Genomic DNA, 52,656 nt, shown 5'->3' on the forward strand with positions numbered 1-52,656 from the left:
GGAGCATGTCACCGCGCACATGCGGCCGCATCCCACGTTCGGCCGAATCGTGGCCCAACCTTCCGCTCCACCCGGTGTTTCGGTCACTTCCCGGACCCGTTCGCGTCGTTAGGCTCGTTCGCGGTTCCCCCCGCCGAAGCTGACATCCGAACATTCATTGGGGACACATGCACCACACACCGAAACCGGCCCGCCGGGCCGGTCGGCTCGCCATCCTCGGCGCGGCCTCGGCCGCCGCCGTCGCGCTCGCCGTCGCGGGCACGACCCCGTTCGCGCAGGCCGCGACCGTGACCTTCAACCCGCTCGACCCCGCACTGGGCTTCAACTCCTTCGTGGAGGACGAGACCGTGCTCGCCTCCACCGAGGCCGAGGGCCCGATCGCGACCGGCGGGAACCTGCTCATCGAGGGCTCCTACAACGTCATGATCCACACCGGCACCGGCGCGTTCACCGCGCCGGGAGACGCCCAGCCGAGCGCGCTGGTCGTGGGCGGGCGCGTCGTCTACACCGTCGACCCGGCGACCTCGGTCGTGCAGGTCCTCAACAGCGGCTACGTGAAGGTCGGCGACCTCACCGGGACCGACGTGCTCAACACCGACCAGAACAACGCGAGCGTCAACACCGAGCTGGTCGCCGCCGGCTCCGGCTACAACTCGACGCCGCGCATCCAGCTCACCGTCCAGCAGCCGATCGACTCGGTCGGGCCGTCCAGCCCCATCGACTTCGACGCGGCCTTCGGCGAGCTGCGCGCCAATGCCGACACGCTCGTCGAATGCCAGGCCAACGTCACCATGCGCGACGGGAGCGGCAACGCCGTCGCCAAAGGCGCGGTCACGCAGGGCCAGAACATCCACGTCACGCTCGAAGCGGGCGTGACCAACGTCCTCGACGTCACCGGCGAGGACCTGAACAACATGGGCGACATCGTGTTCGACGGGCCCCTGCCCTCGGCCGACACGCCGCTGCTGATCAACGTCGACACCTCCGGCACCGGCGGCGAACTCGACTGGGTCGTCGCGCCCCAGTCGCCCGTCAGCATCGACCAGGCCCCGTACATGCTGTGGAACTTCGGGACGAGCACGACCCGCCTGCGCATCGCCGGCGGCGACACCGTCGAAGGCAGCATCCTCGCGCCGAATGCCGACTACTCCGACGTGAGCCCCACCAACGTCGAGGGCCAGATCGTCGCGAAGAACGCCAGCCTCGGCGAGATCGGCGAGAACGGCGGCGAGATCCACCACGCGCCGTTCGCCGCCGAGCTCACCTGCGAGACCGACGTGCAGCCCACCGACGGGCCTTCCACGCCCGGCGGCGGCACCACCGCTCCCGGCGACACCACCGCACCGGGCACCACCGGCCCGGGCGGCGGTTCGCTCGCGACCACCGGCGACTCGCTGCGGCCCCTGATCATCGCCGCCGGTGCACTGGTCGCCGTCGGCGCGGCCGTGCTCGTCGCGACGGGCCTGCGCCGCAAGGGGGCCCGCGGCTGATGCGATCCCGTGCCCCCGTCGACCGCGCCGACGCCCACGCCTGGACCGCCCTGGTCCTCACCGGGCTCGCCGGCGCGGTCGACGGGGCCGGGTTCCTCAGCCTCGGCCAGCAGTTCGTCGCCAACCAGACCGGCAACGCCGTCCTGCTCGCCGTCGCCGTCTCCGGCCAGCTCACCGGCCGCGAGGACGGGCTCTCCGCGGTCGGCCCGGTGTGGTCGCTCATCGGCTTCGCGGCAGGAGCGGTCCTCGCGTCCCTGGCTACGCGCCGCCACATCCTCACCAGCTACGGCGTCCCGGTCCTCCTCGTCGCCGAAGTCGTCGTCCTCGCCCTCGCGGGCCTCGTCGGCGGCTTCGAACCCGCCGTGGCACTCGCCGCGTTCGCCATGGGCGTCCAGTCCATCCACGCCACCCGCATCGGCCTCGCCGGCGTGAACACCACCGTCCTCACCGGCACCCTCATCGCCCTGTCCGCCAACCTCACCGGAGGGCGCGACGCACGCCGGTCCGCGCGCCTCCAGGCGAGCGTGTGGGCCGTCTACCTCCTCGCCGCCGGCATCGGCTCGGTCCTCGCGCACGAACTGTCGTTCGGCGCGGTCTGCTGGGCCGCCGCCGCGGTCGCCGCCGCGATGGCCGTCGCGGCGTTCGCCGAGGCCAGGCACCACAAGGCCTGACGGACCTTCGCGTCCATTCCGGAGCGGCGCCGACCCCGAGCCGATACCGTGCTGAGAGCCGGACCATCGGACACGGGGAGAGGTCGCATGAGGCGGTACCCAGGCATCGCAGCGGTCACGGGCGTCACCCTCGCCCTGGCGTCCATAGCGACACCGGCCCTCATGGACGCCGCCGAAGCCGCCACCGTCTCCATCGACCCCCTCGAAGGCGCACTCGACTTCAACGCCTTCATCGAAGGGAACACCTACCTCGACAACACCGAGATGGAAGGCCCCCTCGCCACCGGCGGCGACCTCGGCGTCGTCGGCTACTACAACATCTCCCTCCACAGCGCCGGCACCTTCGTCGACGGCGCCGACGCCCGGCCCAGCGCCCTCGTCGTCGGCGGCGGCATCGACTTCACCGACCCCCTCCCGTGGGGCCAGACCAACATCCTCGCCGACGGCTACGTCAAGGTCGGCGACCTCAGCGGGACCGACATCCTCGACACCGACCAGAACAACGCCGCCGTCAACACCCAGCTCGTGCCCGCCGGGACCGCCTACAACACCATCCCGAGGGTGGAACTGCGGGTCCGGCAGCCGGCCGCCTCGATCGGCCCGAAGGACCTCATCGACTTCGGCGCGGCCTTCACCGTGTTCCGCGAGAACGCCGACGCGCTGGCCTCGTGCCCCGCGACGGTGCCGATGCACGACGCGAACGGGCAGGTCGTGGAGAAGGGCGAGGTGTCCGGCCAGCAGCAGATCCGGGTGACCCTCGAAGCGGGCAGGACGAACGTCCTCGAAGTGACCGGCGAGGACCTCAACAACATGGGCGACCTGGTCTTCCCCACGGTCCTGCCCTCGGCGAGCACGCCGCTGCTGATCAACGTGGACACCTCGGGCACCGGCGGCGACTTCTCGTGGACGACCGCCCCGCAGTCGCCCATCAGCGGCGATCAGGCGCCGTACATGCTGTGGAACTTCGGGACCGGCACGACCGCGCTCACGCTGGCGGCCGGGGACACGGTCGAGGGCAGCATCTACGCGCCGAACGCCTCGTTCCTCGACGTCAGCCCCACGAACGTCGAGGGCCAGATCATCGCCGCCGAGGCCCGGTTCGGGGACCTCAACCTCGCCGGGGGCGGCGGCGTGGGCGGCGAGACGCACTACTTCCCGTTCGCGGCGACGCTGACCTGCGAGACCGAGGTCGACCCGACGCCGTCCACCGAGCCGCCGACGACCGAGGCCCCGACCACGGACGAGCCGACGAGCCCCTGCCCGAGCGAGGAGCAGACCTCCGACGAGCCCTCCACGGAGGCGCCGACGACCGACGAGCCGACCACTGAGGAACCCACGACGGACGGCCCGACCACCGACGAGCCCACGACCGACGAACCGACCACCGACGAACCGACGACCGACCAGCCCACGACTGACGAACCGACCACGGACGAGCCGACGACCGACCAACCCACGACCGACGAACCGACAACCGGCGGGCCTACGACCGACGAGCCCACGACGGCCGGGCCGACGTCCGCCGGTCCGACCACCGGCGAGCCGGTCACTGACGAGCCGACCACGGCCGGAGGGACCTGCGGGTCCACCACCGAGCCGCCGTCGCTGTCGGTCACGGGCCGCCCGTTGACGCCGCTGGTGATGTTCGCAGCGATCGTCACGGCCGCGGGCGCGGTCGCACTGATCGCGGCGGGTATGCGCCGGGCCCGGGGCTGACCGTTCAGACGTCGACGACCTGAAGCCCGAGCGTTCGGGTCGCGGCCCGGACTCGGCGGGCGGACGAACGCCGGGCCAGGTCCGCGGCCGCGGCCTCCCAGGCGGGGAAGTCGAACGCGAACCCGGCCGCCTCCAGTCGCCCGGGGATGACCCGGCGGCTCTTGAGTAGCAGTTCAGTGTCGGTGCGCAGGGCGAGCGCTCCGAGCTCCGCCATCCGCCTGGTCGCCGGGAGGCCGATCCGGACGCCTTGCGCCCGCCGCAGGATGCGCATGAAGTCCCGCTGCCGCAGCGGGTGCGGCGCCGCGAGATTGACCGGCCCGCAGAGGTCCTCGCGTTCGAGCAGGAACGCGACCGCGTGGATGAAGTCCGCTTCGTGGATCCACGACACGAACTGCCGGCCGCCGGCGATCGGGCCGCCGAGCCCGAGGCGGGCCATCCGGGAGAGCAGGTCGAACACCGATCCGCGGTCTCGGCTCATGACCATCGCCGATCGCATCGAGATCTTCCTGGTGCGCGGGGTGTCGGCCTCGTCCAGGGCCCGCTCCCAGGCCAGCGCGATGTCGATGCTCTTGCCCCAGTAGGCGGGCGCGTCGGGTTCGGCGCCGCCGATGACGCCGGTGGCCTCGTCGTTGGCGCGGCCGTGGGTGTGGGCGTAGACGGTGGCGGTGCCGGCCTGGAGCCAGACGGCGGGAGGCCTGTTCGCGGCAGCGATGGCCTCGCCGACGGCCCTGGTGGACGCGATGCGGGAGTCCATCATGGCGGCGAGGTTCTCGGGGGTGTAGCGGCAGTTGACGCTGCGTCCGGCGAGGTTGACGACGGCGTCGGCGCCGTCGATCGCGTCGGTCCAGGGGCCGGGGGTGCGTCCGTCCCAGTGGAGGTGGTGGTGGCTGGTGGGGTTGCGGGTGAGGACGGTGATGTGGTGCCCGGCGGCGAGGAGGCCGCGTTCGAGGACGGCTCCGAGGTGGCCGGTGCCGCCGGGGATGACGATCTTCATGAGGGTTCCCTCCTTATGGACTCACCCTACCCTCGTACTTGAACACGTTCAAATATGTTCGCGGCGTTATCCGCGCCACTGAAGCCCGTCGATGGATGGCGGACCGGTCGGATTCCGGCGGAACGGATCACCCGAGCGGTCGCCTCAGGATCGCGCCGCCTGAGCGGTGCCCCCTGAGCGGGGCGGCCTGTGAGCGGATCGTCGATTCGCCGCGATCTCGGGACCGGCTTGTCGGTGGCGTCCCGTAGCCTGCCGGGGTTCGCGAAGTCCGAGGAGGCCCGGTGAAGTTCAGGAAGATCGACGAGCAACGCTCGATGCGCAGGCCGCTGGTGGAGGCCGACCGGCTGCGGCCGCTCACCGAGGAGCCCGACCCGGACTTCGAGCTGAGCGAGCTGCTCATCGAGGGTCTGGAGTGGACCGGCGCGGTCGCGGACGGAAGCCTCGAACAGTCGCTGCTGCGCAGCGTCGACCTGTCGGGGACGACGCTGTCGCCCTTCGAGGTGGTCGACGTGGTCGTGGAGCGGTCGGTGCTGGCGAACGGCCGGTGGGAGCGGGCGACGGTGCGGCGGCTGGAGATCACCGACAGCCAGCTGGTGGGCTGGCAGGCCCAGTTCGCGCTGGCGCAGGACGTCTACGTGGCCGACTGCCGGGCCGACTTCGCGGGCGTCTCGATCGGCTCGGCGAAGGGCCCGGTGGTCTTCGAGCGGTGCCGGTTCATGAACGCGACGTTCCTCGGCGACCTGTCGAAGGCGGTGTTCATCGACTGCACGTTCCCCGGCGCGGACTTCTCGCGGGTCTCCAACGCGAAGGGCTGCGACATGCGGCGGGCGGACCTCTCGGGCATCACGGGCCTGATGAGCCTCCGCGGCGCCCTGATCACGGCCGACCAGGCGGTGGCGATCGCCGGAGAACTGGCGACCGCGGCCGGCTTCAAGCTCGCATAGATGCGGGCACGGCCTGCCCGGCATCGCGGCGGCACACGAGTTGCGGGCACGGGCCGGAAGTGAACGAGCGGCCCGACGCCGTCGCGCATCTCGCCAACCTCGTTACGCGCGCTCGGCTGCGCGAGGCCGCTCGGCGCGGAGCGGCCCTGTGGGGCGCCGGCTCGGTTCCCCTGCCGCCTCAGCCGAGTTCTTCGAAGGTGCCGGAGTGGATTTCGCCGCTGCGGCCGCCTCCCTCGTCGGCGGACCAGAATCCGGTGACCGTGCCGGTGCCGAAGTCGAGGACCTGGGTGACGGTCGCACCGGTGACCTCGTTCCAGCCGATCAGGTAGACCTTGCGGGCGATCTCGGCGACATGCAGGTCCACGGTTCCCGAGGCGCCCTCGGTCGCGCCGTCGATCTCGGCGTACTGGAGCCGGTTGCCCTCTGAACCGTAGATGTTGTGGAAGACGACCCCGTTGTCGAGGTGGATCACGAAGGTCTTCCCGGCGAACGCGAAATCACTCATCTCAAGCACCCTCCTTCAAAGCGGCCACGAACCGGCGGTACCCGGCCGGGCCGCCTTCCAACCTAGGTTTCGAGCGGTCCTCCGGTCCTTGGTTTCACGACTTCGCCCTTTCCGGGCGACACGCCGCGGGCTTGGCCTTCTCGGCGCCACGCCACGGGCCTCGTCTCCGGTTCGGAATCGCCGGGGGATCCCCCCCCCCCCCCCCCCCCCCCCCCCCCCCCCCCCCCCCNNNCCGCCGCCCCTCACCACCACCCGCTCTCCGCCACCTGCCTATGCGCTGTCCTGCCACCACCCACCGGCTGCTGCTCACCTTCCGCTCTGCGCCACGGGTACCTCGTGAGCGCATTGCTTGCGTGCGTTGTGCCGGTCGCCTTTCCGCCTCGTGTCACCTCCGGTTCTTTGTGCGGTTGGGTTGGTCGAGTGGTGCTAGGTCTGTGGCTGCGCTTCCTCCTGCGGCTCAGGGAGGGTCGGGGGTTCGGTGCAGGCTCTTATCTCCTTGTCGGCGAGGAAGAGGCGGTGCTGGAACTCCTGGTCGTCGGAGGTGCCGAGGGCCTTCAGAGTCGTCTTGCGGCGGTGGAGGGAGCGTTCGAGCCAGTCCTTCCATTCGGGTGCCGCCTCGGCCGCGGCGACCGTGGCGGGGCGCCAGACCGGCATCGGGGCACCCGAGACCGCGAAGCGCGGGTTCGGTTTCAGGGCTTCGGGTTCGGGGAGGTGGTCGCGGATCGCGGCCTCGGTCCAGCCTCGGGAGCGGAGCATCGGCTTGGTGAGCCAGACCGACCGGTCACCGAACCGCACATACTGCGGGCGCGGTCGGGGCGGGGCCTCCTGGTCGCGCCAAGGTTCGGCGCCCGTTGCGGCGGGCGGGCCTGCCGCCGGAGGGCGTTCGCGGTCGGGGAGGTCAGGGCCCCGGGCGGGTCGCGATGCGGGAGGTCGCGCGCGGGTCCGCCCGGTCCGGCCCGGCGGCGGACTCGACCGCTCGCGCGAGGCGAGGGTGCCGATTTCGGCCGCGGGCTGGTCGGTCGCGAGGTGGAGCGGTGCATCCGGTTGATGTTGGGAGACGGGCGGGTCGGCTGATGCAATTTGCGGGGTCTTCGCGGGACTCGTGCCCGCACCCTGTTGGTCTTGTGAGGCATGGGGTTCGGTTGTTGGCGCTGCCGGGTTCGTTGCTTTGCAGGGAGGTGCGCCTGATCTGTGTCGTGTGACGCCGACGGCCTTCGGCGGATAGGGAGCGGGGAGGTCGGGTGTGGCCGTTCGCTGTTGGGAGGCGATGAAGCCGGTGAGCCATTCGGTGAAGTGGTCGCGCAGGCGCCCGGCCGGGATGGTTTCGAAGGGGAGGGCCCGCGCCACCACTTCGGGGCCCGGGCGGGCGTCGCCGGGCGGGGTCGCGGGGGTCGTCTCGTACCTTGAGCTGCTGGTGGATGCCGTGGTCGTCATCGTGCCGTCCCTTGCTCGTCGGGCCCGGTCCGTGGACCGGGCGCCGTATTCAGTTACCGTCACGACCGTATCGACGGGCACCGACAGTTTTCGACCTGATGTCCACGAACGGGTGATAGGTGACCGTCCTCACCGCGATGACCGGTTCGGGTGCCGGGTCGCGAGCCGGGGCCGCGTGCCCGGACCGTCGCGCCCCGTGCCGCCGACCTCCGGCGGGGCCGCCGCGCCCGATGCGGTGCAGACTGGCCCTCATGCGCGTTCTCCTCCTAGGGCCTTTCGCGATCCGCGACGACCAGGACCGGCCCGTCGACCTCTCCGGCGCCCGCCTCCGCGCGCTCGTCGCCCGGCTCGCACTCGAACCCGGCCGCGAGGTCCCCGCCGACACCCTCACCGACGCCGTCTGGGAGGACCGCGCGCCCTCCGCCAACGCGCTCCAGGCCCTCGTCTCCCGGGTCCGCCGCGTCATCGGCGCCGAGCGCCTCCTGCGCGGCGCGGTCGGCTACCGCCTCGTCCTCGACCCCGACGACGTGGACGCGCCCCTCTTCGAACGCCTCGCCGCCACCGGAAGACGCGACGGCGACCTCACGGCGCTCCGCGAGGCCGAACGGCTCTGGCGCGGCCCCGCCATGGCCGACCTCCTCGACCTCCGCTTCGCCCGCAACGAGGCCGTGCGCCTCGAACGCCTCCGCGCCGAGGCCGCCCGCGAACGCCTCGCGCTCGACCTCGTCACCGGCGGCGACGTCCTCGCCGAACTCGAACCGCTCGCCGCCGCCCACCCGCTCGACGAGCGCTGGCAGGCCCTCCTCGTCCGCGCCCTCCACGCGACCGGCCGCACCGCCGAGGCCCTCGACGCCTACGAGCGCACCCGAGAGCGCCTCGCCGACGAGCTCGGCGCCGACCCCTCGGCCGAACTCGCCGACCTCCACCTCCAGATCCTGCGCCAGAGCACCGCCCCCGCCGAGCGCGCAAAGCGCCGCAGCAACCTCAAAGCGCAGCTCACCAGCTTCGTCGGCCGCGAAACCGACCTCGACTCGCTCGCACGGGCCGTCGCGTCCTCTCGCCTGGTCACCGTCACCGGGCCCGGCGGCGCGGGCAAGACCCGGCTCGCCGTGGAGGCCGCCGCGCGCATCGCCGACGACATTGCGCCACACGGAGTCTGGCTGGTCGAACTCGCGCCTGTCGCCGACGACGCCGACGTGGCGCCCGCCGTCCTCAGGGCCATCGGCGCCCGCGAGGCCGGACTGCTCGACCCCTCCGCGCACGACGCCGCCTCCCGCCTCGCCGAGTACTTCGCCGACCAGCGCGCGCTCCTCGTACTCGACAACTGCGAGCACCGAGTGGAGGCCGCCGCCTCCCTCACCGCCGCGCTCCTCGGCGCCTGCCCGGACCTGCGCGTCCTCGCGACCAGCCGTGAAGCCCTCGCGATCGGCGGCGAGCGCCTCTACCCGATCCCGCCGCTGCGCCTGGACGACGACCGGCCCGAGCGCTCCCCCGCCGTCCGCCTCTTCTGCGAGCGCGCCGCCGCGGTACGGCCCGACTTCGCGCTCACCGCGGCGAACACCGAAGCGGTCGTGGAGATCTGCCGCCGCCTCGACGGCCTCCCGCTCGCGGTCGAACTCGCCGCCGCCCGCACCCGTGCGCTCGACCCGGCCCGAATCGCCGCCCGCCTGGACGACCGGTTCGCGCTCCTCGCCGGGACCGACCGCGCCGCCCCGGCGCGCCACCGCACCCTTGAGGCCGTGATCGCCTGGAGCTGGGAGCTCCTCACCGATGCCGAACGGGCCCTTGCCATGCGCGTCTCTCTCTACCCCGGCGGGATCGGGCTGGACCGCATCGGCGACCTCGGCGCCCTGGCCGGGCTCGTCGACAAGTCGCTTGTGGACCGCGACGGCGAGCGCTATCGGATGCTGGAGACGATCCGCTCCTACGCCGAAGCGCGCCTGGATGAGAGCGGCAGTGCCGACGCCGAGCGCGACGCGATGGCCCGGTACTGCCTCGATCTCGCGGAACGCTGCGACGAGGAACTGCGGGCGGCGACCCAGATCGAGGCGATGGCGGGCTTGAGCGTCGAGCACGCGAACCTCCTCGCCGCCCTGCAACGCTCGGTCGCGCACGGCGACACCGAGACCGCGCTTCGCCTGTACATGGCCCTGTTCTGGTACTGGCACCTGCGCGGCTTCCAGAGCGAGTTCCGGCGCTGGACGACCGCGGTCCTGTCCCTGCCAGGCGAAGTACCACCCGCGCTGCGGCCCGCCGCGAAGGTCCTGGAGGGCATGGGGCTCAGCGAGAGCGGCGACGTGGACGGCGGCGAAGCGGCCATCGTGGAGGGGCTGCGGCTCGGGCGCGAATTCGACGGCGAGGTCCGGGGCCGGGCGCTGCTGGCGCTCGGACCGGCGTTCCTCGCCGACACCGGGACCGTGGCGGGCCATGCGCCGCAAGGCAATTGGGAACGCGGCATCGCCTACCTCGTGGCGGCTTCGGCGGGCGGCGGCGAGGCCGGGCCGGAAGGGGTCGAGCGCGTCGAACGGGCCGAGGCCGAGTTCGCGGCGATCGGCGAACGCTGGGGTCTCGCCTCGGCCCTGCGGGTGCGGGCCGAGCACTGGGCGCGCGCGGGCGCGAGGCGAGCCGCCGAGGAGGGGCTCGAACGCGCCGCCCGGCTGTTCGACGAGCTCGGCACCGCCCGCGACGCCGCCGAGACCCACGCCGAACTCGCCGTCGCGTACGCCCGCAGCGGATCGCTCGACAAGGCATGGGCCTCACTCGAAACGGCCACCGACCTGGCGGCGAGCGAGCGCGAGCCGATGACCATCTCGTACGTGCGGTCGGCGCGGGGGCAGATCCTCATCGCCGCCGGCGATCACCGGACCGCGCTCGTCGAACTCGAAGCGGTCGAACTCGCACTCGACGGCACGGTCATCGAAGCGCGGATGCGGGTGTGGAGCAGCGCCTTCAAAGCCATGATCGCCCTCCTCGAAGGCCAGACCGCCGTCGCGGCCAGGCACATCGCCGGGATGCGGGACCGCCACGTCGAAGGCGCGGCAGGCCCAGACCTGACCGTGGCCGCCCGCATCGCGGCCGCGATCGCCCTCGAAGGCGGCGACGCACGACGCGCCGCCGAACTCCTCGGCGCCGCCAGCGCGCTCCTTGGAGGCGGCGAAGACGGCCGCGGCTACGACGCCGCCCTTCGAACGAGCGAGCGGACTCGGGAGGCTTTGGGTGACAAGGCGTTCGAGAAGGCGCACGCTGAGGGGGCCGCGCTGGGGCGAGACGATGCCGTCGACCTGATCAGGTCACGGCAGCGCTGAGCGGTCGGCAGTGGTAACGCGCAGATCAGTCGAGGACCGCCGCACCGGTAAGCGACCCTTCAAGACCGGGACGGCGACGGAGCCGGATCGCGACGCGGTCGGTCTCATGAGCGCCCCTTCGGCGGCGTGCTTGCGGCGCCGCGCGCGGCCTCAATGCGGCGCCCGAGGTCGAACCGACAGTTCATTCGGAAGGAGCCGTCCCGGCAACGGAACCGTGGCCGAGATACTGCATCGTTTTCGGTTCTGGCGAGCTCGGGTTCGGCGGGATCGCGATACGCAGGGACGCAAGCGATGTGGCGCTGAACACCGTGCTTCGCGCGGGACGGCGCTTTCTCAAGGGGACGGTTGCGGCGGTGACCGCTCTTTCCATGCTTGGATGCCTCGTCTGTCGTGCCTGCGGCACCGCAGACTAGACGGCGAATGAGTCTGCGCGCCCTCTGCTGCCGCCTAAACTGCTGCGGCCGTTGGTGTTTGCGGTCGGGTTCAGAGCGTTGCGATGGGGGTGGCGACGAGGCGGTCACCGAGTTCGAACGAGCGTGGGCCGGTGTGGAGGACAGCCCCGCCGATGAACTTGTCGCCCAGTTCGTCGCGCAGCCATGACAGGTGTCGGGCGTCTTTGGTCGACACGGTCCCCGACGATTTGAACTCGAAGCCGAACACGGTGCCGTCGCGGTACTCGGCGAGTAGGTCGATCTCGCGGTGCTGGTCGCTGGTGCGCAGGTGGTAGAGCGAGGGCCGCGACTCGCTGAGGCGCGCTTCGGCCCTGAGCTGGCTCGCTGCGAAGGTATCGAGCATCCTTCCCATCAAGTCGCCGTTGCGGCGCAGCCCCGCGCGGTCGACTTCGAGGATCGCCCCGGCGATGCCGGGGTCGACGAGATACCGCTTGGGTGCCTTGGCGAGGCGCTTGAGTCGATTGGTCCACCAGGCGGGCACTGCGTTCACGAGGAGCAGGTTGCCCAGCAGCCGGTCGTAGGCCTGCGCTGTCCGGCTGTTGACGTCGGCGGCTTCGTACAGGCTCTTGGCGGCGACGACTCCGGCGGTGTTGAGGGCGACGGCCTGCAGGTACCGGCGGAGTTTGAGCGGGTCGCGGGCGCTGTCGATGAGTTCGGCGTCGCGGAACACCACCTGGTCGACATAGGCGTCCAGCCAGCGGCGCCGGGTGGTTTCGGTGGAGGCCAGAACCGCGTCCGGGTAGCCTCCGCGGAGGGCGAGGTCGAGGTAGTCGTTGAGCACCAGGTTCGATCGCACCGGGTGCAGGGACTGGATCGGATCGGCTCGCAGCCGGTCGAAGAGGGGAACCAGATCGACCGCGCCCTCGATCTCCCTTTGGATGAGCCCGTACATCTCCACTCTGATCGCCCGCCCGGTCAAGGGCCAGCCGGCGGCTTCCAGGTCGGAGCGCACCGACCCGGTGATCAGGAAGGCGCCGGGGCCGGGGCGTTCGTCGACGGCCCGTTTGATCGCGCCGAGGATCTGGGGTGCTTCCTGCCATTCGTCCAGGAGCAGCGGTAGCGGCGCGTCGAGTGCACCGTCGGGGTCGGCGCGGACGGCTTCGGCTTCCGCTTCACGGTCCAGGCGGATGACCGTCCGGGCATATCGACGGGCGGTCGTGGTCTTCCCGCGCGCTCGCGGCCCCACCACGAGCAACGCCGGGAAGTCCTGCATGAACTCGCCGATGAGACGGTCGGCAATTCGCGCAGTACCAAGATTCTGCGTCGATCAGTACAAAGATTCTGAGCGTGTCGTTACGAATATTCCGCAGGCAAGGATGCTCGTCGGAACGGGCTCAGGCATCCTCGACGGGTGCCGCGCGGCAGGTCGGCTTCGGCCGACGGATCACAGGTCCCGCCAGGTGTGAAACAGCCGGTATGCGGTCTGCCAAGGCCGAAGGCGGCAGGGGGAATCGCTAGGGCGCACCGGCACTACCCGCGAGGTGATCGCATCGACCAGCGTTCGGCGCGACCAGCCGGTCGGGGCCGGGACGGGCAGCCAGCGGCGGAGGTGTCACCGCTGACCGTCGGTGAGCGCGGCAGGGATGCGCGGTATGCCCGGTCGGGATGGAGTTCGCGGATGCGATTGTGCGCCGGTCCTGTTTGGAGCGAGTCGGTGATCGGGCCGGTCGGCAGTGGGTTGAGGCTCAGTCGGTTGGGCTCGAATCGACCGTCCTCGCAGGCAGCACGAGGCGATTCGGTGCGGGACCGGGTGATGGTCAGGCCGGTCGGGTCCAGGGGCGGACCTCGGCCACGGCGCTGGTGGGGAGCGGCCCGTAGATGTGGGGGTACTCGGGCGCGCCCGGCGCGGGGGCCTCGAATCGGATCGGGGCTCCGACCAGCTCGGGGTCGATCACGAGGACCACGAGCGGTCCGGTGAAGTCGCCGTAGACGAAGGCGGCGACCGCGTCGAGCTGCTCGGGCCGCGAGCAGTGGATGAAGCCCTCCTCGGCGAGGGTCCGCCCGCGCGTGGAGGAATCGAAGGACCCGGTCGCGAGCGCGGCTTCCCACAGGGCGGGCTCGGTCAGATGCAGCAGTTCGGTCACGCGAGCACGATACCGCTCTCGGTGTCGAACGGGCGCGGGTCGGAGCGGTGGGGCTGGGCGGCGTGGCGATACGGCCAGGACGCCCCACTCGGGGAGGTGGCGGCGCCGTCGACAGGGCACCAGGGCACGGCGAGTCGGCCCCGCGAGGACGCGGGGCCGACGGTTCCGGTTCGTTCAGCGCTTCGCGAAGTGGGCGCGGGCCGCAGGGAGGGCCAGGAGGATGACGCCGAGGAGGCATCCGAGGACCACGATCGCGAGGCGCGCGGCCTCCAGAGCCGGCAGCCACTGCGGGTAGGCGGCGTAGGCGGCGTCGAGGAGGGCTGCGGTGTCGAGGGAGCGGACGGCCGGGTCGTCGGAGGCGTCGAAGACGGCTTGGACCTTCGCGGCGGCGGTCGCGTTGCCTGCCATGATGAGTGCGTTCCCGGCGAGCACGAGGGGCAGGGCGATCCAGGCCAGGAGGCGCCCGATGCGCCTGCCCGCGAGGACGAGTCCGCCGATCGCGGCGATGGCCGCCGCGATGACGAAGGGCGCCCAGATCGCGACGCCGTGCTCGTCGAACGCGAGGCCGTTGGCGGCCAGGAGGTTCGGGTCCTGCCCCTGGCGGGCGGTCTCGGCCTCGGCGGCGGCCTGGACGTCGGCGCCGAAGACGAGGCCCACGACGGGGATCGAGGCGAACGCCAGCGCGATCGCGAAGTGGAGGGCGGCGGCGAGGGTGACGGTGGCGGGGCGGGCGGTGCGGTCGGCGTTCACGGTGGGCTCCTTCGGGTCGGCGGCTTTGAGGGCCGGGTCGAGTACCGCGGGGAATCTCGTGGTGCTCATGTCCATGCGTGTACGGTCGCGCCGAGCGCTGACGGGCGGCTGACATGGCACTGACGATTCGCGGGGCCCGCTGACACGGCATCGGGTCGGCTGCCGGTCCCGGCAGCTGGCGGCTCGCGACCGCCGTGGGGCCGACTCGGTTCCCGTCACTGCTTCGATCCGCGACCATCAGGATGACTCGCTGGTCTCGATCCGCAGTCGCGTTACCGCATCTCCGGGAGACACAGTGCCGCCCGCGACCGACAGGTCGCGGGCGGCTCCTGGGTGCTGCGTCAGTCCGCGTAGCGGACGGTGAGGTCGCCGACGCTCGTGTTGACGTTGATGACCACGTCGGCTTCGGCGGCGGGGTCGGTCGCGATGTCGATGTCCTGGTCGCCGACGCCGGAGGCGAAGCGGACGTCGTAGGTGGTGCCGTCGTCGGGGAGGACGAGTTCGACGTCGCCGGTGCTGGTGGTGACGTTGATGTCGCCGTTGACCTTGTCGAAGGCGAGGGAGATCGATCCGACGCTGGATTCGACGCGGGTGGAGGCGGCGTTGAGGCGCTGGCCGGTGACGTCGCCGACGCTGGTCTCGACGTCGATGTCGCCGTCGAGGCCGTCAAGGGAGATGTCGCCGACGTCGATGGTCGCTTCGGCGTCGGCGCCGGTGGGCAGGTGCATGGTGTAGTGCACCTCGCACTCGTCGATGTTGACCCAGAAGAGGATCGAGTCGTCGCATTCGCCGGTGGCGATGAAGGTCTCGCCGCGCCAGGTTTCGGTGCTGGTGGGTTCGGTGCCGCGCCAGCTGGTCTCGCGGACGACTTCGAGGGCGTCGCCGTCGGCGGCGGCGAGGTGGATCGAGCCGATCTCGACGTCGACGTCGACGCCGGCGAGGGCCTCGGTGTACTCCTCGGAGTGGGAGCCGTGTTCCAGTGGTGAGGAGGCGGTCCAGATCCAGACGCCGCCGAGGGTGAGGGCGAAGATGAGCATGGCGCCGGTGAAGGAGCCGCCGATGATCCACCAGAGCCTGCGGGCGTTGCGGGCCTTCTCGGGTTCGGTCGGGGCGTCGGTGGCGTTCTCGGGAGTGTCGATCATGACCGGTCCTTTGCGTTGCCTTGCAGGAACTTGAGGATGGCGAGCACGCGGCGGTTGCCGCTGTCGGTGGGCGGGAGCCCGAGTTTCGAGAAGATCGAGTTGATGTGCTTGCTGACGGCGCCTTCGCTGAGGAAGAGGGCGGCGGCGATGCCGGCGTTGGAGCGTCCTTCGGCCATGTGCGACAGGACTTCTCGTTCTCTGGGGGTGAGGCGGTCGAGTTCGTCGCCGTCGCGGCGGACGAGGAGTTGGGAGATGACCTCGGGGTCGAGTGCGGTGCCGCCTTCGGCGACGCGGCGCAGGGAGTCGAGGAATTCGGCGACGTCGGCGACGCGGTCTTTGAGGAGGTAGCCGATGCCGCGCATCTGCCCGGTGAGGAGTTCGACGGCGTAGCGTTCCTCGACGTACTGGGAGAGCATGAGGACGGCGAGGTCGGGGTAGCGGCGGCGCAGGACGAGTGCGGCGCGGATGCCTTCGTCGCTCTGGTCGGGGGGCATGCGGACGTCGGCGACGACGAGGTCGGGGCAGTCGGCTTCGACGGAGCGGAGAAGGGCTTCGGCGTCGCCGACGGTGTCGAGGACTTCGATGCCGCCGATCTCCATGAGCCGGGCGAGGCCTTCTCGGAGGAGGACGGAGTCCTCGGCGATCACGACGCGCATGGCAGCTCCGCTTCGATGGTGGTGGGCCCGCCGAGCGGGCTGGTGAGGTGGAAGTCGCCGTCGACGGAGCGGACGCGGTCGGCGAGGCCGCGCAGGCCGGTGCCGCCGTGGGGGTCGGCGCCGCCGCGTCCGTCGTCGGTGATGCGCAGGTGGAGGCGGTCGCCTCGGCAGGTGACGTCGACGGCGGCGGTCTGGGCGCCGGAGTGTCTGGCGGCGTTGGTGAGCGCTTCGGAGACGACGAAGTAGGCGACCGCTTCGACGTCGCGGGCGGCCCTGCGGTCCATGTCGACGCGCAGGCGCACCGGGACGGGCGAGCGGGCGGCGACGGCGGAGAGGGCCGCGTCGAGGCCGCGGTCTTCGAGGACGGCGGGGTGGAGGCCGCGCACGAGGTCACGCAGTTCGGTGAGGACCTGTTTGGCCTCTTCGTGGGCTTGTTCGAGGGCGCGGGTGCCGGCTTCGGGGAGGTCGGGGAGGGTGGCGCGGGCGATGCCGAGGTTCATGGCGAGGGAGGTGAGGCGCTGCTGCGCGCCGTCGTGGAGGTCGCGTTCGATGCGGCGTCGCTCGGCATCCGCGGCGTCTACAGTGGAGTTTCGGCTGGCGGCAAGGTCGGTGACGCGCAGTTCGAGTGCTTCGGCGCGGCTGGTGCCGAGGAGCTGGCGGGCCATGAGCGCGTCGAGCGCGGCCAGGCCGCGGGTGACCCACGGCGCGGCGAGGAGCACGCCGATGCCGACGACACCCATGATCCAGTGCCGCAGGCCCACACCGGAACCGATGGCCAGCAGCGGGGCGGTGATCATCGCCGCCCCTGCGGCCCATGCGGTCAGGGCGAGGAACGCGGCGACGAAGCCGTACACCCCGGCCGTGCAGTGGTAGGCGAAGTGGCGCCAGGTCTTGGGGTTGCGGACGGTGGCGAGGAGGGCGCGCGGCGCGAACGTCACCGGTTGGGCGTAGAGCCCTTCTGGCCACGCGGCGTTGAGGAACGCGGCGTGGCGGGAGCGCTGCACGACGGTGAGCCCGGCGCTGAGGACCAGGATGCCGACGCCCGCCGCGAACGGGAGGACGACGGTGACGAGCCCGGCGAGGCCGACGGCGACGAGGGTGAGGATCGCGATGCCGCCGAGCGACCCGACGGCCGCCCCGGTGACGAGGTGCATGAGGGAGCGCCAGGTCGGGCCCGCCCACAGGGCCCGCAGTGCGGCGAGCGGCAGTCCCCGCCAGGGGATCGCTTGAGTCGCTGAGATGTCCATGCCTGAACAGTAGATTCGCGCCGGGCCGACCGCATTGCCGCAGGCTTCCGACCTCGAGGTGAGGTTTTCTCCACCCCCGGAGCGGGCGTGGGCGCCCCCGCGCACGCGAGCGGTCCCCGCCCGGCGGGCGGGGACCGCTCTATCGCCCTGGTGCCGTGATGAGTCCGCCGCCGCGGACCCGATGGCGGCCTACTCGGAGAACCAGCTGGAGGTGACGGTGTTGCCGCCCTCGCCGTTCCAGGTGAGGACCATGATGTATTCGTGGGTCGAGAGGATGTCGTACGAGCCCACGTCGCACCCGCTGTCGCCTCCGTCGTCCACGGTGAGCACCGTCGTGATCGTCAGGCCCCCCTTCCTGCGCTCCTTGAGGTAGCCGGTCACACCGTGGCCGTCAGCCTTGTTGTCGCAGACTTTGAAGTCGTCGCCGTCGTCGATGTGCGTCATCGAGCCCAGGCTCGAACCGATGTAGCGGTCCGCGGCCGCGGCGGGCGCGGCGGCGAAGCCGAGCACGGCCAGCGCGGTCGCGCCGATCACGGCGGAACGGGTGAGCGGGTTCCGGCTCATGGTCGATCCTTTCTCTTCGGAGGTCGGGCTCGCGCGCCGGCCACCCGGCGCCGCTTCGAGGCCCCGGCGCATGGTACTCAAGCGCGCCAAGGGAACACGGCCTGCGAGGTCATTCGCAGGCGGTGCCGTCCCCGTCGCGGTCGAGGTGGGAGCCGTAGCCGGGTTCGCCCGCGTGGATGGGTGCGGCGCCTGCGGCGCGGACGGCGTCGCAGTTCTTGTAGTAGACGTCGCCGGAGTCGCCGTCGTCCCCGCCGTCATCGCCTCCGCCGCCGCCGCCGGAGGACGAGGTGTCCTCGCAGGCCTCGCCGTCGCCGTCCCCGTCGAGGCCCGCCCGGTAGCCGGGGTCGTCCTCGTAGAGGGGCGCGGCGCCCGCGTCCCGGGCGTCGTCGCAGTTGTCGTAGTAGACCTCCGGTTCGGGTTCGGGCTCGGGTTCCGGCTCGGCGGCTTCGGTCGGCGCCGCCGAGGTCGTCGGTTCGGTTTCGGTGGGCGAGGGTTCGGACGTGGAGGGCGCGGCGGTGGTCGCTTCCTCGGTGGTCGCCTCGACGGTGCCGGTGTCGGCGAACGAGTCCGGGTCGGAGTTGTCGCCGCCGATCATGCTCAGGATTCCGGCGCAGCACAGCACCGGTACGACCAGGATCGAGATGACGGCGCTCTTCTCGCCGGTGGAGAGTTGCGACCAGGGCTTGACGCCCTTGCGCGGGGGGCCTTGCGGGGGAACGGACATGTCGGCTCCGATGGGGAAGGGTGCAGGTGCGGGAGGTATCCAGCACGCTATGCCTCATCGGGCCCTTGGAGAATCCTCTGCGCGGTCGACCGGTCACCGGCCGTTGGTACTCCCCCGATCGGGCGATCCCAGATCGTGCGCATCAGACGAAACGGGCATGGCTTGGACGAGCACCGGTCGGCCGCCTCCGCACTCTGTCGATACGGGGCGGCCGCGACGGCCCGCGACGGCCGGCGCGGGCCCGTCACGGGTCGGGCTCCGCGTCGGCCGTCGCGCGGCGCGCTAACCGGACCAGTGGCAGTGGCCGTTGCACAGGTAGGCCCAGAAGGAGCCGCAGTCCTCGATGCGTTCGCAGTCGGCCTTGCGGCAGTGCGATTCATCGCCGCAGAAGTCGTCCTCGGTAGAGCAGCTGCACAGCTCGCTGGCGGCGCCGACGGCGTCGGGCGCGCCCAGAACCGCCAGGAGCAGCCCGGACTCCTGGATCCCGAAGGCCGCGACCGCGTCCGCCTTGAGGTCCTGGAGGGCTGCGTGGCGTTCGGCCTCCGGCAGCGTCAGCACCTCCTGCACGGCGAGCAGGTCCTCGGCTTTCGCGATGACCTCGACCTGCTCGGCGGTGAGCCGGCGGCTCTGGCGGTACCGGTCGAGGTGGTCGAGCCACAACTGCGTGCGCGTCTCAGGCGGGAGCTCGTGGTGGACAGCGCGCCGGTATGGCACCGGGAGGGCGGCGATCGAGTCGAAGTCCTCGGGAAGTGAGCCGCGGTTGGCCTCGAGCCAGTCGCGGATCTCCCGGCCTTGGACGTCCTCGGCGAAGGCCGGGGAGCGGCCGGCGAGGACGATGCCCGCCGCGGCGCCCAGGCCGGTGCCGATCCTCAGGAAGCCCTTGCGGCTCAGCCCGTTGCCGGTGGCCCGCGCGGCCTCCTCCCGGTCGCCGAAGGCCCGCAGCAGCCGGATGGTGTCGCGCGGGCCGAGCCTTCGGGCCAGTTGCAGCGCCATCGGTTTGCCGGTCCAGGCGCGGACGCGGCCGCCGCGCACGCGCAGGAGCGTCGGCTCGAACGGCGCCTCGGCGCCGAACGCCTTCCGGCGCCAGGCCTCTACCTGGTCGCTGCGCAGCGGTTTCACTTCGAGCTTGTCGCCGCATGCCTCTTCGACCGCGGCCGCGATGGTGCGGCAGCTGCCGCAGGACGCGTCGAACGCCATGATCCAGCGCGGTTCGGTGCCGGTCGTGTCGCGTGACAATTCGTACCTCCAAAGGTGGTTCGGACGGTGCCCGGCGAGACTAAGCGACATGACGTGCACGTGTGCCGATATCGGGCGATCGATGCCGATCGGTCCGCAGGCGTCCAGCGCGAACGCGAGGGACGGGCTCCCTTGGCGGCGATTCGGTGTTGGCCGCCGATCCATTCGCTGATCGGCGGGTTCGGAATCGACCATTCGGCGGGTGCGCACGTCAGCGGTGTACCGCTATTCCTGAAAGGGTCGGAGCCGGTTGAGAATTAACGCGGGACCGTGCAACCAATGGCGCCGCATATAGCGTCGGCTCAGGCCCGACTGGCGATCGGAGTCGGGCGGAATGGCCTGGTCCGGGCGCCGTCGCGTCGTGTGGGACTTTCCCCCGAATAGCGAAGTGTCACTTCATGAATCAGTGCGGTGACTGCAAGTAGTTTGAAAACTTCAGAGTTTTCTAGGCAACTTCAGCCGTCCGTGCGAGCGTCTTCCATCCGACACGGGACAAACCCCTGGTACCGACCGAGAGGTATTTCTTCCATGACCGCGAATACTGCGTTCGACACTGCGGCCCTCACCGCTGAGCAGCATGAGGCGTTCAACCGCGACGGCTACCTGATGATCCGGGGAGTGCTCGACGCCGACGAGGTCGCGCGATATGCCGAAGTACTCGACCGCCTCTACATCGAAGAACGTGACGCGGGTCGGCTCAACGATACCGGCGGCATGCACTTGTTGAGCGCCATCAGGTCGGCACCGGAGCTGGCGGAACTGCTCGACCACCCGAAGACGTTCCACTATGTCTGGTCGACCATCGGTTGGAACGTGCACGCCCATCACTCTCATCTGGACGTCAACCCGAAGGTCCACGAGCAGCAGCCCTACCGGTTCCGCTGGCACCAGGACGGCGGCCGCCAGAACAAGGACATGGAGACCGAGGTGAAGCCGCGCCTCTCGGTGAAGCTCGCCTATTTCCTGTCCGACCTCTCCGAGACCGGCCGCGGCGCCACGAAGATCATCCCCGGATCCCACCTCCTCAACCGCATCGACGGCCCGCCGCGCGCCGACATCGAGTGGCCCGAGCCCGAGGGCGCCATCGAGGTCACCGGCGAGCCCGGCGACGTCCTGTTCTTCGACCGGCGCCTGTTCCACGCCGCCTCGCACAACTACTCCGACGTCACCCGCAAGATCGCGTTCTTCGGGTACACCCCCCGCTGGATCCGCATCCGCGACGACATCGAGAACCTGCCGGGCCAGTCCTGGTGGAACGACATCACCCCGATCCAGCAGCAGATGCTCGGCGGGTTCGCCGAGACCGGCGACCACGCCTGGGGCTTCCACTTCGAGGACACCCCGCTGTACCTCTGGCTCGAAGAGCGGGGCCTCCTCGACCGGAACAACCCGCCGCTCAAGCCCGAGCGCTAGAGCGGTCAAGTCCGCAAGGGCCCGTCGCCTTCCCGGAAGCGGGAGCGGCGGGCCCGTTCGTTTCGGGCGCGTCACCGCGGCGGCGGGCGGGCATGTGGGCGCGTGCAGTGGTGATCCGTAATGGCGGTGGGTCGCGTGACATCGCCACGGCGGTCGCGGCGACGGTACGGCCGTGGCGTACGGGGCGGCGGAGTCGGTTCGGGGGCGCGCCGGTTCGAAGCGGCGAAACGCGAATTCAGCTGAATGTAAGCGTCATTCGCGTTGCCGACGGCGTCGCCGCGGCAGAATGCCTTCATGGACGAGCTCCCCTTCGCCTTCGCGCTCATCGCCGGCGCCGTGGCCGCGGTGAACCCCTGCGGGTTCGCCCTGCTGCCGGTCTACGCCGGCTTCCTCATCAGCGGCGAACCGGGCGAACAGGTCACGCGCAGACAGGCGCTCGCCAGGGCGGGCCTGTTCGCACTCGCCTTGACGACCGGCTTCGTCGCGGTCTTCGGCGCCTTCGGTCTCGCCGTCTCCTTCGTCGCGGTGAACCTGGCGGCGGTCCTGCCCTGGATCACCGTGCTCGTGGGTGCGGCGGTCGCCGCCGCGGGCGCGTGGATGCTGCTCGGACGGGAGCTGCCCTCCTTCCTGCCGCGCATCGGCGGACGCGCGGTCCACCGCTCTTTCGGCTCGATGGCCGTGTTCGGCCTGCTGTACGCGCTCGCGTCGTTGTCGTGCACCGTCGCCCCGTTCCTCGCGGTGACGGCGCAGACCTTCCGCTCGGCCTCCGTCCTCGGCGGGACACTGGTGTTCCTGGCCTACGCGCTCGGCATGGCCCTGGTCGTCGGCGCCGTCTCGGTCGCCATCGCCCTCGCGCGCCAGGGCCTGGTCGTCTGGATGAAGCGGCAGTACTCGAAGGTGACGCGGGCCGTGGGGGTCCTGCTGCTCGCCGCCGGCCTGTACGTGGCGTACTACGGCTGGTGGGACATGCGAGTCCTCGCCGGAGGCGACCCTTCCGACCCCGTGGTCGAAGGGGCGCGCACGGTGCAGCGGTTCCTCGAGGAGACGGTGCGGTCGGTGTTCGGCGGTTGAACGTCCTTGCCCCGCAATGGTCGAGGGTCCGGGTTCAGGAAAGGCCCGCGACCTTCTCGTCGAGCTCGTCGGCCGAGAACGAGCCGACGTCTGCGATCTCGCCCGCCGAGTCCAGCAGCACGTACGTGCTCTGCGAGGTCACCCCGAACCGGGTCCACAACTCGCCGTCGGGGCTCTGCAAGTGCGTCGCCTCACCGGTGCCGGTGTCCGCCACGAACTGCTGACGCTGCTCGTCGGTGCTGTCGTGGTACAGACCGGTTCCGGCCACGCCGACGACCGCGACCCGATCCCCGTGCGCGCCGATCAGCGCGGCCACGTCCGGCCCCTGGCTCTGGCAGATCGGGCAGTCCTCCTGCCAGAACCACAGCACCGCAGGAGCACCGGCGAGCGATGCGCCCTCGAAGTCGTCACCGTCGACTGTGGTGGCGGTGAAGTCGAGCAGTTCGGGAACGGCCATCGGGGCCTCGGACGCCGTCTCGTCTTGTGCCTCGGCGGTGGTCTGCGCGGATATGGCCTCCTCCGTCGGATCGGCCTCGGGTTCTCCTGAACCGCAGGCCGAGAGAACGAGAACGACCGCCGCTGCGGCGGCCGCCGCGCTGATGGCTGAGCGAAGCATCGCAGCCTTCCTTTCGTCTGTGTGCCGACCACTCCATCCTGCCGGTTCGGGCCGCCTTGCGAGACTTGGAATCCTTACGATCCGGTGAAGCCTGCCGGGGCGCCGTCGGACCTCAATTGCGGTTTGGGCCCACGATCTCGATCTCGGGTCCTGCGACACCGCTGATGACCGGGGTTCGCAGGATCGGCGAGGACGCCGCACCGTCGGGAGTCGCCGGAATCGCATCGGACGAAGCGTCGTGGACGACCGGGAGCCGCTTCCAGTGGAGCACCGTGCGGAGCTGGCCCGCCGCATGTCGGATCGCGGGATCGGCGGCGGACCGCATGGCGGCTTCGAACGCCCGGGTCTCGTGGGTGAGCCGCATGGCCCTGGCGCGCGTGTCGGCGAGTTCGATGGCGGTTTCGCGTTGACCGGATTCGGAGAGCAACACCAGAACCGGGCGGAAGCTGCCGACCTTCTCACGTGCCTCGGCGCTGCCCGGCCTCGATCCGGGCACCTTTTCCAGGCGCACTTCCGAACGGACCCGGGTGAGGTCGAGGGCCTTGGGGGCTCGGCGTCCCGGCTTCACCACCTTCAGCTCTGAGCCGTTGAGGTACAAGAGATCGCCTGCGCGCGATCGAATCGCGTATCCGAAGCCGAGCGGGCCGATCAGGAACACGAGCCCGAACACGACACCCGTGCCTTCGTAGGACAATCCGGTGCCGCCGGAGCGGCGGGCGGTTGAACTGTGATAGCTCGTCCAGTCGAATCCGCCGTTGGCGTTCGCCAGGGCCACGGATACGACGATCAGTGCGATCCCCAGGCAGGCGCCGATGATCCGCATCCTGCGCACGAAGGTGGCCGTATCCTCGGGGTCGAGAGAAGCCCCGACTCGTGACACCATGCGCTGAGCGCTGAATAGGCTGTCGGACATAAGACCTGATCCCATCGGTCGGGGGAGGCAATCCGCCGATCTTATGCGACTGCCGCCGGTGTCCTTCCAGAGGGCGTTTCGAGGCGATGGGACCAACTCGGTTCCTCCCGCCCGGACAGCGGGCCGGAGCCGACCTCGAGACCGACACGACCGTGTCGATCGACGCCGCCGTCGATCGGCTGCCGGCCCTCGATGCGAAGCACTCCTGAAACCGGATTTGACTTGGAGCGCACTCCAGGTCCTAGCGTCGAGGGCATGATGACACGAACACTCGGAAGAAGCGGCATCGAAGTCAGCGCGATCGGCATGGGCTGCTGGGCGATCGGCGGTCCGTTCTCCTACCCCGAGGGGACCGCTCTCGGCTGGGGCGAGGTGGACGACGACGAGTCGGTCCGCGCCGTCCGCCGGGCCGTGGACCTCGGCGTCACCTTCTTCGACACCGCCGACGTCTACGGCGCCGGGCACAGCGAGCGCGTCCTGGCCCGGGCCCTGGAGGGCCGCCGGGACCAGGTCGTCATCGCGACCAAGTGGGGCAACCGGTTCGATGAGGACACCAAGGTCGTCACCGGGCCCGGGCACGGACCCCGGTACCTCCGTGAGGCGGTGGAGGCGTCCCTGCGCCGACTCGGCACCGACTACATCGACCTCTATCAGTTCCACCTCAACGACCACCCGGTCGACAGCGCCGCCGAGCAGCTCGACGCGCTCGAATCCCTGGTCGACGCGGGCAAGATCCGGTCCTACGGGTGGAGTACGGACTTCCCCGACCGCGCCGAGGCCTGGGGGAACGGCGGCGAGCACTGCACCGCCGTCCAACACGAGTTCTCGGTCTTGAAGGGCGGCAAGACCGACGTCGTCGAGGTCTGCGAGCGTTTGAACCTGGGGTGCGTCAACCGCGGGCCGCTGGCGATGGGTCTGCTCACCGGCAAGTACACCGCCGAGAGCAGGATCGGCTCCGACGACATCCGCGGCAGCGGCGGCGAGAAGACGCTGTTCGATCACGGCCGGCCCGCCCCCGAATACCTGGCCCGGTTCGAGGCGGTCCGCGAGGTCCTCTCCAGCGGCGGCCGCACCCTCGCCCAGGGCGCGCTCGGGTGGCTGTGGGCGGTCAGCGACGTGACCGTGCCGATCCCCGGTTGTCGCACCGTCGCCCAGGTCGAGGAGAACGCGGGGGCTCTGGAGAAGGGGCCGCTCACCGCTGCTCAGGTCGAGGAGGTCGCGAAGCTCCTGGCGCCCGTGCTGTGACGGACTCGGCGAAGCCGGATCGCACCGGGCCGGGGTCGAACGGCAGCGCGAGGTGACCGCACGGGAGTGGTCGGGGGTCGGTGTTCTGTGCGGTTCGCCCGTTTCCGATAGGGTCGCGGTGACCGAACGCGCGCAATCGGATGCGTGCGGTTCGGGACCCGACCCCTATCCTGACGGGAAGTGCCCCTGTGGTTTCGGTTGATGAAGTGCTGTCCTGGCTCAGCGCGAACGCGAACGCGGATGCGGTGGCGGCGGCGGACAGATCGGGTGAGGCGACGAGTTCGGTCCGGGTCGCCAAGGGGCGGTTAGGTCGTGGCGAGTTTGCATGAGGTCGCGGCGATGATCGAGTCGACCAGGGTGAGCGTTGCCGAGGTGGCCGGGCCGATCAATTCGTCGAAGGGCCAGGCTGAGCACACGATGGCGGCCGCTGCGAAGCTTGGAGCGGATGAGGCGTCGGCGCGGATGAAGGCGACCATCGACCGGATCGAAGAGGCCGAGTCGATCAGGGCGACCCTGGAGGGTGCTTTGGTCAAGGCGCACTGGACGGTCCTGTCGGCCATCCACGGCACCATAGGCCCGGGCGCGCGAGGGAAGACTTCCTCGCTCGTTCCCAACTCCGACGGCACCACCTCCTGGCACGGCACGGTTGACGGAATCAAGACCGAGATCGTCTACGGCACACCGAAGGATGACGAGAAGGATCCCAGCGGCCAAGAGCTGACCGAGAGCACGCGACCCCGCCGAAGGTTCAGTGCATTCAGACAGATAGCAGTGCGCGAAGACGCATCCGATGCCGACCAAACGGTCTCGCAGCTCCTCGATCATGCGAACACGATCTATCGGACCGAGAACAAACCCGCGCCGGCCCCGGCAACGGCCACCAGCGGATACGCTGCCGTGATTCAGCATGAATCCGGCACGGTCCAGCCGATACCTGCACCGCAGTCGACCGCAGACCAGTTGGCCTCTGCCGCGATCGTGATCGCGGTCGTCGGAGCCAAGGCGGTCAAGGGCACGGTCGATAAGATGACCTCACTCAGGTCCAAAATGAGGGAGCGCAAGAGAAATGACCACTAGTGAAGAAGAGCGGATCGTGCGATCTGCCGTTGCAGCGGCGGCGGACCTTCCGAGGGAGGTGATCGCCAGCATCGGCGATGCGCGCACACTTGAATTGCTCGGTGCCACCACAACGCTCGCGATCCTGAAGAAGTACCGCGATAAGCCCGGGCCTCAGCAGATTTCCGAGTTCGCGGATGAACTCAAGTTCCGTTTCCCGGATGCGGCTGACCACATCAAGCCGATCGTGATCGAGGCGCTGGTCAGATTCGCTTTCGGGGAACAGGACATTCTCGACGGCATTTCCTCGGATGACCTGCAAACCGTGCTCTTCATGCTCCCGTACGCAATTATCTCCGAGGAGAACATCTACGGTGAGCCGCTTGACGCGTTTGTCGCAGAGGTGGTCGCCGCGGTCAACGCCGAGGAGTAGCGCGGCTTGGCTTGTCTCGGTTGACGAGCTTGTTGTAGCAGGTGATCGCCACGGCGAGGGCAGGGAATGTGGCGAACAGGTGGCCGTAGAGTTCGTAGCGGGTGGTCAGGCGGCGAAGCCGCCGAGCCAGGTGAAGGCGGGATCGGTGACTCAGCGGTAGCGGCCGAGCCTCGCCGAGGCTTGCGGCGGGCGATGCGGTCACTGATGCGCCGCTCGCGCGGTCCCACCGCCCTGCGCTTCGGCGAGGCCGGTATCGGCGGGTCGGTGATCTCTCACAGCCAAGCAGGCACAAGGCCTTTGGCAAAATCATCCACACCAGATCAAATCAGTCCTGCTGAGGTATTGGGGACAACCGGTTTCGGACGAACACTGGGCTCAAACATCTTCGGGATCGGTGAGTCGACTCCGGAGCCGCCTTACTTCGGCGACCAGACGAGGGATCGCCTCGCGGGCCATCGCAATGAAGGCGGCGTTCTCATCCCAGCGTTCGTCTTCCACATCGACATAACGCGGGTGCTGTACGAGCGTCGCGGCGATGATCTCTCCATTGCTGAAATCCGGCCAACGCTCGCCTCCGCTGGAGCTTTCAACGGTGCTCACCGCGACGAGGCTCATTGCGTGGTCATCATCGAGGAAGCGAACAAACCACGGGCCCGGCGTGGCAGCGGCACTGCAACTCTCGATCTCTTGGAGCAAGCTTTCATCCATGTAAGCATCCTGGCTCAAGGCAGGCCGAATGCCAACCCGGTTTCAGCCCGACAACACAAGATCGCCACCAACTCAGGCGCGCACTTAGTTGGTTGAATCGTGCAGTAACTAAGGGACCCAGGCCGAAGGCCTGGGTCCCTTAGTTTTTGGACGCGTTGTGGATCACTGTGGGTCGTTAGTTGACAGCGGCGTGATTGTGGGTCATCATCGGATCACCGGCACTCGCAATTGGAAGCGAGCCAGTCTGTTACGTCTCGAACGGAGATTCTTACGACGTATCCACATCGCATCGGCCTTTATCAATAGGCCAGAATATTAACGCCGCCCGGTGGCTCAGAGCTACCAACTAGGTTCCACCGGGCGGCCTAACAACAGAAGGAGACCTTCCGTGTCGTCACCGACGATACGCTATTCGGGCGTACCTGAAAACAGCCATTCCCGCGATATCCGCAACAGCCACTCCGCTCACCCTGCGGACTTCGACTCGGACACCGCCGCCTACACGACCGCGCAAGCCGCACCTCATAGCGACTCACGCGCCGACGCGACACCCACGACCGGCACCGGTTGGCCCGCAACCGGATCCATTTCCGACGCCGACCTGGCCGCGCTCATGCGCTCGCGCCTGCAACGCAACACGCCACCAGATCGGGTCCTACCTGCGCATACCGGGCACGTCGCCACCGCGCAGACCGCAAATACGCACGCCGCGCCTGTCGCCACCGTCCAGGCCCCGGACACGTACAACGCGCTCGAACCCATCGCCACCACCCAGACCTCGGACACGCGCATCACGCCCGAACCTGTCGCCGCAGTGTCGAGCGAGATCAGCCCTCGGACCGGTTTCGTGCCGGGGTTCCGGCTCGATCCCGGTCCGATGTCGTCTGATCCGCGCCACAACCCGACCTATCCGCACCCGCAGAACCCGGGGCTGGCTGAGGAGGTCGACGGGTTCTATGACTGGGCGGGGCGGCGTCTGTTCCTGTCCGACGGCTCGCCCGACCCGATGACCCCCGGTGCCTACCGGTATCAAACCAGGCCCGACCTGTGTCTCCTCGACGCCGCCGACGACGACCCGTGGTCGCCGCGTTTCGAGCCCGATCACCTGCGGCATAAGCCGGGTGATGACTGGCTGATCGATGACAGCCGCCCGTACGACGTGCTCGATCCCGGGCCGTTCGGATCGCCCAACTGGTTCCCCGACCTCCGGACCGGGCGTCACCGCCGCGACGAGCTCCCCGACCCGATCCCGTGGTGGGAGATCGAGGAGGAACCGGCGAAAGCGGCATGGGCCGAGCACGCTGAAGCCCTCTACGACCGCCGCACCCGCATCACCCGCGAACGCGAAGCCCACGAAGCCGCTCGATCCGAGGGCCGGGCGGAAGAACGGCAAGGCCACGACGACCTCTACGGCGAAAGCGGCCAAGGCGGCCAAGGCGGCCAAGGGGATCGCACATCCGGCCGCGGGCGAGGCGAACCCGGCGCCCGGTCCGGAGGCGGCGGCCCGAACGGGTCGGATCGCCCGACTGGCGGCCCGAACGGGTCGGGTGGCCGGAACGGGTCGGGCGACCCGAGCGGCGTACGCGGCAAACGGACCGGGTCCGGGTTCGTGTCCGAGTCGAGGTTCGAGGCCGGGTCCGGGGCCGAGGTCGGGTCCGGGCCCGAGGCCGGATCCGCGTGCAAGGCCGGATTCGAGGGCGACACCCTCCGCATCGCAGGCGACGGCATCGGCGGTGGGCGGGCGACCGCATCGGGTCGTCGTCTCCCCGGCGACGGGCCGAGTTCGACCGGCGCCGCAACCGGTCCCCGCTCCTCCGGAGACGGACCGGGCTCGACCGATACCGCGCCCGGCCTCTGTTCCCCTGCCGACCGACCGAGCTCGATCGGCTCCGCGCCGGGCACCCACCAACCCGGCGACCGACCAGGACCGACCGACTCCGCGACCGACTCCGCGACGGGTCCCCGTCCCTCTGCCGACCGAACGGGTCCGGCCAGTCCCCTGCCCGACAAGGCGACCGGCCCCTACCGGCCCTCACCTGAACCGCGACCGCGAAACCGACGCGGCGACCATGCCGAATCGTCGGCGGCCGCGCGTCCCAGCGAAGGAGCACTCGTGACCATCGAACCGCAACAGCCCTACCGGTTCTCGAAGCTCCGCGAAGACGCCTGGGTCCGGTTCCTCGACAAGTCCGCCGAACTCGCCGCCGCCCACCGTCCACAACCCGGGGCGAACGGCCGAACCCCGACGCGATCGGAGCGTCGCGCCTCGCTCGAGTCCCGGCGCCGCAACGGACGCGACGCACTCGACCGCGAATGCGGGCCGGTCCTGCGGCCCTGGGTGCGGCTCGTCCGGTGGGTCGCGGGCACCATCCGCGCCTCCAAGACCGCCAGCGACGCCGACGCGCGGCGCACCGAGCACGCGGCACGCACCGCCCGCTTCGCCGGGGCGGTCCGCGGCGCCCAGAGAGCAAGGGCCGAAACGAGACCCGAGGTCGTCACGCCCACCGTTTCGGCAGTGGAGGACCTGCGGCAGCGGCCGCCGCTCCAGCGTCCGAAGCCCGAGGCCGTTGCGGCGCTCTCGATCCCGTTCATGCGCGGATGGGAGCAGCGCTTCGACAGCATCGGCTTCGGCGGTGCCGGTTTCAGCAGGGCCGGCTTCAACCTTGCCAACTTCACCGGTGCAGGTCGCACCACCGCAGGTCTCAACAGCGCCGGCTTCAACAGTGCCGGCCTCAACAGCGTCGGCTTCAACACCGCCCGCCCCGCCGCCGGGGGCGCTGCATGGGCGTAGGCCGCAACTCCTCCTACCGAATCCGTGAGCGTTATGCAAAGGCGCTCAAGGCGATCCCGCTGCCGATCCGGACGCTTTCCGGCGTCGACCCACAGGCCCTGGTGAACGTCGGCGAGACCGAGCTGGCCGGGCGCCGGATCGTGTTCGCGGTCCTGCCCGGCTCGCCGCGCCTGTGGATCACCGTGCCCGACCTGCTCCCGCCGGTCATCGGCTACGCGTCCGGGTTCGACACCCGGCGCCTCGACCTGCACCTGACCGAACTCGACCACATCGACTGGGCCGCCGGGCCCGGCCGCGTCACGGCGCTCAAACGCGCCGCGCACGAGGCCTGGGCCGCCGCCCAACGCGACTGCGAAGGATGAGAGAAGCCATGCCTGACAACGACGTCCAAGCGGTGAGAGAGGGCGACCGCGCCCTGTTCCGCTCCCACGCCGCCGCCCGCCTGCGCGGCGACCTCGCCGAGGCCCAGCGCCTGGCGCTCGACATCGGCGAAGGGAGGCGGATGGCGCACCTGCTGTACGTGCTGTACCTGTTCACGCAGACCGTGTACGAAGAGCTCGGCGACGCCCCCGACCCGTGCGACCTCGCCGAGCTCACCGCCCGCCTGCACGAGCGGCACTACCGGCCCGGCAGCGGCTTCCACGCGATCCGCGCCGAGGCGATGGTGCGCGGCGTGTGCGGGGAGTCGGTGCTGCTGACCGAAGTGCCGTTCGCCGAACAGCAGATGTACATGTGGGCGGTCATCGGCGAGCTCACCGGCCCCGAGACCGCGGACGCCCGGATCGCCGATCGCCTCGACGGGGCCGAGGCGATCGGGGCCGAGATCATCGAATCCGGCTGGAACGCGATCTTCACCGGTCCGCCAGCGCCCCGTCCGAAGGCCGGGACGGCTCCGGGCTCCGTCGACGACACCGCCACCGCCACGGCGCAGGAGCCCGAACCCGGCGAGCCCGGCGAAGCAGCCCCCGCCACGCAGAATCCCGCACCCGCCGGTCCCGGCCGAGCGATCCGCTCCGAGCAGGAGACGGCGCCCGCCAGGCCCGCCGAGCCCGGTGGGGCGGCCCGCTCCACGCACGAAACGGCACCCGCCGATCCCTCCGATCCCGGCGAAGCAGTCCACGCCACGCAGGAACTCGAACCCGGCAGCCCCAGCGGAGCTGCCCGCTCCGCGCACGAGACGGCGCCCGCCGCACCCACCGATCCCGGCGAAGCCGCCCACGCCGCACGCGACACGGCGCCCACCGACCCCGGAAGGGCCGCAGCCGACACCGCCCCAACGAAGGAGACCACCCGATGAAACCCGAAGAGCTGCACCGCAGGCACCTGGCAGCCTTGATCACCGGGGACGCAGCGGAGACCGAGAGGGTCCGCCGCTGGTTCAAACCCCTCGACCACGCCACCGCGGCCATGTACCTCCGCGCGGCCGTCGCCGCGAGCCTCGAATACCGGTTCGGGCCGGGAGCCGGGCTCGGGGCGGGGCCGATCGACTACGACGAACTGGCCGCGTTCACGGCCGAGATCCGCCGGTCCTCCGACACCGCCGAACCGCCGCCGGACCACCTCGCGATCGAGTCGGTCGTCCGCGCCCTCTACGGCGAACCGCACCTCCTCGAACCGCTCGCCGAGCACCAGCGGGCCGCGACCCACCACGTCCTGCTCCGCAAGCAGATCGAAGCCCGCCCGTGGCTCGGGGCCAACCCCGGCCACCTCATCGACCGCGCCAAGACGACCATGACCGCCTGGGTGCTCGGCTGAACCCGAACGGCCGGGGCCGCTCGCGCGGTCCCGGCCGCTCCTCGGCGATCTGCGGTCGCCCACGATCAGGGAACCCCCGGCCCGCCCGACACCCGTCGGGCGGGCGCGCCGGGGATCTACGGTCGCCCACGATCGAAGGGGAGTCTTCAAGCGAGCGTGTGGAACTGCGCCGCTTCGGGGAGTTCGCCCGGCGGGCCCGGTGTCCCGGGCTCCGGGGTGATCGCGAGACCGCGTTCCGATCGCGTCCTGATCACCGAGTAGAGCGCGGCGAGGAGCAGCACGACGCCCGCGCAGCCGAACCCTCGGGACGCCGACACCGTGTCCGCCGCCTGCACCGCGCCGAGTGCGGCGGCACACGCCGCCCCGAGCGCCAACGCGGCCGCCCATGCCCTTCGCCTCCTGCGTCGCCACCCGCCAGTGGGTCCGACCTCCACGACCACCGTGCGTCCGCAAGCGGGACAGACGATCTCATGCGCCGTCGTCTCGGTCCGCGAGCCCTCCAGCTCGAAGACCGCGACCGGACCGCGCTCGACGCGCCGGTTCTCGGCCTCGGAGTCCATGCGGACGCTGTACGAGACGACATGGCGCACACGCGCCTTCACGAGCCCTCGCCGGTCGGCCATGACCCCAAGCTATCGCCGCCGCGCCACCCGTAAACGGCGAACCCGGTCCGCATTCAGGCGGTTGGCGATCCCGCTCGCGCGAACGGCGAACCAAGTCCGCGCTAAGGCACCGGGCATCCCTGCTCACGCGAACCGCGAACCCGGTCCGTGTTCGGGCACCTGGCGGCTCCGCTCGAACGCGACCAGTGAGGCCTGTCCGCGTTCGGAGGCCGCGCTCCGCTCACACGTAGAGCCGCGCAGGGTCGACGAGCTCGACCATCGGATCGGTGTCGGCGATCCGCCGTAGTTCATCGCTGAAGCCGGCGCCGCCGAAGCAGATCAGACGAGACCCCTCAGAGGCCCTGCCCTGGGAGACCAGCAGGTCGCGGAGCCGCGTCAGGCGTCGCAGGTGCCCGCAGTCCATCTCCTCGTTCCACTTGACCTCGCCGATGGCCAGCAGTGCGTCCGAGCCGTCGGCCGCGGTGCCGTGGACGACCACATCGATCTCGTGCGTGGTGCCGGCCTTCGGGTCGCTGACGATGCCCGCCGCCACTCGATTCGGCAGGCCCCCGAGCTCCTCCGCCGAGGCGTGCAGGCGCGCCCACTCGCGTGCGAGCGACTCGAAATGCGGTCCCAGCACCTGGCTGCGGAAGGTGCCCTGCATTCGCCGCCAGACCTGTCCGGCGCGTCCGGGGCGTTCGAGTTCGCCCCAGACCGGGCGCATGACCGCGTGGTAGTAGGCGATGATCGGCTCAGCGATCCGGTAGAAGGACCGGTTGCGTTTGAAGGCATCGGGTTCGTGGCGGACGAGACCGGCGTCTTCGAGAACCGCCAACGGGTGCGCGAGGTCGGTGGCCTTCTTCCCGATCCTGGTCGCGATCGCCCCGCGGGCGGTGCTGCCCGTGGCGATGGCCGCGAGCACCGCGTGGAGCGGGCCGGTGTCGCGTACCCCCGGCTCCTCTGCGAGCAGGTAGCGGCCTTCGCGGAAGAGCGGCCTGGCCGGGTTGAGCACCGTCCGGACCACCCAGTCGTCGAAGTCGTCCGGCCCCTCGGGCGCGTCGTCCTGCGCGAATTCGCGACGATAGGCCGGGGTCCCGCCGACGACCGCGTTGACCTGTACCGCGGTCCGCTCGTCCTCGATGCCCCAGAACGCCCTCGCGAGACGGTAGTCCAAGGTGGGGACGATCAGTTCGAGCCCGGCACGTCCCCGCAGCGGTGCGGTCCCGGAAAGCAGTCGCCCCATGAACGTCACGGCGGAACCGCAGAGCAGCAGACGGACCGGCGAGTTCGAATGCTGGCTACCGGGATCGAGTGCTCGCTGAATGACCGAGGGCAGCGACGGCGACGCCTGGGCAAGGAACGGGAACTCGTCGATGACGGCCATCACCGGCCGGTCGGTCGGCAGACGCAGCAGCCTGGAAATCGCCTCGTCCCAGCTGGTGAACCGCAGTGGCACCGGCTCCCCCAGGTACCGTGCCAACGACGCGCCGAACTGGGAGAGCGCATCGGCCTCCGTGGTCTCCGTCGCGGTGAACATGAATCCCCCGCTTGCGCGGGTCAGCGCGTCCAGCAGGAACGTCTTCCCTTGGCGGCGCCGACCCGAGACCACCCCGAGTGTCGCCCGGTCGGACCGGTTCTCGGCGAACCGTACGAGTTCTCCCCACTCGAAATCGCGATCGAACATGCCTTCGGGCTTACGCATCCGACCTCCTTGTATAATTACATTTATTATAACCATAATCATACAAGAATTCGGCTAGTACCGAGAGACTGCGCCCGCTGCGGCTCTGCGTGGGTTCTTCGCTATGGGTCGTTCACTCCACGGCTTCGACCAGCAAGCCTTCGATCGCGCGGAGGGCGGGTTCGACCGCTGCCTCCTCGATCTTGCGGGAGTCGAAGAGGAGGCTGAGTTCGCAGGAGCGCCGGTCTCGGCCGATCGCGGTGAACAGGGTCGCGTCGTGGCGGGGCCAGGCGCCGTCCGGTTCGATCACGGTCTCCTCCAAGAGGTCGGCAACCTCGCTGCGGGTCTTGGCCTCGGGGCGCTCGGGCCAGCCGCCGCCGGCGCGGGCGTCGTTGAAGTAGATCGAGAGGTCCAGGGGTGCACCGCGTTCGGCCTCGATCTCGGTACGGAGCTCCTCCAGTGCGTCGGGGTCGTAGAAGCCGTGCTTGTACGTCGCCAGCGAGCGGCGGAAGCACAGGCGCACCAGGTCGTCGAACGAGAGGCCGTCGAGGTCGGTGTTGAGCAGCCCGTTCTGCGCCATCGCCGCCGCGACCGTCCGGTCCCGCGGCGTGTACCGGTTCCCGACGATGAGCTGGCAGGACTGGCGGGCCGCGCCGGTGAGGTCGCGCAGGAGGACCCCGTTGGCGGCGAGCAGGACGGCCGCGGTCGAGACGCCGAGGCGCTCGGCGATCCGCGTCGCCGCCGCCGACATGGCCGAGCTGCGGATACGGACGCTCTTGAACGGCAACGGGTCAGCGCTCGGACGCGCCGCGCCGGTCATGGACGCGGGCATGGCGCGCAGCTCCCGGCCCCAGAACCGCATCGCCGCGGCCGAGCGGCGCAGTGCCGCGGGCGAGCGTTCGAAATCGGACTGGTCGGTCGTCTGCACCACCGCCGCAGGCGTGCGGTCCCCGCGCAGGCGCGCCTCGATGCGGCCCTTCACCAGGTCGTACGACCCGCAGTCCAGCGCAAGGTGACTGACGGCCAACGCGACGAGCACCGGGGTGTCTCCCGCGCAGACGACCGCGCCGCGCACGCACCGGTCGTAGTCGGCGAAGCGGAAGGACTTCGCCTCGCCGGGTTGGAGCGGGACGGTGCCGTCGGCGCCGATGAGGCGCAGTTCCAGTTCCAGTGCGCCCGAGCCGCTCACGAGCTGGCGGGGGCCGTGCTCGTCGTCGGCGAAGCGGGTGCGCAGGACCGCGAACTCGGCGAGGACGTCGGCGAAGGCCGCCGCGAGGTCGGCGAGCGAGCGGCCTTGGGGCACTTCGCAGATCATCTCGTGGTTGAAGTAGCCGCCGTCGTCGCCGAAGCGTCGGACGCCTTCGAGGACCGCCCGCTGGCCCCAGGTCATGGGCGCGGCGAGGTCGGGGTGGCCGGCATCGAACTCGATGCGGAGGGTCGCGGTCATGGTCTCGCCTTCAAGGGGGTCGGGAGGTCAGTCCTTCAGCGCGGAGCCGGATTCCTTGCGCGCCATACGTTTCAGGAGCGGGACGGCGAGCAGGAGGGTGGCGGCGATCCACAGGCCGAGGACGAGGAAGACCTGGCCGAGGCGCCATTCGCCGCCGAGTTCGACCGCGGCCATGCCCTCGGGAAGCATCGCGGCCCGCATCCCCAGGCCGATCCAGTAGACGGGGAACAGCTCGGCGGTCGACTGGAGCCACGCGGGATAGGCCGCGAGCGGGTAGAAGATCCCGGAGATGCCGATGAGCACGGTCAGCGGGAGCTGGACGAGGCCGACGTGCCGGGGGTTGCTCAGGAGCCCGCCGAGGACCGCGCCGAGCGGCAGAAGCGCGGCCATCGCCGCGGCGGTGACGGCCGCGAGCAGGCCCAGGCGCGTCCAGGACAGAACGAGGCCGTCGAAGAAGGCGAGCCCGGCGAGGACCATGCCGACGACGGTGAACAGGGAGAACACCGCGACCGAGATCGTATGTCCGATGAGGAAGCTCCCGAGGCCGCGCGGAATCGCCTTGGCGCGCAGCAGCTCCCCGCTGGCCTTGGACCAGGCGAGCTTCCCTGCGATCATCGGGACGGTGCCGGTGACGAGGGTCGCGCCGAGCACCGACGGGAAGTTCATGGAGCCCAGGTCGAGGTCCGAGCCGGCGAAGGTGCCGCCGCCTGCGGCCAGGAGCACCGAGACCATGATCGCCAGGCTCCCCAGGGCCATGACGAGGTCCCCGGGGGTGGTGAGCATGATGCGGGTCTCGACCGCCCCGCGCCGCAGACCGTTGCGGGCCACTGTGGACAGGCCTGCCGTAGTGATGGTGGTCATCGCCGCTCCTCGCTCGGGGCCGGGTCGGCCTCGTCTTCCTCGTCCGCCCTCAAGGTCTCGCCCGCGAGGGCGCGGGCGACCATCGCCAGATATGTGTCCTCAAGCGAGGATCGGCGCACCTCAAGGTCCGCGACGGTCCCCCCGCACCGGGCCCGCACCCGGTCGATGAGGTCGAGCGGGTCGGCGCTGCGCTCGATGCGCCGCCGCCCGTCCTCGGTCCACCGCACCTCGGCGCGCTCCCCCATCTCCTCCGACAGCGCCGCCACCGTCCCCTCGGCGAGCACGCGCCCGCCGATGAGCACCACGATCCGGTCGGCGAGCCGCTCGGCCTCGTGCAGGTCGTGCGTGGTCATGAGGATCGTGACGCCCAGGTCCCGGTTGAGCTTGGCGACGAGCTCCTGGAAGTCCCTGCGCGACACCGGGTCGAGCCCGTTCGACGGCTCGTCGAGGAACAAGAGCTCGGGGCGCCCGATCAGGCCCGCGGCGAGGTCCATGCGGCGGCGCTGGCCGCCCGAGAGGACCTTGATCGGCGTGTCCCGTTGCGACTCGAGGCCGACGGCGGCCAGCAGCTCCTCGGCGTCCCAGGCGTCGCCGAAGGGCCGGTAGTGGTCGTGCAGAAGGCGCAGAAACTCCCCGACCCGCCAGTTCGCGTGGTCCTCCCAGTGCTGGAGGACGACGCCGATGCGCGACCGCCAGGCCTCCCCGGCGGTCTGGGGGTCCTCGCCGAGCACCGACACCGACCCGGCCGAGCGGCCCCGGAAGCCCTCCAGGATCTCCATCGTCGTGGTCTTCCCGGCCCCGTTGGGGCCCAGGAGGGCCACGATCTCCCCGGCGGGGATGGCGAGGTCGACGCCGTGGAGGACCTGCTTGTCGCCGTAGCTCATGCTCAGGCCCTCGGTGCGGACCGCGTGCGCGCTCATGCGCCCTCCTTCAGGCTCGGCGGGAGCGACTGCGGGCCGAGCATGTCGGCGACGGTGTCCCGGGCGCGCACCAGGTGGTCGCGGCCGCCGTCGACGAGAATCTCCGCGGGGAAGCCGTGGCCGAGGAACCGCCCGATGGACGCCGTCGGCCCGTAGGCGCCTGCGCTGAGGATGCCCACCACGTCGCCGGGGCCGAGGTCGTCCGGCAGGTCGACGCCGTTGCCGATGGAGTCGTTCGGAGTGCACAAGGGACCGGTGAGGTTCCATGCGGCCGTGGCGGACCCGGAGCGGTTGAGGAGTTTCACCGGGAAGTTGCGGCGCACGAACGAGCCGATGCCCGCCGCCGCCATGTGGTGGTTCGAGCCGCCGTCGAGCACCGCGAACCGCTCCCCGTGGGACTCCTTCGTGTATCGCACCGTCGCGGCGTAGATCCCGGCCTCGGCGGTGAGGTACCGGCCCGATTCGAGGATGAACCGCGTCTCGGGGCGGTCCGCGAGGAACGCCGCCACCGCCTCGTTGACGAGGCGGCAGGCCTCCGCGGCGTCGAGCTCGCCCTCGTTCGCGAAGTACGGGACGCCGAAACCGCCGCCGAAGTCCACAGTGCGCACCGGCATCCCGGTCTCGTCGGCGAGCGACGCCGCCAGAGCGAGAATCCGCGCCGTGTGCTCGCCGATCGACGCCGCCGAGAGGATGCGGGTGCCCATGTACACGTGCAGGCCCTCGACCTCGACGCCGTGCAGCGCCGAACCATCGCGCCACAGTTCGCGCACGACCTCCTCGTCCATGCCGAACTGCCGCGGCTTGCCGCCCATCGCGAGCCCGCTCTTCTTCGACTCGAAGCCCGGGTTCACCCGCAGCAGCACGCGCGGGCGAACCCCTTGGGCCGCCGCGATGTCGGAGAGCATCGCGCACTCGCCCACCGACTCGACCACGACGAGCGCGATGCGCTCCTTCACGCACGCTTCGAGTTCGGCCCGGCTCTTGCCCGGCCCGAGGAAGATGATCCGCTCCGGGCCGATCCCGGCCCGCAGCGCCGTCTCCAGCTCCAGGAGCGAGGACACCTCCGCACCCGCGCCCTCGGCGCCGAGCACCGCGGTCACCGCCAGGTTCGGGTTCGCCTTGAGCGAGTAGTGCACCTCGACGCGCTCGTGCAGCGCGGCCCGCAGGCCCCGGTACTGCGAACGCAGCCGCTCGGCGTCGTAGATGTAGGCGGGCGAGCCGTGACGCTCCAAGACGTCGGTCACGGGCACCCCCTGCACGCGGTGGTCATCGGCCATGCTGGTCCTCCAGGTCGGCGAGTCGGGTCGCGACGGCCTCGTGCAAGGCCGACAGGTCGTCTTCATCAGGGGCGCACACGATGCCGTGGAGGCGGCCCGGGAACGCCCCGCCGCCCCCGGCGTTCGCGTTCACCGACGCGAACCCGGTCACGAGGAAGCCCCGCTCCAGACCCGCGTCCATCTCCGTGCCCGCCAGGGCCTCCGCGAGCACCGCGAACGGAAGGCGCTCGCGCAGCTTCAGGTCGAACTGCACCACCGCCGCGCGCCCGGGCGCGCGCCGCACCACGTCCAGGTGGTACGTCGACATGTTGTTGCGCGCGTTGATCTCCAGGACCGGCAGCAGCGTCCCGTCCGCGCACACCAGCGCGTCCACGCCGACCGGCCCCCGGTAGCCCTCCGCCGCCAGCCGGTCCCCGACCAGCTCCACCGTCGCGTGCAGCTCCGCCAGATGCCCCGGCGCGAGCACGGCCGGGATGCGGTGGCCCACATGGCGACCGTTGTCCGTCACCGCCTCGACCGCGAAGTCGAACCGCACGGCACCGTCGTCCCCGATCGTGAAGTGGTAGTTCACGTCGGCGGACTTCTCCGCCCCCTCCTCCACCACCAGCGCCAGCGCCGCCGTGCCGGCCCGCACCGCCTGCTTGCGCAGCAACCGCACCAGGCCATCCCACTGCGAGGCCCGCTGCACCGTCGTGATGCCCCGGCCCGAGACGCCGAGCGCCGACTTCACCCCCACCGTGGCGCCGCGCTCCAACGCGGCCTTCACGTCCGCGTCGAGCGCCTCCACGTCGGCGAGCGACTCGCACTCCCAGCCGCGCGCCTGCCGGATGCCCAGGGCCGTGCACAGGCGGCGGCTGTACACCTTCGAGTTGACGCGCACCGCCAGCGCCGCCGACGGCAGCGGCGCGACCAGGCCCGTCTCCCGGCACAGCCGCTCCTCGTCCTCGGAGAACCCGTGCGGCGCCAGGCGGGCACCGGCCGCGGCCAGCTCCCGCAGGCGGGCAAGGGCCTGCGGCGAGTCGAGCAGGTCCTGGGTGACCGTGCGGGCCGGCTCGGTCCGCTCGGCGACCACGACCTCCGCTTTCGCGAAGCCCGCCGAGCGGAGCCGGGCGAGGAACTCCGGGTCGGGCTCGGCCTTGAGGACGACCGCGTCGCCGGGTTCGCCGCGCAGGAGCGCGAGTTCGCCGAGCTGGTTGGTGACGGCGGCGGCGCTGGCGCGGCTGATCTCGGGGAGCGCGAGGGTCCCTTCGGCCCAGCGGCGTTCGACGTCGAAGTTCCCGAGGAGGACGCGGGGGGTCGGTCGGTCTGTCACGTGGAGGTCCCTTCTGGAGTGCAGGGTCTATGCGGTGAGGGCCATGGCCGAGTAGATGCCGCCGAGGCCGACGCCGACGGCGAGGTAGGCGTCGCCGGGGGCCAGGCGGCCCTGGCGGCGGGCCTCGGCGAGGTTGAGGAAGGCGTCGGCGGTGTAGCAGTGGCCGGTGTGGGTGACGAGGTCGAGGAGGACCTTGTCGAGGGGGAGGCCGAGGCGGCGGCAGATGCGCACCCAGGAGATGCGGTTGACGTTGTGGGGCAGGACGAGTGCGATCTCGTCGAGGGTGAGGTCGGCGCGTTTGACGGCCTCGTGGACGACGGCGCAGACCTCCTCGGTGTAGTCGTGGGGAGCGGCCGCCTCGGCGTGCCCGGCGTATTCGCGCTGGACGCGGCGGACGAGTTCGGAGTCCACGAGGGAGTCGACCACGGAGGACATGTCGCCGTAGTCGGTGGCGATGGACCAGGCGTGCGACCGGACGGTGTTCGGGCCGGGCCCTGCGGTGACGAGGAGTGCGGCGGTGCTGTCGCCCATGAAGGTCGTGCGCGGAATGTACCGATGGTCCACTGTGGGCACTTCGCCGCAGAGGACGAGCGCGAGGGCGTCGGGGTCCTCGTCCGCGAGCAGCTCCCCGGCGGTCTCGACGGCGAGGAGGCCGGAGGCGCAGGCGTGCTGGACGATCGTCATCGCCTGGGCGCCTTGGAGTCCGAGCTTCTCGGTGAGTCGGTGCACGGGTTCGGGGCGCACGGCGGTGGTGTCGACGTAGGTCCGGGCCGTCACGACGTACCGGACCCGTTCGCGGGCCTCGGGCCAGCTCGGGAGCGCCAGGACGGCCTGTTCGAGGCGTTCGGCGTAGTCGAGGCCGGGTGCGGTGCGGACCTCTTCGATGCCGAAGAACCGTTCGATGAGGCGGACCTCGGACCCGTCGAGGTCGAGTTCGGCGGCGACCTCGCGGACGGTGAGGCCGGTCGGCGGGATGAACGAGCCCACGTCGAGGATCGCGGTCATGCCTTGTCCCCCTTGAGGAGCGCTTCGATCATGGCGACGAGGTCGGCGGTGAGGGCGTCCCAGTCTCGGCCGAGGCAGGTGCGGCGGGCGGCCTCGCCGAGGCGGTCGCTCAGGGCCGCGTCGTCCCTCAGGCGCGCGACGGCCTCGGCGAACGCGGCCGGGTCGTCGGCCTTCGCGTGCAGGCCGTCAACGCCGTGCGCGACGAGTTCGGCGGCCCCGCCGCGGTCGGTGACGACGACGGCGCGCCCGCTGGCCTGGGCCTCGCGGACGGTGATGCCGAAGGTCTCGGCGCCGCCGGGGTGCACGAACACGTCGAGTGTCGCGAACAGGCGGGCAAGGGCCGAGCCGCGGCGCGCCCCGAGCATCCGGGCCTCGGGGATGAGGGCCGCGATGCGCTCTTCGTCGCTGCCGGAACCGATCACGACGAACGAGACGCCGTCGAGCGCGGCGGCCTCGGCGAGCAGGTCGAGCTGCTTCTGCGGTGCGACGCGCCCGGCGTAGCCGACGAGGAGCTTCTTGTCGCCAAGGAGCGCTTCGCGAAGGCGCGCGGAGCCGCGTCCGGGTGCGAAGTGGACGGTGTCGATGCCGTGCTCCCACACGCGGGCGCCGGGGACGCCGCGCACGGCGAGGGCGTCGGCGGCCGTGCGGGTCGGCGCGAGGTTGAGATCAGCCTGCGCGTGCACGGCGACCGTCTGCTTCCAGATGGCCTCCAGGAGCGACCCGTCCTCGCGTCCGGCGATCCCGGACGGGAGCGTCTGGAAGTTCGCGACGACCGGCAGCCCGAGGGCCTTCGCGGCGGTCATCGCCCGCGCGCCCATGAGGTACGGGCCCGCGAGGTAGACCGCGTCGGGCGCGAACTCGGCGATGGCCTCGCCGATCGCGGGCGTCGGCATCCCGAGGCGCACGGGCGCGAGCTGGCGCAGGACCTTGCTGGGCACCCACCGGACCGGGTAGGGGAACTCCGGGGTCCGCTCGCCCGGCGCGGGCGCGGGGGCGACGACCTCGATGTCGACGCCCAGGCGCCGCAACGACGCGGCGATGCGCACGACGGTCTCGGCGACGCCGGTCAGCTGCGGCCGGAAGCTCTCGGCCACGATGCTCAACCGGAGCGGGCGCGAACTCGGCGCCGGATCTGGGGAGGGGTGCATGGTTCAGTCCCTTCGGCCGTGCGCGGCGCCCGCGAGAGCAGCGGCCCGGTAGAAGTCGGCGAGCGCGGCGATACGGTCGGCTCGGGCGGGGGTCGGTTCGGCCGTGCGGGCGAGCGCGCTGCGATGCGCGAGCCGGTGGCCCGTGGAGGACGGGATTGCGACGGCACCGCCAGGCAGGTCCGCGACCGGGACGGACGCAGCGCGCAGAGCCGGGTCGTCGGCGTCGGCCGCATTCGCAACGGCGGTGCCCGCGCCGCCGGTGGCGGACAGGGGCCCAACGGCGTCAACGGCCTCGCCGACGCCGGTGCCTTCGCTCCCGCTTCCGAGCCCGCTCAGGGCGGGGTCGAAGGCGCCCAGGCCTTTTGCAGCGGCGCGGGCACATTGGGCGAGGACCGGGGCGTCGAGGAGGTCCGATACGGCCGCCGGGTCGACGGGCAGCCGGTTCGGGGTGCGGGGGCCTTCGGGTGCGTAGGTGCGCACGGGTGTGGCGACGAGGTCGGCGCCGAAGGCGTAGCCCGCCAACCAGAGCGAGGACAGGAGCAGGGGGGAGGCGGCGGGCTCGGCTTCGAGGAAGGCGGCCACGGCGGCGGCCTGGTCGGTCTCGGCCGTGGCGGCGCCGAGGGCGGTGAAGGCCTTGGGGCCGTGGCGGTGCGTCCAGGGGGCGACGAAGAAGCGGGTGGGGAGGTTCCGCTCGGCGCGGTAGCCGTGCTCCTGGCCGGCGCGGGTCGGGTCCATACCGGATATCGCGTCCGGTTCGGCGGCGTCCCAGGATAGTCCGGCGGCCTCGGCGTCGTCCTCGAAGCACACCGATTCGCGGTCGCCCTGGTACCCGTTGCCGGTCAGGCTCTCGGTCCCCGTGTGCTCCACGGGGGTCGGGACGACCGCGAGGCGTTTGACGCCGCGCCAGTAGAGGAACGCGCCCATCGCGACGTCGTCGGCCTCGGGGAGTTCGGCGGCGTAGGCGTCGAAGAACTCGCCGAAGCCGTCGGCGAGGTGCGCGGGGAGCACCGCCGCGACCGTCGGGAAGTACGACTCACGGACCTCGGCGACCCGGCACCCGGCAGCGGCGGCGGTCCGGAGCGCGGCGGCGGTCCCGGTGGCCCAGTAGGTGAACAGCGACAACGCCTGCTGCGGATAGCGCTCGACGAGGTCGAGCACGGTGTCCACGAAGCGCTTCGAGAGGCGGCAGTCGTCCTGGAGCACCAGGTGATGCGTCGCCCCAGGGCGCCGGGCCTTCCAGGCCGCGGCCGCGCAGGCGACGTTCCCGGGCCTGCCGGGGTCGGGGTCGACCACCACTGTCGCGGCCAGCTCGGGATGGGCGGCGGCGAGCGCCTCGGCCTCGGCGAGACGCTCGGGATGCGTCATGATCGCGACCGAAATGTCCACAGTGCCCCGTTGCAGAGAACGGGGTACGGGGCCGGTGCGCTCCGGCGCGCCGGTCTTGCTCGTGGCCGCCAGGTCGCCGGTGTCCTCCGGTCGGGCCGAGGCGTTGTCGGCGCCCTCCCGCGCGATGGTGCCGGCCTCCCGCCGGTCCGCCGTGTTCACCGCAGCGCCAAGGGGACCGAACGGAGACCGGACTGGAACGGGTGCCGCTTGGGCACCGGCTCCCCGGCCGGGGCGATGTGGTCGAAGCGCTGCCAGAACCGGGCGAGGAGCACGGCGGCCTCGGCCTTGCCGAGCGCCCATCCGGCGCAGTAGTGCAGGCCGTGGCCGAAGCTCAGGGGCCGGCGGCCGGGGCGGCCGGGCAGGAACCGGTCGGGTTCGTCGAACACGGCGGGGTCGCGGTTGGCGCGCACCACGTCGAACTCGATGAGCGTGCCCTCGGGGATCACGGTGTCCCCGATGGCGACGTCCTCGGCGGCGTTGCGCAGAATCCGCTTGATCGGCGGGTGCAGGCGCAGCGCCTCGTCAACGGCCGCTTCGGGTCTCGGGTCTGCTCGCAGCGCGTCGCGGAAGTCCTCGTCGGTGCAGGCGAAGTGCGCCGCGGAGCTCATGAAGTCGCTAGTGGTGAAGGTGGCCGCGATGGCGAGGAACACGAGGTTCGCGATGGTCTCGTCCTCGGTGAGCGAGCCGTCCTCGACCATCTGCGCGGCCAGGCCCCGCACGGGCCCGAAACGGCCATTGAGGAGGTCGCGGAAGTACTTGGCGATGACGAGCGCGGCTCCGGTGGCCCGCGCGATCTCGTCCACCGAGTGCCACATGGCCTGAACGAGCCGGTCGCACCAGCCGAGCAGCCGAGTGCGGTCGCGCTCCGGGACGCCGATGAGGTCGGCGATCACGTAGAGCGGCAAGGGGACCGCGACCTCCTTGACGAAGTCGACGGGCCCGTTCGCGGCCGCGGCGGCGGCACGGTCGATGAGGAGGTCGGCGGTGTCGGTGATGAGCCCGTCGAGCTTCTCGACCTCGCCGGGCATGAACCAGGCCTGCACCAGGTGCCGCATGGCGCCGTGCCGGGGCGGGAGGCTGAGCAGGATCATGTCGGCGAAGAGCTTGAGGACCGGGCTGTCGCGCCATTCGGCGGGGATGCGCGCGTCGAGCCCGGTGGTGCCGGGGCGGATGCGGGCGTCGCCGAGCAGGCGCGAGGTCAGCGCGAAACCGGTGACCTCGACCCGGTCGCCGTCGAGGCGGCGAAGGGACGCGGCGAGCTCGGGGTCGATGCGGCGGGACGCCGCGCCGCTTCGTGCGGCGCGCTCGGGGGCCGGCTGTCGCATGTGCTTCTCCAGTCGTGCTGTCGCAGGGTGAGTGGCTCGGCGGGATCGGAGGCGAGCGCCGCGAGCGCGGCGGTGTGGCCCGGCGGGGCGGGGAGGTCGAACAGGCCCGGCAGATCGGTCACGTCGGTGCCGAGCACGTCCAGGAGCCGGCCGCCTCGTGCCTTCGCGAACGCCTCCTTGCGGGCGAGCGCGACGGCGATGAGCGGCAACGGCGCATGGGCGGCCCCGATGCGCGCGGCCTCCGCGGGGGCGAAGTACCTGGCGCACACCGCCTCGGGTCGGACCAGGGACGCGTCGTGAACGAGGTCGACCCCTACGGGCCGATCGCCGAGCGCGAGCACGGCCCAGCCGCGCCCGTGTGCGAGGTTCCAGTGCCGCCCGGCCACCGGACCGGGCTTCCCGTGCGGGCCGACGCTCCAACGAGGTTCACCGGTGACCGGATCGACCGGGTCGGTCCCGGTGGCGGCCTTGAGAATCCGCACAGCGGCGCCACGGGCCGAGGCGCGGTTCCCGCTGCGGCCGACGCGAATCCACCACAGGTCGACGTCGATGCTCATCGCCCCTCCCCCGGCCTTGCCCCCACCAGCGGGAGGCGTCCGGCGATCCAGCCCTGGGCGATGGTCTGACGCTGGATGTCGGAGGTGCCCTCCATGAACTCGATGCCGCGGATGTCGCCGTCCCACTTGTCGATGAGGGGGTGGTCGAGCCGCGCGGCCGGTCCGAGGACGTCAACCGCAGCGGCGGCCAAGGCGTCGGCGAGGCGGACGGCCGAGAGCTTGGCGGCCGAGGAGACCGAGCCGTCGCCGCGTCCGGCGTCGAGCGCGGCCGCGGCGGTGGCGATGAGGCCGCGGGTCGCCTCGATGCGGTGGACGAAGCGGTCCCGCCAGTTCCGCTGCGCCCCGGCGCGCAGTTCCCGGTCGACGTACTCGTAGACGGCGGTGCCCGCACCGAGGGCCATCGCGCCCACGCAGGGCCGGAACGTGTCGAAGGTCTGCATCGCGCCGCGCAGCCCCGTGGGCGCGGTGCGGGCGCCGTCGGCGACCGGCACGCGGACGCCTTCAAGGCGGATCTCGCTGAGCCCGGCGCCCTTGAGCCCCATCGTGTCGAGAAGTTCGGCGGTGAAGCCGGGGGCGTCGGAGGGGACGAGGACGGGCTGGACGGCGAACATGCCCGAGGCCGCAGTGTTGCGCGCGAAGACGAGCCCGCAGTAGGCGCGGGCGCCGTTGCCGATGTACCGCTTCACGCCGTTGAGGACCGCGCCGTCCTCCCCCGGTTCGAGGGTGGTCGTGATCGCCCCGGCGTCGGAGCCGCGCTCGGGCTCGGTGAGCGCGAAGAACGTCCATGTCGGACGCTCGGACATGCGGGCGTAGTGCGCGTCGAGCTGGGAGGCGTCGAGCATCTGCTCCATGAGCATCGCGGACATGGAGGAGAACGGCATGGCGAGCGCGAGCCCGGCGTCCCCGCGGCACAGCTCCTCCATGAGCGCGGTGAACTCGCGGCAGGAGCGCACGGGCAGGGTCCGCCCGCCCTCGCGCAAGGGCTTGGGGTTGCGGTCGGGCCGCAGGCCGAGGCACCAGTACTCGGCGGGCAGCGCGGCCACGACGTCCTCGGCCGCTTCGCGTCCTTCGTGGACGTCGAGCGAGTGCGTCCGGAGCCCTTCGGCCAGTTCGCGTCCGATGCCGCGCAGGGCCTTGAGGTCATCGTCCGGCATGGTCCGGCCCCCCTTCGCGGTACAGGTCGGACAGGAGGTCGAGGGCGCGGGCGAGCCGCCGCGCGGGCCCGTCGACGTACCCGGCGGCGCCGAACCGGCGCAGGGTCGCGCGCACGACGGCGTCGGCGGTCCGGCCCGCGGCGGGCAGGTCGGCGCACTGGCGGGCCTCGGCGAGGTCGAGGACCGCCTCGCCGAAGTGGGCGCGCACGACCGGGTGCGCGAGCGTCATGCGGCCCTGGACGGTCCGCCGCGAGAGGTGCTGGACGCACAGGCGCATCAGGCGTTCGGCGCCGCCGAGGCGGATGCCGGTGACCGCGGCGGTCCAGCGCGGGTCGAGCGAGTGCTCGCGGTACTCGTCGCGGCACAGCGCGAGGCCGCCCTCGTCGGACTGGAGCGTGCGCACGATGGTGCCCCGCGGCGCGAACTCGGGGACGAGCGCGTATCCGCGGTGGCCCCAAGGGGACCAGTCGGGGTGCTCGGCGAGCAGCCGCGCGAGCGCCGCCGGGACGCCGTCGGCGAAGGCGGTGGCGCCGTAGTCGGAGCCGTTGGGGCTCAATGCCGTAGGGCTAGCGGCGGTGCTTTCGTCAGTCCCGGGCACCGAACACCGCCTCGGCTCGGTAGCCGACCAGGGGGTCGTATTCGGCGACGCGGACCGGCCCGGCGCCGCCGTCCCGGGCGAGTTCGGCCCAGACGGCGGTCCCGGCGGTCGGCTCGACCACGGTCGCGTCCGGGAACTCGCCCGGCGCGGCATCGCTCCGGTAGGTCGAGGTGATGACGCGCTCGCCTTCGCGGGCGGCTCCCCGGGCGTCGGGGCGACCGGAGGCGACGGCGACGGATTCGAAGGGGCGGCCCTCGCCGGTGCCGAGGACGAGCAGGACCGCGCGGTCGACCGGCCGGCGCCCGAGGTCGACGGCGGCGGGGAACATCCGGTGTTCGAGCACGAGCACGGCGGCGCGCGCGGCGAGCCCGAGGGCGATGCGCCTGCGGGCCAGCCGGAGCGCGGTGAACGGCGCGGCCACACCCTGGTCGGTGACGCCCAGGACGTGCGGCAGCGGGTCGATCGCGCGGGCGACCAGTTGCGAGAGGAAGTGCGAAACCTGGGCGTCGGGGACGCTCGTGGCGAACGAGAACGCGTCGACGCGGCCCCGGCCGCCCAGTTCGGCGAGGGCCGCCTCGGTCATCTGGTAGTAGGAGACGCCCGGCGCGTCCTCGGGCCACTCGGCGCCCTCGTTGACGCGGTGCGCCGCGAGCGAGGAGGCGCCCATGGAGTAGCGGTGGAAGGTGCGGACGTCGGCGCTGATCGCGATGCCGTCCAGGGGGAGGTCGATCACCGCCTCCAGGCGGCAGACCGGGGCGGTCACGGCCCTCAGCCCGCGGCGGGCTCGGCGCCGGCGGCTTCGAGGAGGAAGCCGGTCAGGGAGCCGAAGGTCGCGAAGTGCTCCTCGGAGATGGAGTCGGGGTCGATCTCGATCTCCAGCGCGTCCTCGAGGTTGACCATGAGGCCGAGGATGCTGGTGGAGTCGAGCGACAGGTCCTCGAACAGGCGGGTGTCGTCGCCGATGTCGGGCAGGTCGTGGCCGAGGGTCTCGGCGAGGGCCTTTGCGACCACGGCGGAGAGGTCGTCGCGGGTGGGAAGGGGGGTCGTTTCCACAGTCGCTCCTAAAGAATATATAGGTTTCTTTATTGTTTATCACATCCCTGCCACGCCTCCCACCAGGGGACGCGACCGCCTGCGATCCTTTGTTATTGGAGCGCAATGAAATCTGACGACAAATACCCGCAAATGCCTTGATGTATCGATCAACAATCCTGACGGAATCCGGAGGCGTCCGATACGAGCGGCGCCACCGCGATCGCTCACCGGGACCGCCGTCGCGCACGAGAAGAAGACCCTCGCGGCCCCTAGGGGTCTGTCGGCGGGTCGGCCGCCACAGTCATCGAACTATTTACATGTAACGAATCATCTGGTTACCTTGAGGGCACACCGAAACTTTCGTCATTGCGACTGAAAGTTAACAGGCCCACGATTGTTAGCGATAACAGTCTGCGGCGCTGACCAGAGAGGCGACAGATGCGACGACCAACCCGATGGCGCGGCCTCGCCATGGCCGTGACCCTGACCTTGACATCGAGCTTCATCGCGGTACTGAGCCCGACCGCGGCCGAGGCGGACAACCCCATCATCCAGACCATCCACACCGCCGACCCTGCGCCGCTGGTGCACGACGGCCGCGTGTACCTCTATACCGGCCACGACGAGGACGGCTCGACCTGGTTCGACATGCGCGAGTGGCGGGTCTGGTCCAGCGACGACATGGTCAACTGGACCGACCACGGCTCGCCGCTGAGCATCGACACCTTCAGCTGGGCGCGCCAGGACGCCTGGGCGGGCCAGGCCGTCGAGCGCGGCGGCAAGTTCTACTGGTACGTCCCGGTCGTCAACGACGCCACCGGACGCATGGCGATCGGCGTGGCCGTCGCGGACAGTCCGACGGGCCCGTTCCGGGACGCCATCGGACACCCGCTGGTCGAGAACGGCGAGATCGACCCCACCGTCTTCATCGACACCGACGGGCAGGCGTACCTGTACTGGGGGAACCCGAACCTGTGGTACGTGAAGCTCAACGCCGACATGACCTCCTACTCGGGCAGCCCGACTCAGATCCCGCTCACCACCGCGGGGTTCGGCTCCCGGTCCGGGAACGCCGAACGCCCGACCCTCTATGAGGAGGGGCCCTGGGTCTACAAGCGCAACTCCCTGTACTACATGGTGTTCGCGGCCGAATGCTGCTCGGAGCACATCGCCTATTCGACCGCCCCCGGGCCCACCGGGCCGTGGACCTATCGCGGAACGATCATGCCCACGCAGGGCAGCAGCTTCACCAACCACGCCGGCATCATCGACTACAAGGGAGGGTCGTACTTCTTCTACCACAACGGCGCCCTGCCGGGCGGCGGCGGCTTCACCAGGTCGGTCGCCGTCGAGAAGTTCACCTACAACGCCGACGGCACCTTCCCGACCATCAACATGACCGACGCCGGGCCGCCGCAGGTCGACCTGCTCGATCCCTATGCGCGCCAAGAGGCCGAGACGATGGCCTGGGGCAACGGCGTCGAGACCGAGCCCTCCGGCGCCGGCGGCATGAACGTCGGATGGATCGACAACGGCGACTGGATCAAGGTCGAGGGCGCCGACTTCGGCTCCGGCGCGACCACGTTCAACGCGAGCGTCGCATCGGCCGGAGCCGGCGGCACCGTCGAACTCCGCCTCGGCGGCCCCACCGGCACCCAGGTGGGCACGTGCGGCGTCCCGGTCACCGGAGGCTGGCAGACCTGGACCACGATCTCCTGTCCCGTGAGCGGTGCGGCGGGGACGAAGGACCTCTATCTGCGGTTCACCGGCGGCAGCGGCTCGCTGTTCAACGTGGACTGGTGGCGGTTCGACCGGTCCGGGAGCGGCGGCGACCTCGGCGAACTGCGCGCCGTCGAAGCAGGGAGGTGCCTGGACGTGCCGAACCAGTCCACCACGGACGGCACACAGGTGCAGATCTATGACTGCTGGGGCGGGGCGAACCAGCAGTGGACGCACACCGCCGCCGGTGAGCTGAGCGTGTACTCGGGCGGTTCGCGCAAGTGCCTGGACGCCCAGGGCTCGGGAACCGCGAACGGCACCAAGGCGGTCATCTGGTCCTGCAACGGCGGCGCGAACCAGCGCTGGAACGTGAACGCGAACGGCACGATCACGAACGCCCAGTCCGGGCTGTGCCTGGACGTGGCCGAATACGCCACCGCCAACGGCGGCCTGGTCCACCTCTGGACCTGCCACGGAGGCACCAACCAGCAATGGGACCTCGCATAGGGCGCCCTCGCGCCCGGCGCCGGTGACGACCGGGCGGCCCTCTCGGGCCGCCCGGTCCTTCAATGTACGCAGACTCGATCGCACCCCGAGCGCCGCGACGAGCAGCGCTGAACGCGGCCGAAGTCGGAAACTCGGTGCGGCGGAACCACGGCTGGAGCATCGGCAGACCTGCGATCAACGGCGCATGGTGGCCGCGACGGGGAAACTCCCCTATTCGGCCGCGACCGCGACCACCGGTCGGGCATGGCTGCCGGCGCCCCTCCCCGCCGCAGTCCGAGTCCGGCCATGGGTCAGCTCGCTTTGCAGCACGAGGGCCGCTGCGCCGATCGCTGCCGCGTCGGGGCCGTTGACCGACGGCACCACCCGCACCGGGTGGGTCCGCCAGGTGGCGGTGCGGCGGTCCACTTCCTCCTGGATAACGCTCTGGTAGATGGAGCCCGCTACCGTGAAGCTCGGACCGGCAAGGACGATCGCGTCCACATCGAAGAGGATGGTCATGGTGACGGCGGCGGCCCCGAGGTAGCGGGCCGACCGCTCGACGAGGCCACGGGCGGCCGGATCGCCTGCGTTGGCGGCAGCCGCGATCCGCGCGAACTCCGTGAGGAAGTCGGCGCTGTCGGGGTCGGGCACCAGTCGCTCGGCCAGCGCGGGCGTGGCCGCGGCCTGCCGGATCAGGGCTGCCGGGCCGGCGTAGTTCTCCAGACAGCCGACGTTGCCGCACGGGCACTGTTCGCCGTTGACGTCGATCGACATATGGCCGATCTCCACGCTGTTGGAGGAGCTGCCTCGGTACACCTCGCCGGCGACCACGATCCCGCCGCCGATCCCGCTGGCCATGTAGATGCAGCCGTAGGTGCTTCGTCGGTCGACCGCGCCCAGCCAGTATTCGCCGATCGCGGCGGCCGCGGCGTCGTTGTCGAGCAGCACGGGCAGGCCGAGGCTCTGCGCGAGCCGCTCCGCGACCGGGTATTCGAGCCATGGCTCGGAGGGCTGCGGGCTCAACAGGACCCCCGCGCGGTGGTCCTGCGGGCCGTAGCTGACCAGCCCGACCCCCAGCACCCGGTTGCGGTCCACGGCGGCCGTGGCGAGCAGGGCGTCCACTTGCGAGGCGATCATCGGCAGTGCCTGGTCCGGCGGCATCGACGCCACGCCGTGGAACGAGGTTCGGGACACTGTCCGTCCGGCCAGGTCGACGATGACGATGACGCAGACGTTGCGTTCCATCTGGATTCCGACGCTGTAGCGGGCCCGGGGGTCGAGCCGCACCAGCGTGCGCGGCTTGCCGCCGGTCGGCGCGCTTCGGCCGGCCTCGACGACCAGTCCGTCGTCGATGAGTTCCCGCACGAGTTCGGAGATCGTGGCGCCGGTGAGACCCGTCGCCGCCGTGAGCTCCACCCGGCTGATCGTGCGGGCCGCGCGGATGGCGTCCAGGATCAGGCCCCTGGTCCTCGATTTGCTCGTCCACGTCGGGCTGAGCGCCATGTGTGCCTCCTTCGCTGTACTTTGCCGGGCCGCCTTACTTACCCGACTGCCTGCACTTTCGCCCACTTCGCCCGATCGGCTGCACGATGCCTGCCAAGCATAGACCCATATGAATACTTGACTTTGTTCGAGTGCCTAACTAAGGTGATTTCGGAAGCGCTCCCATCCCTCACGATCATCAAGGAGCTTAGATGCGACATCGTCAGAAACTATTGGTCGCCGGCGCCGTCGGCGCACTGGTACTGGGTGGCTTGGCAACGGCGACCCTTCCCGCATCGGCGGCCACCTCGGGCTGCGCGGTCACCTATACCGTGCAGAGCGAGTGGTCGGGCGGGTTCAGCGCCGACCTGGCCGTCACCAACCTCGGCGACGCGATGTCCGACTGGACATTGACCTTCGACTTCCCGAACGCCGACCAGCAGGTCACCCAGGGTTGGAGCGCCGCCTGGACCCAATCCGGCTCCGGCGTCTCCGCCTCCAGCCTGGGTTGGAACGGGTCACTGGGCACCAGCGCCTCCACCTCGATCGGGTTCGTCGGCGCATGGCTCGACGCCAACCCCGAACCGGCGTCCTTCGCGCTCAACGGCACGCCCTGCACCGGCTCGACGGAGAGCCCGACCACCACCCCCACCGACGATCCGACCACCACCCCGCCGGACGGTCCGGCGCCGCAGCTCAGCGTCTCCGGCAACCAGATCGTCACCGAGGACGGCGAGCCGTACCGG

General features: G+C 71.0%; 48 protein-coding genes. 16 read left to right on the forward strand and 32 right to left on the reverse strand.

From position 1 onward, the window contains the following. Positions 1–167: 167 nt before the first annotated feature. The 3 genes from E9998_RS07385 (at position 168) to E9998_RS07395 (ending at position 3,877) form a co-directional block, all read left to right on the forward strand. The gene (locus tag E9998_RS07385) at positions 168–1,490 is read left to right on the forward strand and encodes a choice-of-anchor A family protein (RefSeq protein WP_136529058.1); all 1,323 of its coding nucleotides are present in this window, start codon (positions 168–170) and stop codon (positions 1,488–1,490) included. After that, positions 1,490–2,161: a YoaK family protein gene (locus E9998_RS07390; RefSeq protein ID WP_136529059.1), complete on the forward strand. Its 672-nt coding sequence runs from the start codon at positions 1,490–1,492 to the stop codon at positions 2,159–2,161. The genes E9998_RS07385 and E9998_RS07390 overlap by 1 nt, the downstream gene beginning before the upstream one ends. An 87-nt stretch (positions 2,162–2,248) precedes the next feature. After that, complete coding sequence (locus tag E9998_RS07395) at positions 2,249–3,877, forward strand: choice-of-anchor A family protein (RefSeq protein WP_136529060.1); 1,629 nt, start codon at positions 2,249–2,251, stop codon at positions 3,875–3,877. 4 nt (positions 3,878–3,881) lie between these two features. Here the strand turns inward: E9998_RS07395 and E9998_RS07400 are convergent, their stop codons facing one another. Then, positions 3,882–4,871 (reverse strand): epimerase, encoded by a 990-nt coding sequence (locus E9998_RS07400; protein WP_136529061.1) that lies wholly within the window; start codon positions 4,869–4,871, stop codon positions 3,882–3,884. A 281-nt stretch (positions 4,872–5,152) separates the two neighbouring features. Between E9998_RS07400 and E9998_RS07405 the strand changes: the two genes are divergently transcribed. Beyond that, complete coding sequence (locus E9998_RS07405) at positions 5,153–5,815, forward strand: pentapeptide repeat-containing protein (RefSeq protein WP_136529062.1); 663 nt, start codon at positions 5,153–5,155, stop codon at positions 5,813–5,815. 178 nt (positions 5,816–5,993) lie between these two features. On the opposite strand, the gene E9998_RS07410 is transcribed toward E9998_RS07405, so the two are convergent. After that, a complete protein-coding gene (locus E9998_RS07410) occupies positions 5,994–6,320 on the reverse strand; it encodes a MoaF-related domain-containing protein (protein ID WP_136529063.1) in 327 nt (108 codons plus the stop codon). A gap of 426 nt (positions 6,321–6,746) precedes the next feature. Further along, on the reverse strand, positions 6,747–7,076 hold the full coding sequence (locus tag E9998_RS07420; protein WP_136529065.1) for a hypothetical protein: 330 nt from the start codon (positions 7,074–7,076) through the stop codon (positions 6,747–6,749). Between the two features lie 929 nt (positions 7,077–8,005). Between E9998_RS07420 and E9998_RS07425 the strand changes: the two genes are divergently transcribed. Beyond that, a complete protein-coding gene (locus tag E9998_RS07425) occupies positions 8,006–11,059 on the forward strand; it encodes an ATP-binding protein (protein WP_158299725.1) in 3,054 nt (1,017 codons plus the stop codon). 483 nt (positions 11,060–11,542) lie between these two features. On the opposite strand, the gene E9998_RS07430 is transcribed toward E9998_RS07425, so the two are convergent. The 9 genes from E9998_RS07430 to E9998_RS07470 form a co-directional block, all read right to left on the reverse strand. Next, entirely contained in the window at positions 11,543–12,724 is a 1,182-nt protein-coding gene (locus E9998_RS07430) for an ATP-binding protein (RefSeq protein WP_136529067.1), read from the reverse strand. Positions 12,725–13,268: 544 nt separating this feature from the next. Continuing rightward, on the reverse strand, positions 13,269–13,595 hold the full coding sequence (locus E9998_RS07435) for a DUF952 domain-containing protein (RefSeq protein ID WP_136529068.1): 327 nt from the start codon (positions 13,593–13,595) through the stop codon (positions 13,269–13,271). Between the two features lie 174 nt (positions 13,596–13,769). Next, the gene (locus E9998_RS07440; RefSeq protein ID WP_136529069.1) at positions 13,770–14,414 is read right to left on the reverse strand and encodes a hypothetical protein; all 645 of its coding nucleotides are present in this window, start codon (positions 14,412–14,414) and stop codon (positions 13,770–13,772) included. A gap of 272 nt (positions 14,415–14,686) precedes the next feature. Then, complete coding sequence (locus E9998_RS07445) at positions 14,687–15,487, reverse strand: DUF4097 family beta strand repeat-containing protein (protein ID WP_136529070.1); 801 nt, start codon at positions 15,485–15,487, stop codon at positions 14,687–14,689. Beyond that, positions 15,484–16,143: a response regulator transcription factor gene (locus E9998_RS07450; protein WP_136529071.1), complete on the reverse strand. Its 660-nt coding sequence runs from the start codon at positions 16,141–16,143 to the stop codon at positions 15,484–15,486. The genes E9998_RS07445 and E9998_RS07450 overlap by 4 nt, the downstream gene beginning before the upstream one ends. After that, entirely contained in the window at positions 16,131–17,390 is a 1,260-nt protein-coding gene (locus tag E9998_RS07455; protein ID WP_136529072.1) for a sensor histidine kinase, read from the reverse strand. Before E9998_RS07455 ends, E9998_RS07450 begins: the two co-directional genes overlap by 13 nt. A 189-nt stretch (positions 17,391–17,579) precedes the next feature. Then, positions 17,580–17,954, reverse strand: coding sequence for a hypothetical protein (locus E9998_RS07460; RefSeq protein ID WP_136529073.1), 375 nt, complete (start codon positions 17,952–17,954; stop codon positions 17,580–17,582). A gap of 109 nt (positions 17,955–18,063) precedes the next feature. Further along, on the reverse strand, positions 18,064–18,678 hold the full coding sequence (locus E9998_RS25790; protein WP_204745310.1) for an excalibur calcium-binding domain-containing protein: 615 nt from the start codon (positions 18,676–18,678) through the stop codon (positions 18,064–18,066). 282 nt (positions 18,679–18,960) lie between these two features. After that, a complete protein-coding gene (locus tag E9998_RS07470) occupies positions 18,961–19,914 on the reverse strand; it encodes a bacteriocin fulvocin C-related protein (protein ID WP_136529074.1) in 954 nt (317 codons plus the stop codon). Between the two features lie 528 nt (positions 19,915–20,442). On the opposite strand from E9998_RS07470, the gene E9998_RS07475 reads away from it, so the two are divergent. Next, a complete protein-coding gene (locus E9998_RS07475) occupies positions 20,443–21,327 on the forward strand; it encodes a phytanoyl-CoA dioxygenase family protein (RefSeq protein ID WP_136529075.1) in 885 nt (294 codons plus the stop codon). A gap of 294 nt (positions 21,328–21,621) precedes the next feature. Continuing rightward, positions 21,622–22,398 (forward strand): cytochrome c biogenesis CcdA family protein, encoded by a 777-nt coding sequence (locus E9998_RS07480; protein ID WP_136529076.1) that lies wholly within the window; start codon positions 21,622–21,624, stop codon positions 22,396–22,398. 34 nt (positions 22,399–22,432) lie between these two features. Here E9998_RS07480 and E9998_RS07485 read toward each other — a convergent pair whose 3' ends face one another. Together E9998_RS07485 and E9998_RS07490 are read right to left on the reverse strand one after the other, a co-directional pair. Further along, on the reverse strand, positions 22,433–23,014 hold the full coding sequence (locus E9998_RS07485) for a redoxin domain-containing protein (RefSeq protein WP_136529077.1): 582 nt from the start codon (positions 23,012–23,014) through the stop codon (positions 22,433–22,435). A gap of 112 nt (positions 23,015–23,126) precedes the next feature. Continuing rightward, entirely contained in the window at positions 23,127–23,927 is an 801-nt protein-coding gene (locus tag E9998_RS07490; RefSeq protein WP_136529078.1) for a hypothetical protein, read from the reverse strand. A 255-nt stretch (positions 23,928–24,182) separates the two neighbouring features. Here E9998_RS07490 and E9998_RS07495 point away from each other — a divergent pair, with 255 nt between their 5' ends. The 3 genes from E9998_RS07495 (at position 24,183) to E9998_RS07505 (ending at position 26,661) form a co-directional block, all read left to right on the forward strand. After that, complete coding sequence (locus E9998_RS07495; protein ID WP_136529079.1) at positions 24,183–25,172, forward strand: aldo/keto reductase; 990 nt, start codon at positions 24,183–24,185, stop codon at positions 25,170–25,172. 339 nt (positions 25,173–25,511) lie between these two features. Next, positions 25,512–26,249 carry a hypothetical protein gene (locus E9998_RS07500; protein ID WP_136529080.1) on the forward strand — a complete coding sequence of 246 codons (738 nt, stop codon included), beginning with the start codon at positions 25,512–25,514 and terminating at the stop codon, positions 26,247–26,249. After that, positions 26,239–26,661 carry a hypothetical protein gene (locus tag E9998_RS07505; RefSeq protein ID WP_136529081.1) on the forward strand — a complete coding sequence of 141 codons (423 nt, stop codon included), beginning with the start codon at positions 26,239–26,241 and terminating at the stop codon, positions 26,659–26,661. The genes E9998_RS07500 and E9998_RS07505 overlap by 11 nt, the downstream gene beginning before the upstream one ends. A gap of 375 nt (positions 26,662–27,036) precedes the next feature. Here E9998_RS07505 and E9998_RS07510 read toward each other — a convergent pair whose 3' ends face one another. After that, complete coding sequence (locus tag E9998_RS07510) at positions 27,037–27,369, reverse strand: hypothetical protein (protein ID WP_136529082.1); 333 nt, start codon at positions 27,367–27,369, stop codon at positions 27,037–27,039. A 388-nt stretch (positions 27,370–27,757) separates the two neighbouring features. Between E9998_RS07510 and E9998_RS25795 the strand changes: the two genes are divergently transcribed. From E9998_RS25795 to E9998_RS07530, 4 genes are read left to right on the forward strand one after another with little or no spacing between them, the layout of a single operon-like run. Next, positions 27,758–30,160, forward strand: coding sequence for a hypothetical protein (locus E9998_RS25795; RefSeq protein WP_136529083.1), 2,403 nt, complete (start codon positions 27,758–27,760; stop codon positions 30,158–30,160). Next, a complete protein-coding gene (locus E9998_RS07520; RefSeq protein WP_136529084.1) occupies positions 30,151–30,522 on the forward strand; it encodes a hypothetical protein in 372 nt (123 codons plus the stop codon). The genes E9998_RS25795 and E9998_RS07520 overlap by 10 nt, the downstream gene beginning before the upstream one ends. A gap of 8 nt (positions 30,523–30,530) precedes the next feature. Continuing rightward, positions 30,531–31,457: a hypothetical protein gene (locus tag E9998_RS07525; protein ID WP_136529085.1), complete on the forward strand. Its 927-nt coding sequence runs from the start codon at positions 30,531–30,533 to the stop codon at positions 31,455–31,457. Continuing rightward, complete coding sequence (locus tag E9998_RS07530) at positions 31,454–31,915, forward strand: hypothetical protein (protein ID WP_136529086.1); 462 nt, start codon at positions 31,454–31,456, stop codon at positions 31,913–31,915. Before E9998_RS07525 ends, E9998_RS07530 begins: the two co-directional genes overlap by 4 nt. Positions 31,916–32,061: 146 nt before the next feature. On the opposite strand, the gene E9998_RS07535 is transcribed toward E9998_RS07530, so the two are convergent. The 16 genes from E9998_RS07535 to E9998_RS07610 all read right to left on the reverse strand — a co-directional run bounded on the left by E9998_RS07535 (position 32,062) and on the right by E9998_RS07610 (position 48,241). Beyond that, entirely contained in the window at positions 32,062–32,538 is a 477-nt protein-coding gene (locus tag E9998_RS07535; RefSeq protein WP_136529087.1) for a hypothetical protein, read from the reverse strand. A gap of 220 nt (positions 32,539–32,758) precedes the next feature. After that, positions 32,759–34,219, reverse strand: coding sequence for an ATP-binding protein (locus E9998_RS07540; RefSeq protein WP_136529088.1), 1,461 nt, complete (start codon positions 34,217–34,219; stop codon positions 32,759–32,761). A gap of 112 nt (positions 34,220–34,331) precedes the next feature. After that, positions 34,332–35,645, reverse strand: coding sequence for a condensation domain-containing protein (locus tag E9998_RS07545; RefSeq protein WP_136529089.1), 1,314 nt, complete (start codon positions 35,643–35,645; stop codon positions 34,332–34,334). Positions 35,646–35,672: 27 nt separating this feature from the next. Next, a complete protein-coding gene (locus E9998_RS07550; protein ID WP_136529090.1) occupies positions 35,673–36,506 on the reverse strand; it encodes an ABC transporter permease in 834 nt (277 codons plus the stop codon). Next, positions 36,503–37,426: an ABC transporter ATP-binding protein gene (locus E9998_RS07555; protein WP_136529091.1), complete on the reverse strand. Its 924-nt coding sequence runs from the start codon at positions 37,424–37,426 to the stop codon at positions 36,503–36,505. The genes E9998_RS07550 and E9998_RS07555 overlap by 4 nt, the downstream gene beginning before the upstream one ends. Further along, positions 37,423–38,703, reverse strand: coding sequence for an alanine racemase (locus E9998_RS07560; protein ID WP_136529092.1), 1,281 nt, complete (start codon positions 38,701–38,703; stop codon positions 37,423–37,425). The genes E9998_RS07555 and E9998_RS07560 overlap by 4 nt, the downstream gene beginning before the upstream one ends. Then, on the reverse strand, positions 38,693–40,015 hold the full coding sequence (locus tag E9998_RS07565; RefSeq protein WP_136529093.1) for a preATP grasp domain-containing protein: 1,323 nt from the start codon (positions 40,013–40,015) through the stop codon (positions 38,693–38,695). Before E9998_RS07565 ends, E9998_RS07560 begins: the two co-directional genes overlap by 11 nt. 27 nt (positions 40,016–40,042) lie before the next feature. Further along, positions 40,043–41,020, reverse strand: a complete 978-nt coding sequence (locus E9998_RS07570) for a ketoacyl-ACP synthase III family protein (protein WP_136529094.1) — start codon at positions 41,018–41,020, stop codon at positions 40,043–40,045. After that, positions 41,017–42,168 carry a glycosyltransferase gene (locus E9998_RS07575; RefSeq protein WP_136529095.1) on the reverse strand — a complete coding sequence of 384 codons (1,152 nt, stop codon included), beginning with the start codon at positions 42,166–42,168 and terminating at the stop codon, positions 41,017–41,019. Before E9998_RS07575 ends, E9998_RS07570 begins: the two co-directional genes overlap by 4 nt. Before the next feature lie 3 nt (positions 42,169–42,171). Further along, positions 42,172–43,713 carry a hypothetical protein gene (locus tag E9998_RS07580; RefSeq protein WP_136529096.1) on the reverse strand — a complete coding sequence of 514 codons (1,542 nt, stop codon included), beginning with the start codon at positions 43,711–43,713 and terminating at the stop codon, positions 42,172–42,174. Beyond that, positions 43,710–44,645, reverse strand: coding sequence for a cytochrome P450 (locus tag E9998_RS26940; protein ID WP_338029410.1), 936 nt, complete (start codon positions 44,643–44,645; stop codon positions 43,710–43,712). Before E9998_RS26940 ends, E9998_RS07580 begins: the two co-directional genes overlap by 4 nt. Positions 44,646–44,752: 107 nt before the next feature. Then, positions 44,753–45,436 (reverse strand): 4'-phosphopantetheinyl transferase family protein, encoded by a 684-nt coding sequence (locus E9998_RS26140; protein WP_136529098.1) that lies wholly within the window; start codon positions 45,434–45,436, stop codon positions 44,753–44,755. Next, the gene (locus E9998_RS07595) at positions 45,433–46,590 is read right to left on the reverse strand and encodes an acyl-CoA dehydrogenase family protein (RefSeq protein WP_136529099.1); all 1,158 of its coding nucleotides are present in this window, start codon (positions 46,588–46,590) and stop codon (positions 45,433–45,435) included. Before E9998_RS07595 ends, E9998_RS26140 begins: the two co-directional genes overlap by 4 nt. Further along, the gene (locus tag E9998_RS07600; protein WP_136529100.1) at positions 46,577–47,146 is read right to left on the reverse strand and encodes a hypothetical protein; all 570 of its coding nucleotides are present in this window, start codon (positions 47,144–47,146) and stop codon (positions 46,577–46,579) included. Before E9998_RS07600 ends, E9998_RS07595 begins: the two co-directional genes overlap by 14 nt. A 28-nt stretch (positions 47,147–47,174) precedes the next feature. Then, positions 47,175–47,951: a hypothetical protein gene (locus tag E9998_RS07605; protein WP_136529101.1), complete on the reverse strand. Its 777-nt coding sequence runs from the start codon at positions 47,949–47,951 to the stop codon at positions 47,175–47,177. 5 nt (positions 47,952–47,956) lie between these two features. Then, a complete protein-coding gene (locus E9998_RS07610) occupies positions 47,957–48,241 on the reverse strand; it encodes an acyl carrier protein (protein ID WP_192907052.1) in 285 nt (94 codons plus the stop codon). A 453-nt stretch (positions 48,242–48,694) separates the two neighbouring features. Between E9998_RS07610 and E9998_RS07615 the strand changes: the two genes are divergently transcribed. After that, complete coding sequence (locus E9998_RS07615; RefSeq protein WP_136529186.1) at positions 48,695–50,449, forward strand: family 43 glycosylhydrolase; 1,755 nt, start codon at positions 48,695–48,697, stop codon at positions 50,447–50,449. Positions 50,450–50,659: 210 nt separating this feature from the next. Here the strand turns inward: E9998_RS07615 and E9998_RS07620 are convergent, their stop codons facing one another. Then, positions 50,660–51,931, reverse strand: a complete 1,272-nt coding sequence (locus tag E9998_RS07620) for an ROK family transcriptional regulator (RefSeq protein WP_136529102.1) — start codon at positions 51,929–51,931, stop codon at positions 50,660–50,662. A 191-nt stretch (positions 51,932–52,122) separates the two neighbouring features. On the opposite strand from E9998_RS07620, the gene E9998_RS07625 reads away from it, so the two are divergent. After that, positions 52,123–52,656 (forward strand): cellulose binding domain-containing protein (locus tag E9998_RS07625; protein ID WP_192907054.1); only part of this gene is annotated, 534 nt, incomplete at its 3' end.

The sequence above is a fragment of the Glycomyces paridis genome (genome assembly GCF_004912155.1).
In the GTDB taxonomy this organism is placed as follows: domain Bacteria; phylum Actinomycetota; class Actinomycetes; order Mycobacteriales; family Micromonosporaceae; genus Glycomyces; species Glycomyces paridis.

Bases quoted from the DNA above. Each gene is read 5' to 3' on its own strand.
- E9998_RS07385 (WP_136529058.1), top strand. From the start codon at position 168: ATGCACCACACACCGAAACCGGCCCGCCGGGCCGGTCGGCTCGCCATC.
- E9998_RS07390 (WP_136529059.1), top strand. From the start codon at position 1,490: ATGCGATCCCGTGCCCCCGTCGACCGCGCCGACGCCCACGCCTGGACC.
- E9998_RS07395 (WP_136529060.1), top strand. From the start codon at position 2,249: ATGAGGCGGTACCCAGGCATCGCAGCGGTCACGGGCGTCACCCTCGCC.
- E9998_RS07400 (WP_136529061.1), bottom strand. From the start codon at position 4,871: ATGAAGATCGTCATCCCCGGCGGCACCGGCCACCTCGGAGCCGTCCTC.
- E9998_RS07410 (WP_136529063.1), bottom strand. From the start codon at position 6,320: ATGAGTGATTTCGCGTTCGCCGGGAAGACCTTCGTGATCCACCTCGAC.
- E9998_RS07420 (WP_136529065.1), bottom strand. From the start codon at position 7,076: ATGCTCCGCTCCCGAGGCTGGACCGAGGCCGCGATCCGCGACCACCTC.
- E9998_RS07425 (WP_158299725.1), top strand. From the start codon at position 8,006: ATGCGCGTTCTCCTCCTAGGGCCTTTCGCGATCCGCGACGACCAGGAC.
- E9998_RS07430 (WP_136529067.1), bottom strand. From the start codon at position 12,724: ATGCAGGACTTCCCGGCGTTGCTCGTGGTGGGGCCGCGAGCGCGCGGG.
- E9998_RS07440 (WP_136529069.1), bottom strand. From the start codon at position 14,414: ATGAGCACCACGAGATTCCCCGCGGTACTCGACCCGGCCCTCAAAGCC.
- E9998_RS07445 (WP_136529070.1), bottom strand. From the start codon at position 15,487: ATGATCGACACTCCCGAGAACGCCACCGACGCCCCGACCGAACCCGAG.
- E9998_RS07450 (WP_136529071.1), bottom strand. From the start codon at position 16,143: ATGCGCGTCGTGATCGCCGAGGACTCCGTCCTCCTCCGAGAAGGCCTC.
- E9998_RS07455 (WP_136529072.1), bottom strand. From the start codon at position 17,390: ATGGACATCTCAGCGACTCAAGCGATCCCCTGGCGGGGACTGCCGCTC.
- E9998_RS07460 (WP_136529073.1), bottom strand. From the start codon at position 17,954: ATGAGCCGGAACCCGCTCACCCGTTCCGCCGTGATCGGCGCGACCGCG.
- E9998_RS25790 (WP_204745310.1), bottom strand. From the start codon at position 18,678: ATGTCCGTTCCCCCGCAAGGCCCCCCGCGCAAGGGCGTCAAGCCCTGG.
- E9998_RS07475 (WP_136529075.1), top strand. From the start codon at position 20,443: ATGACCGCGAATACTGCGTTCGACACTGCGGCCCTCACCGCTGAGCAG.
- E9998_RS07480 (WP_136529076.1), top strand. From the start codon at position 21,622: ATGGACGAGCTCCCCTTCGCCTTCGCGCTCATCGCCGGCGCCGTGGCC.
- E9998_RS07485 (WP_136529077.1), bottom strand. From the start codon at position 23,014: ATGCTTCGCTCAGCCATCAGCGCGGCGGCCGCCGCAGCGGCGGTCGTT.
- E9998_RS07490 (WP_136529078.1), bottom strand. From the start codon at position 23,927: ATGTCCGACAGCCTATTCAGCGCTCAGCGCATGGTGTCACGAGTCGGG.
- E9998_RS07495 (WP_136529079.1), top strand. From the start codon at position 24,183: ATGATGACACGAACACTCGGAAGAAGCGGCATCGAAGTCAGCGCGATC.
- E9998_RS07500 (WP_136529080.1), top strand. From the start codon at position 25,512: ATGATCGAGTCGACCAGGGTGAGCGTTGCCGAGGTGGCCGGGCCGATC.
- E9998_RS07505 (WP_136529081.1), top strand. From the start codon at position 26,239: ATGACCACTAGTGAAGAAGAGCGGATCGTGCGATCTGCCGTTGCAGCG.
- E9998_RS07510 (WP_136529082.1), bottom strand. From the start codon at position 27,369: ATGGATGAAAGCTTGCTCCAAGAGATCGAGAGTTGCAGTGCCGCTGCC.
- E9998_RS07520 (WP_136529084.1), top strand. From the start codon at position 30,151: ATGGGCGTAGGCCGCAACTCCTCCTACCGAATCCGTGAGCGTTATGCA.
- E9998_RS07525 (WP_136529085.1), top strand. From the start codon at position 30,531: ATGCCTGACAACGACGTCCAAGCGGTGAGAGAGGGCGACCGCGCCCTG.
- E9998_RS07530 (WP_136529086.1), top strand. From the start codon at position 31,454: ATGAAACCCGAAGAGCTGCACCGCAGGCACCTGGCAGCCTTGATCACC.
- E9998_RS07535 (WP_136529087.1), bottom strand. From the start codon at position 32,538: ATGGCCGACCGGCGAGGGCTCGTGAAGGCGCGTGTGCGCCATGTCGTC.
- E9998_RS07540 (WP_136529088.1), bottom strand. From the start codon at position 34,219: ATGCGTAAGCCCGAAGGCATGTTCGATCGCGATTTCGAGTGGGGAGAA.
- E9998_RS07545 (WP_136529089.1), bottom strand. From the start codon at position 35,645: ATGACCGCGACCCTCCGCATCGAGTTCGATGCCGGCCACCCCGACCTC.
- E9998_RS07550 (WP_136529090.1), bottom strand. From the start codon at position 36,506: ATGACCACCATCACTACGGCAGGCCTGTCCACAGTGGCCCGCAACGGT.
- E9998_RS07555 (WP_136529091.1), bottom strand. From the start codon at position 37,426: ATGAGCGCGCACGCGGTCCGCACCGAGGGCCTGAGCATGAGCTACGGC.
- E9998_RS07560 (WP_136529092.1), bottom strand. From the start codon at position 38,703: ATGGCCGATGACCACCGCGTGCAGGGGGTGCCCGTGACCGACGTCTTG.
- E9998_RS07570 (WP_136529094.1), bottom strand. From the start codon at position 41,020: ATGACCGCGATCCTCGACGTGGGCTCGTTCATCCCGCCGACCGGCCTC.
- E9998_RS07575 (WP_136529095.1), bottom strand. From the start codon at position 42,168: ATGCACCCCTCCCCAGATCCGGCGCCGAGTTCGCGCCCGCTCCGGTTG.
- E9998_RS26940 (WP_338029410.1), bottom strand. From the start codon at position 44,645: ATGATCCTGCTCAGCCTCCCGCCCCGGCACGGCGCCATGCGGCACCTG.
- E9998_RS26140 (WP_136529098.1), bottom strand. From the start codon at position 45,436: ATGAGCATCGACGTCGACCTGTGGTGGATTCGCGTCGGCCGCAGCGGG.
- E9998_RS07595 (WP_136529099.1), bottom strand. From the start codon at position 46,590: ATGCCGGACGATGACCTCAAGGCCCTGCGCGGCATCGGACGCGAACTG.
- E9998_RS07615 (WP_136529186.1), top strand. From the start codon at position 48,695: ATGGCCGTGACCCTGACCTTGACATCGAGCTTCATCGCGGTACTGAGC.
- E9998_RS07620 (WP_136529102.1), bottom strand. From the start codon at position 51,931: ATGGCGCTCAGCCCGACGTGGACGAGCAAATCGAGGACCAGGGGCCTG.